Genomic DNA, 57,671 nt, shown 5'->3' on the forward strand with positions numbered 1-57,671 from the left:
AGCAGTTGACGAACTTCTCTATCACGCCCTTCACCACGTCGGAAGTGAAGATAGAGCCGTGCTTCTGGATGTGTCGGCAGAGGTCGTTGGTGTCGAGCGTGTCGACGGATACCAGTCGGGCGTAGGTCTTCTGATAGCCAGCGTTCTTCTTGTTCTGATTGATGTACTTACGAATGTTCAGTCGTGTCATTGTTGTGTGTGTTTTAAATGGTTAATACTCTTGTTTGTGTCTCTCATGATTGACGATGCGCATCTTTTCAAATGCATTGCAAAGGTACAACAAATATCTGACGGTGGCAAAAAAGGGTAGGGGTGGAGTGTGAAAATCTGTTAACAGAAAGCAACTGCCTTATTTGCTCCCACTAACTGTTTTATTTGCCCTGAGCAAGTGGCGCGATTGCCCCAGACGCGATACTCTGTGACGTGTGATTTTGTGACATTAAGCCCCTCCCGTATTTTCACCCCCAACCGCCTCTACCTATACTATAAATTATATAATATTATAATATTATATAATTCTAATAACCACCTCCTGACTTTGTGAACCACCTTAATGTCACAAAGTCAAAAGTCACAAAGTCTACTTTTACATAAATAAGTAAGCCAAAAATGGTACACAATTCGAAAATATTTTGTATCTTTGCCACTTACAAAAAGTTAAGGTAAAAAGATATGGAAACACAGATATTGAATCTAAAAGAGCCGTACGAATACATTCACTGCAACGGCGAGGTTGGTAAACATATTGCCACGCTGATAGTATATGAGACCGTAAAGGGCGAGGATGGCTCCTACAAGCTGGAGTCGCACAGTCACCCGATTGTGAAATATTGGAATGCGCCTGGAGGTGTGGTATGGAATAATGCGGAGCTGACCGATTGCGACGTGCTATGTAGTGACGATGATAAAGAGGTAGATATTTTCTTCTTCTTCCGCATGGTTCGTCGTAATTGGGGGATCGAGAACGAAACGGACTATTTAGGGAAAGCTAGGTCGCTATATGAGACTCTACTCGACAATGAGATTAAATTCATGGATTTAAGTGCTATCCCCAAGTTTCGCGGCACATTGCTTATCAGGGAATATAATCATGAGATATTACTCGTCTTTGAGGAGAAAGAAGGAAAAATTCTCTGTCGTGACGACGGTAATAGTCAGTATCCAATCTATTGTGAGGCTGAGACACGCGAGGAGTTGGAAGATAAGTTGGCCGACTTGTGGTATGAATGGGAGCATTTCACCGACCGTCGCGTAAACATCCACTTCAAGACGGATCAGAAGGAATACGAAGAAATAATCAATCAGATTGAACTTGATCGCCTAACCTGGGATCAATGAGAATAGACATTCCCACGGAAGGGATTGAGGAACTGATAGCTTCGTTGGGATTCGATGATGCAAGAAATGTGCTGACGGGCAGAGCCATGGGTGCATTACAACACAGCATCGATTCTTTGATGGAGCAGTATGCCGAGCGACGTGAAGCTCGGCAGTGTGGTCGTATTGTCGGTTCTCCAGCATCGGCCAACAATCAGTCGCGTCCATCGGAGCTGCCACCCCCAGATCGTCCTGGACTGAACTACTTTGCCCCGAAGAGGAATCTTCAGGATTTGCTTGCAATGGAGTGGTTCGACAAGGTGAGCATGGACAAGAAACGGTTCACAGTGGCCTGGCGTAATCAGCTGATAGAAGACCTGATGGCATCAGATTGTCGTGATGAAGTTGCTGTGGCTTGGGCTAACAAAGACTTGAGGCTACAGGTGAAGGGCCACGTGATGGGTGCGCTCTCAACGGCAGGCGTGCTTAAAAAGAGTGCTCTGGCCGTTGCGCGTATGTATTATGGTACGGGCGCGGATAATACAAAAGAAGCGAAGACGCTGGCCAAATATATGGGCGACAGCCGGAAAGTGTATTATACGGACTGGATTGTAGAATACGTAAACAACTCTGTCGATAATCCGGTTCGGCCAATCGAAAATTAGTGAAATAGGGCTGTTTTCAATCGAAAACGGATTTTAAGCGATAAGCGGGTATTTTCAATGATGAGGATACTCGCTTTTTTTTATTTGTAATTCTTTGATTATCAGTAGCCTTTTTGTTTTATCTACAAATAATTATGAAAAACATCTCCACACAAAAATGTCGTCACCAATCGAATCCTACCTTTGCACCAGAAATCTTAAAGGTCGCCTGAAGGGGGCGACGTAAAGCAAAATAGAGTATGTCAAAACGTAATGATTTGAAAGCGGCTTGGCGCGGCATTCGTGCCAACCAGGCAAAACAGCAGATGAATAAGGTAAATCATCTGGGAGTGATGAACTCAAAAAATAATTCATACCTAATTTATTAATCTGGGCGAAGTGAGCTGAAGAAATCTCATGAGTTAAAGCTGGCCAGCGTTTCCAAAGGCTTCTTCACTCGCAACAACCCAACAAATGAAACCTACATTTAAGAAGCAACTTTTAGTTCAGAACGTCCAGATGGACGGCAGTATCAACTTCACGACCAATGGCGATATCAACGTATATCCCTGCCCTTGGGAGTCGGATAAAACGGTCACCGACGGAAGACGTATTAAGTACCGTGCTGGCATCGAGGTGGATGCCGACGGACGTACCAGCGTGAAGCGCTATAACATAGGAAGCAAGGGACCGCTGCACGAGACGCTCTACGAGACAGCCCACGGAGCCGTGAAGATGACAAGACCTATGTTTGAGGCAACACCAAGCGGTCCACGTCGCCGACTGGATCGTGAGTATGTTTACGTGACGTTCAAATTCCCCAAGAAGTACGGACGTGACATCATTGAGACACTATACCGTCAGGAGAAGGAGCAGATTTTAGGATTTATTCAGAGTAGAAAGGAGGAAACCGTATGGAATCAGCAGTAATCAGAACCATGAAATTCACATGCATTGGCAAGGGGCACGGTGCGCCTTGCACACCCGCCACCAAGGAGGACTGGGAGGCGTTAAGAAAGCAGCCGTGGCTGGCACAGATGTGCGCACGTATAGAGAAAGGTGAGGAGGAGTTGAAGCATCGCCTGCCGGTGTGGACACCTCATTGCGCGGAGTTTAAGGACAACCACAGGGCAATTGCCGATGCCGTCCGTCCGCTCAACCGACTGATGTTGGACTTTGACGAGAAAGGGCATACGGAGGACATCATGCAAAAGCTTGGGCTTTTGCAAAGTGAAAAGGGAATAGCCCTCCCTGTCTTACTCATTGAGGAATCGGTGCGTCGTGGCACGCATGTGCTGGTGGAATTGCCCGATGGGATGACGCCTGAAGAGGCTCAGGAACTGATGAAAGAGGCCACGGGATTTGCGCCCGATGCCGCCGTGAAGGACGTGTCGAGATGCATCTATATGGTGCCCGAGGACCATACCAAATATGTCAACCCAAAGTTGTTTGCAGTGAATCAAGTGGACAGGTTGCTTGATTCAGGTCTGCGACCGAATTATGAACATGTCCCCATTGATTTACCCCGCCTGGAGTTCAAAGGCATCCCTTATTCATCTATCATTGCCGAGTGGTGGCGACGCAACGACGGTGAGCCGGCTGAGGGCGAGCGCAACGTGAAGCTGCACAAACTGGCTGTGAACCTGCGCGCTATCTGCGACAATAAAAAAGAGGTGCTGATGCAGGTGATGCCAAGGTTTGGACTCACGGACACGGAACTGAAATCGGTCGTTGACTCGGCTTGTAAGGAGGAGCCCAAGGGCGTCTCGAAGGTGATGCAGGGGATTCTTGATAGTTTAGAGTTTAGAGATGATAGTGGAGAGTTTACTACCGCCATTGATGAATCCGCTGATGGGAGTGCGGAAGCAAACTCTAAACTCTACACTCTCCACTCGAAACTGCCCATCGGCCTAAAGGAATCATTGGTGGGTGTGCCTGTCTCGATGCACATGCCCGTGCTCTGCGGCATCATGCCTATCGCGGCGGCCTATGCCGACCAGGTGACGGTGGAGTATTGCGACGGCAACACGCACCGGTTGGGACTGATGTCGATTATCCGCGGTGAACAAGCGTCGAACAAGTCGGTGGTGAAGAATGCCGTGGACCTCTGGAAGCGTCAGCTCGACGAAGAGGATGCTCTGTCGCGTAAGCGTGAGGAGGAGTGGAAGGAGCGCAAGAAAGGCAGGAAGGCCAATGAGAAAGCGCCTGAAGACCCACACGTATTGATTCGCGTGGTACCCGTCACGGTCTCGTGCTCTACGCTCCTGAAACGATTCAAGAATGCGCAGGGACACACGATTTTCTCCTTCGGTGAGGAACTGGATACGCTGCGTAAGACCAACGGTGCCGGCTCGTGGTCGTCGAAGTACGACATCTACCGTCTGGCGTTCGACAATGGTGAGTGGGGTCAGGATTACAACTCGGACGCGGCAGAGAGCGGTGTGGTGAATGTGGCCTACAACTGGACGCTGCTGGGTACCAACGGTGCGCTGCGTAAATGTTTCAAGGCCGACAACGTGGAGAATGGCCTGTCGAGTCGTGTGCTCGTGGCCGAGATGCCCGATGCGTCGTTCTCGAAGATGCCTAAATTCAAGAAGCGTTCGGCCGAGGATGAGGCGCGTATCCAGCAGGCCGTCAGCCGTCTGCGCAGCTTCTCAGGACTCGTAGACACGCCCCGTCTCCGCAAGGCTATCGAGGCTTGGGTAGAGGAGAAGCGCGTAGAGGCTGCCAAGGACATAGACCACGTGAAGGATACGTATCGCAAGCGTGCGGCGGTCATCGGCTTCCGCTGCGGGGTCATCTACTATATGTTGGAGACCCACCCCCAGCCCCTCCCTGTGAGGGATGGGAGTGGTCAGACTCAAGTAAAAGAACTATCTACGCCCCTCCCTCACAGGGAGGGGAAGGGGGAGAGTCGAAACTGTATCAAGTTCGCGGTGATGATGGCTCAGTATTGTCTGGACCAGCAGATGAAAGCCTTTGGCGAGGCACTGGAGAGTCAGTTTGTGGATGCCCGCGACGAGTGCATCCGCTATGGTAGTAACCACTCCGTCTTCGACCAGCTGCCACCATCGTTCACGATGGACGACCTGCGGGCCCTGAAGCGCGGCTTCTGCAGTGAGGCGGGTCTCAGGAAAATCATCTCACGCTGGTATCGCGACCACTGGATTGAGAAGACCGACAAGACGCATTGGAAGAAAGGGAATGTAACTTTGTGACATTTGACTTTGTGACATTAAGCACATTAAAGATTAAACATTAAACATTAAACATTAAAATTCTGAATATGGAACTGATATTAACACGCATAGCAAAACGCAAGACATATACGATAGGACGTCTTGCAATCGTAGAACGAGTAGATGATGAGTATCTGGCAGGGGAGAAGGTGTTGAATTTTTGCGATACGCTCGAACCACCTGTGATAGAAATGAAAACACAAGTGACGCAATCGGCCGTGCTCCGTTCGCCTAAGAAGGCTGAGAGCCTGAAGCCCTTTGCCATCCCCGAAGGCCGTTACGCGGTAGTCATTACGTGGAGTCCTAAATTTAAGATGTGGCTCCCGGTACTGCTCGGCGGACCCGATTTCAACCGGCTGTTCAAGGGTATCCGCATCCACATGGGCAATAGTGCTGCCGACACCGCAGGCTGTATCCTCGTAGGGCGCAATCAGATGGTGGGCCGCCTGCTGGAATCGCGCAAGTGGCTCTATGAACTCAAACAGAAAATAGTGGAAGCCAAGGATCGTGGGGAGCCCGTATGGCTCACAATCAAGTAGGTTGCATTGTGGCGTCCTGGACGACTAATCCTGCCAGCATAAAGCCAAAGATAGCGGTGATGTGGGCCAGGGTGCCATTAATCTGTGCTTTCGATGAACACCATTCGTGGTTCAGGAGACTCTGGTCGCCTGGACCATTCTGGGCTTTGGGACACATGCATTGCTCCGTGCCGCAGGTGGCATTATGACCACGGTTCTCCAGCAGTTCATCGCTATACACGCACTGGAACTTGCGCTTGGGGAACTGCTTCTGCGACTTGAACTTCTTTCGCAGGGCGCGTGCCAGGGGGTCGCCTTGCACCTTCCAGAACTCGGTGACCTTGATGCGGGTGGGGTCGAGCTTCAGGGCGGCACCCATCGATGAGAACAGTTTGGCTTTGGTCTTGCAGGCCAGGAGAATCAGCGCGGCCTTATCCTTCAGTGAGTCAATGGCGTCGATGATATAATCATAGGTGTCTAACTGGAAACTGTCGGCAGTCTCTTCCGAGAAGATTTTCTGCAGGGCGGTAATCTCGGCCTTGGGGTTGATGCTGAGCAGGCGCTCTTTCAATGCTTCAACCTTCACCTGACCAACGGTCTTGGTGGTGGCCATCAGCTGGCGGTTGATATTGGTGATACACACGCGGTCGGAGTCGACGATCGTCAACTGGCGAATGCCACTGCGCACCAGACTCTCTGCGCACCATGAGCCTACACCGCCCACGCCAAAGATAATCACTCGCTTCTGGGCAATGCGGTCCATCGCCTCATTACCGAGCAGCAGCTCACTTCTACGGAATATTGCACTATCTATTGCCATCGTTCTTATTTTGGGCTGCAAAATTACTGCTTTTTCTCCAAATAATCATGATAATTGCCACAAAATTAATGAAATACCCTGTTTGTGGTATACGAATGCCACACACGTGGGATTGTGGGAGAGTAAAAACCGACGTACCTTTGCACCATCAAACTTATTAAAAGGATAAAGGTATGAAGAAAGTATTATTGACAATAGCAGCTATTCTGACGCTGGGACTCGGAAATGTGCTGGCAGAGGAGAATCATACAAATAGTGTACGCACGATTAAGAGCCCGCGCTTTGCACGCCCGCTGGTGGAGAAATGGATTGAGGAATACGCCAAGACGGAACCTGGCGTGACGTTCCAGATTGCGAAGGGACAGGGCGAGAGCGACCTGAGCGTGGCTATTGCCGACCAGCAGGAGAAGACACAGGATCTCTTTAGCCATTGGATATATATCGGAGAGACAGCCGTGCTGCCCATCACTGCACGCAGTTCGGAGGCAGCACGACTGCTCGAAGGAAAACATCTGAATGCGAAGAAACTGAAGCAGCTCTTCTTCCTCAATGATGATTTCGAGGAGGACGTGAAGCGGAACAAGGCTTTCGAGGCGATTACCATCTACAGCGGCAGCAACGCTACGTCGGTGGCTGGCTCGTTTGCCCACAACTTCGGTGAGGAGAGCACGAACTTCCGCGGCAAGCGCATCGCTGGCGACGACCTCTTCCTGAATACCGCTATTGCGAAGGATCCCCTTGGCGTATCGTTTAATACGCTTTCAAATATCTTTGACCTGCAGAGCCGTCGTCTGAAGAGCGACCTCTCGCTCGTGGGACTCGACCTGAAGAAGGATGTGGCAGTCAGCTTCAGCGACAAGGGTTCGCTTGATGAGGTGCTCACCATCCTGGAGACTGAAAAGCCTGCCGAGGTGACTGTCGGGAAGGTGGCTATCACCTATAACGGTACGGACGAAGCAGTGAGCCGTTTTCTGCAATGGGTACTTGAAAACGGTACAAAATATAATCACCAATATGGCTTACTTAACCTTAATCAAAAGGAGCTCAGTGCACAAGTGTCTTACGTCCATTGATGATGTACAGACCTGATTTCAGCAGTTCTTTTTTCACTCGTCGGCCGCTTAGATCATAGGCGTCTGACGAGTGTCTTTTTTCGTCCTTCGTCACGTTGGTGATGCCTGTGGCCAGGAATGACTTGGCCTGGAGGTAGGCCTGACCCAGCACGAAGTCTGAGTTCTTGGCACTGTTGGCATAGATAGCCAGCACGTAGTCGCCCGTCTCGGGGATGTCAAACTCAAAGTTCTGAAGCGTGGCCGTGAATTTGTTGCCAGTATTATTACCTATATTGGTTGTTGGTGTATATACCTGCGAAGCAATCTCGTTACCATCGGTATCTTCAATGACAATGGTGACAGGCGAGAACGAGGGTTGGTTCCAGTTGCATATCTTATATCTGAAGAGGTAGTGACCGCCGTAGAGCGTCATCGTGGAACGGGCGTTCTTGTTGCCAAACTTCGCCCACGCGCTCTTCTCCTTGCCTATGGTATTCTGGACCAGCAGTCCGTACTCAAAACCTTTTGAGGAATTGGTGAAGTGCAGGATGCGGTTGCCAGAGGTATAAGGCAGTCCGCCACCGATGCGCTTGGCGTTGCCGTTGGTTACGTACCAGTCCTGGGGCACGCATCCCTCGACCTTGAAATTCTGGATGAGTGAATAGGAACTTGTAACCTGGGCATAGTTTACCTGACATGTTGACTCGGACGTCTTTCCATTCGCGTCATAGGCCACGGCACGCAGGGTGTGCTTACCGTTCTTGGGATTCCTGATGGTGACAGTATAGGGCGCCTCTTTCAGAGAGTCAAGGAAGGTGCTGCCGTCATAGAACACCACCTTGCTGACAGTGCTCTTTGCTGATTTCGCCGTGGCGGTCACATTGATATCGGGGAAAGAGGCTTCGTCCTTGGGGGACATATAGAGATGGGTCGTTGTGTTGGAGGGCGTCGTGATCTTCACCGATGGCATGTTCAGCGAGAATCGCTTGCAGAAATTCCAGATCAGGTGACGGTTCAGGTCCATGGGCCAGTGGCCACCGTTATTATAAGAGTAGAGCCACACCTCACCGCCATTGGCGCCGCCAGTCCATTTCTCCAGGTCGCCATTATACCAGCTGCTGCTGATGGGCTTATAGCCGGTGGTCTTGGAGTAAGAGGTGTGCTTGTCGTGCTTGGCATAGTTCTCTATATAGGCATGGATGCCGTATTTCTCGTAGCCAAAGACATCGTCGCCATAGGCAATGCACTCCAGCAGGTTGACAGGCTTCTTGCAGTTGTTCCAGGGTGATTCCGAGAACTGGATACCACTCGTGGGGGCAAAGGCAGCTATCTTGTCCTGCATGTTGGCGATGCAGTGGTGAATCAGCATCGATCCCATGGAGAATCCCGACCAGTACACGCGTTCTCTGTCGATGTCAAAACGAGTAGCCATCTCATCAATGGCTTTGATAACGAAGTTCTGATCGCTGGTGCCACCAATATCCCATGTGCTGCCATTGCTGCGCAGGTAGGTAATCACAAACTTGGCCGTGTCAATCATCTCGTACATCTTGTCAGAGCCGTACTGGTACTCCGGATCCTGGTTCATACCATGGGTCACGATAAACAGGGGCGACTTGGCAGGCAATGAGTTGGGGGTGAACACCACCATGTTTCTTGTCTTGTTGTTCACTTGGATGTCAATAGACTCTTTCTTGTAGGCCCCGGCCTGCATGGCCAGGAGAAGGAAAAGGGAAAGGAAGTAAAAGGTCCGTTTCATAAGAATATTTATAATGATATTGGTTTACTAGTTATCTTTTTCAATTCGACGGCAAAGTTACGAAAATTTCCAATTCAGAGGTCAATATTGCCGAGATATTAAGAGATTTTAGCAGATATACCTTTTATGTGGTATGCGAATGCCGCGATTGTGGGATTGTAGGGGGAGCGGAATCGCCGTACCTTTGCAACCGACTATTAAAGGTAAAAAGGTAAAAAAGTAAAAAATAAAAAAGGTAAGGATATGGTAAGGAGATTTTTTATCACATTGCTCGTTGCAGGCAGTCCGCTGCTGATTGCTGCACAGGGACTGATAACGGGCAGCATCAAGGATGCACGTAGTGGTGAGGCGCTGATTGGTGCCTCGGTGATTGTGAAGAATGCAAAGGCACAGGGTGTCCAGACGGATGTTGACGGAAAATTCCGTCTGCAGACCAAGAAGGAGGCGCCGCTGACTTTAAGGGTAGAGTATGTGGGCTACCGTCCGCTGGATGTGGATGTGTACGACTTCGAGGAGCCCGTGGAGATAACGCTCATTGATAATTCTAATAAGTTGGACGAGGTCGTCGTGGTGGGTTACGGTACGCAGAAGCGCAACCAGCTGACGGGTAGCGTGACCACCATCAAGGCCGACATCTTCGAGAAGGCCACAGCCCCCACGCTCGATGTGGCGTTGGGCGGACAGGTGGCTGGTCTGGCGGTGACGGCCAGCAGTGGCCAGCCAGGTGCTGACAGTCATATCCGTATTCGTGGCGGCAACTCGGTGAATGCGTCCAACGAACCGCTCTATGTGGTCGATGGCTTTATCTATTTCAAGGATGCGGCCAACAACTCCACGGGTATCGGTGCTATCGAGGGCAGTCTGAACCCCCTGGCCACCATCAACCCCAACGACATCGAGAGTATCGAAGTCTTGAAGGATGTGTCGGCTACTGCCATCTACGGCTCGCGCGGTGCTAACGGCGTGATTCTCATCACCACCAAGAAAGGTAAGTTGGGCGAGGGTAAGGCGCACGTGAACTACAACTATACTTTGGGCGTGAGCAGCGTGGCCAAGAAGCTCGACCTGCTCACCGCCTCGGAGTGGGCACAGTACCAGAAGGATTATTTTAGTAATAAGGGAGGTTATACGGATGCTGAGATTGCAGCCCTCGGTAAGGGTACCGACTGGCAGGATGCGGTGCTGCGTACGGCTATCCAGCAGAGTCATGAACTGAGTATCAATGGCGGTACGGAGAAGAATCGCTATGCTTTCTCGGCCAACTATACCGACCAGGAAGGCATTATCCTGAACTCTGGTTTTGAGCGTTACAACTTCCACACCAACGTGGAATGGGAACTGCAGGAGGGCGTGCATTTCGGTGTCAACGCCACCTACGGCCGTTCGAAGCAGAACGGACTGACCACCACAGAGGAGAAGGTATTCAATTCTTCGCCCTTCTCGGCCGGCATCACCAACAGTTTTGTGTATGCCCTGCTGATGCCCCCTGTAGTGAGCGTCTATAATGCCGACGGGTCGTACAACTTCAAGAACCCTTATGAATATGCCTACTTTGCTATTGGCGACCACGCTGCCAACCCCGTGTACGACCTCAACGAGAGCGTGGCCGAGAACATCAACAACTACCTTTTGAGTAACATCTGGGCCACTTATCAGATTGGTGACCTGACGCTGAAAGCCTCTGTGGGCCTGAACAGTGAGAAACTCACGCAGAACTATTTCTCGGGTGCCTATACCTCACTGGGACTGGCCACGCAGGGCATTGGCGGTACGGGCAACCGGCAGACGGATGTATGGCAGCAGGAATACACGGCTACCTACACGCGCAACTTCGGTCAGCACCACGTGGAACTCCTGGGTGGCTATACCCGTCAGACACAGAAGTCAACCTACAGTGCCATCCGCACCAACCACTTCACAAACGAGACGCTGAAGCAGTACAACCTGGGTGATGGCGCAGAGATATACACCCCGCAGACGGGTATCTCGGAATCAACGCTCAACAGCATCATTGCCCGTGTGAACTACACGCTGCTGGACCGCTATAATGCCACGGCTACCTTCCGTGCCGACAATAGCAGTCGCTTTGCGGCCAACCACCGCTGGGGTTACTTCCCCTCGCTGGGTCTGTCGTGGAATGTTGACAAGGAGCGCTTCCTGCGCCGCATCCGCAGCATCGACTATCTGAAGGTGCGCCTCTCTGGCGGACTGGTGGGTAATCAGGAGATTAGCGACTATGCCTTCAGCACCAGCTACGCCACGGGTTCCTATGGTGGCAGCAGCAGCTACTCGAAGCAGAATACGGCCAATGATAAGTTGAAGTGGGAGACAACGGCCAGCTATAACCTGGGTGTCGACCTCGGTCTGTGGAAGGATCGCGTCAGTGTGGTGTTCGACGCTTACTACAAGAAGACCAGCGACCTGCTGCTGGTGGTTCCCATGGGCTTTTCTTCTGGCGTCACCACCCAGTTGCAGAACGTGGGTAATGTGGTCAACAAGGGTGTGGAACTGGCGGTCAATGGTACGCTTCTTCAGAGAAAAGGTCTCTCTTGGACGGCTTCGGCCAACATCGCCTACAACAAGAATGAGATTACCGACATGGGTACCACGAACAATGTGATTCAGGGCAGCGATAACCAGCAGATCCTGCGCAAGGGTGAGGCGCTTGGTTCCTTCTACGGACTGCAGTTCATTGGTATCGTACAGCAGGATGAGGATGTGAGCCAGTTGCCTACTGTCAACGGACTGACACCGAAGCCTGGTGACCTGAAATACGCTGATACCGACGGCAACAACCGCATCGATGGCAATGACCGTGTGATACTCGGCAGCATCCAGCCCGACATCGTCTATGGTTTCTCTACCCAACTGAGTTGGCGCAACCTCGATTTCTCTGCATCGTTTGCCGGCAGCTATGGTAATGAGGTGTACAACGCCCTGGGTCGTCGCCTGGAACTGACCAACGACTCGTACAACGTGCTCAGCACCGTCAAGGACTCATGGACGGCCGAGCGTGGCGGCAATAGTCTGCCTCTGGCATCAAACGCCCGTCCCATCGGCTATATCGACAGTCGCTACGTGCAGAGCGCCAGCTACCTGAAACTCAGGAACCTGACTGTAGGTTATCGTTTCAAGTTCCAGGATCCGAGCGTCAAGATTCAAAGTGTGCGCATCTATGCCACCGCCTCTAACCTCCTGACTATCAGTCCCTACAAGGGCTACGATCCGGAGGTGGCCAGTGGTACCGACTCAGGTGCATACCCCTCATCACGCAGTTTTGTGTTCGGAATAAACATATCATTATAATTCATAGAGTATTAATTAAAGGTAAAAAGGAGATTTCAGTATGAAGAAAGCTAGAATTTTACTCGGTGCCGCTTTGGCAACAACCCTTTCATTTGGTTTTGTATCATGCTCAAGTAGCGATGATGACAACAGTGGTAATAATAATCAGGTGACCGACGAGAATGTCGTGGCCGACGATGCCAGCGCCCTGTCGCTTGTCAATGGTGTATACAGTCACTGGCAACCCCTCAGCTCGTCTTTCTCATTTATCATCGAGCTGAACAGTAACAAACTGATCTCTTTCGAGGGTGAGGAGAGTGAGGCTGGTCCTGTGAACAGTCGTTTCGAACAGGATCCCACAACCTGGTATCAGGTGAAGATCTTCAACCACCTGTTCCTTGGTATCGCTCAGGACAACGAGGCCATCACCACCATCGAGAACTCGCTCAAGGCGGGGAAGGTCAGTCAGGCAGGCTACAATGCTGCTGTGGGTAAGGCTAAGTTCCTGCGCGCCCTGGCTTATCTGAAACTGACCCAGTTGTGGGGTGAGGTGCCTGTGTTCACAGAGAAGGGTGGCAGCACCACTGACCGTAAGAGTATCGACGAGGTGTTTGCACAGATCGTCAGCGACCTGACTGATGCTGAGTCATTGCTCAAGAACTATGATGGTGACCCCCGCGTGCCTTCAAAACAGGCTGCTGAGGCTCTGCTGGCCCGCGCTTACCTCGTATGGGGCGACAATCCTCTGTCGGCTGCTGAGGTAGAGGCTATCGCCAATGGTCAGGCCGACCCGCAGTTCACGAAGACCGACAGTCGTCTGGAGAAGGCTGTGGAGTATGCCAACAAGGTCATCGCCAGCGGTCTGCTGAAGCTCGATCCCGACTACACAAAGCTCTACGGTCGTGACTACGAGAGCAACAAGCGCGGCACCAACGAGCACCTGTTTACGATCGCTCATGATGGTGACAAGGTAGATGCTCAGGGTAACCACCAGACGCACTGCTCTTGGACCTTCCCATTCCAGAATGGTGAATACGGCAATGGCTATACGCAGAACCACACCGAGGTGGCCGATGATAATCTCTACGACGACTGGAAGGCTGAGCAGCCCAACGACAAGCGTCTGGCCGAAACCTACTTCGTCGAGATCAAGAACCCTGAAGATGGCAAGACCTATCACTACTACTCGCCTGTCTACACGCCTATCAATGGTAAGGGTGTCGATCAGAGCTATGAGAACTCTGAGAACCTCGAGATCACCAAGAACTCGGTTGACCGCATCGAGATCCGTTATGCTGAGGTATTGCTCATCAAGGCTGAGGCACTCGTTCAGCTGGGTCGCAACTCTGAGGCTGCTGAGCCCTTCAACCAACTCCGTCGTCGTGCCGGCATCGCTGAGGTCAGCGCTCCTACCTTCGCTGAGATTAAGCGCGAGTGGGACTATGAGTTCACCTACGAACAGTTCTCTGTGCTCAACAGCTACCGCTGGAAGGATCTTATCGCAAGTGTGAAGCTGGTGAAGAACTACAAGCACTTCGCTGACGACTGGAAGACTTCGCTCGGCAATACCTACACTGCCGACCAGGAGGCTTACTTCACCAAGGTGCACAACCACTTGCGTGCTAAGTACAACAATATCCGTGGTAAGCACTACCGTCAGCCTATCCCCACAGGCCTGAGCGGTGAGGACCTCGGTATCGCCCAGAACCCTGGCTATTAATTAGTCATCTCTTCCTTTAAAAAAGATAGGACTGGCATATGTCAGTCCTATTCTTTTTGTGTCAAATACCTCTTTCGTGGTATGCAAATGCCTTAATCGTGGGATTGTGTGTATAAGGATTTCGCCGTAACTTTGCAGTGTCAATTAGACATAATATGTAGTATTAATCATTTAAGGGTAAGGATTATGAAAAAAGTAAAAGGATTGTTTCTGGTTCTGGCCGTTGCAGCGCTGACAGCCTGCAATAGCAATGATGATGGTGTACAGGCAGGTATTGAGATTCCTGGTATCACGATAACGGATGATATCGACTGCTGCTCGGCCGAGGAGGCGCTGCAGGTGTATAAGTTCCTGCAGACAGTGAAGATTGTGCCGGAGTTGTCAACGGAGATCGATGGTAAGTACAACGTGTTTGCCTACACCACGACAGGCAGCTTCCACAATGGTTACAACGAGATTTTCTTCGTGGCTACCAAGAAGGCTACGGGCAACTACATCAAGAACTTTGATATAACCAACATCACCCCGCTGATGCACATGGTGAAGATGGATATGTACCACAGCACGCCTGTAGGTCCTGATGCCGCCAGCTTTAACGACGGTTACCTGGCTGTGAAGCGCACATGGGTGTCGTTTGTGATGAATACCAGCGAGGCTGGTTCGTGGACGTTGTCGTACGACGCACTGGTGCTGGGCAGCAAGGGTGGCATCGAGAAGAAGGATGTGGTAGTCAACGCCCTGCCCGACGGACAGACCTGGCTGAAGTCATTCAAGGTGGACGACGCCACATATTACCTCTCGCTGGTGAACCCCCTCGACTTCAAGACCGGCACCAACACCATCACGGCCTACGTGTCTAAGAAGAGCGCCAAGGCTACCGTGCCTTATCAGATAGCTGAGGAAACCTTCACCATCGACATCGACCCACGTATGCCTGACATGGGCAACCACACCTCGCCCAACAATACGTCGCTCACGAAGCAGGCCGACGGCAGTTATTCAGGTACTATCAACCTGACCATGACGGGCCTCTGGCGCATTCACCTCACAGTGAAGGATGCCGATGGAAATATCGTGGCAGGCGGTGAAGAGCTAAGTACACTTTATTGGGACGTTACGCTATGATAGGATTGATTTTATTGATTATAGGACTTCAAAATGATACTATTACCACCTCGTCGCATGATTTGGACGAGGTGGTGATTGTTTCACACAAAGAGGGCGGTAAACGTTCTATAAAAGGGCAGGTGGCTACTATCGACGAGCACCTGCAGGAACTGAACCATGTGGAACTGGTGCGCCGTGGCTCGTATGCCTGGGAGCCCACCGTGAATAATATGCAGACGGAGCGTCTCAGCACAACCATCGACGGCATGAAGATTTTCTATGCCTGCACAGACAAGATGGACCCTGTGACCAGTTATGTGGAGAGTGGCAACCTGCAGAGCATCAGTCTGAATTCGGGACTTAATGGTAACCCTCAGGCAACGGGAAATATCGGTGGCGCGCTTGACCTGAAACTGCGAAAGGTGGGGTTTGGGGCCGATGCCTTCCGACTGAGTACGCAAGTAGGCTATGAGACAAACGGTCATGTGCAGGTATATGGCACTGACGCGTCGCACTCCTCTCAGAGATTGTATGTCAACGGAGGGGCTTTCTTTCGTCGGGCCGACAACTACAAGGCGGGTGGCAACAGGAAGGTGGACTTCTCTAAGTTCCAGAAGGTGAATGCCTTTGTGAATGGTGGCTACCGGGTAGCAGCGAATGATGCCATTGAGACCACTTTCATCTACGACCGTGCTTCAGACGTGGGTTATCCTGCGCTCAACATGGACGTGTCGAAGGCCGAGGCTTTTATCACATCCCTGGCTTACAAGCATCTGTTTGGGGATTCGGGTCTGGAGTCGTGGGAGACGAAGGGCTACTACAATCATATCACCCACGTGATGGACGATACGACGCGTCCCAATGTGGAAATCCACATGGATATGCCAGGCGAGAGTTGGACGGCAGGTGTCTATTCTTTACTCACAGGAACATACGGACGTCATCAGGCACAACTGAACCTTGACGGCTATTATAACCGTCTGTTTGCTGATATGACGATGTACCCCGGTGGTGCTGCACCGATGTATATGGTCACCTGGCCAGACGTGGGGACGATGAATGTGGGGGCAGCCCTGTCAGATGATATCAGTTTGAGCGATGTGTCTTCACTCCACCTCTCAGGTAAACTCTCGTGGCAGCACCAAAGGCTGAACAATGAGGAGGGCTACAAAGCATTGGGTGTGTTCTTCCCTGGCATGAAGCAGCAGTATCACCAGACAACGGGACGCATCGCCGCCAATTATCAATTATCCATTGTCAATTCTAAATTGAGTATTGGTGCCGGTTGGGGCAGTCGTGCCCCCACGGTGACGGAGGCCTACGGCTACTATCTGAACAACACGTTCGATCAGTACGACTACATCGGCAACCCGCGCCTGAAGAATGAGAGTGCGATAGAGGTGAACGGCAGCTATCAACTCTCAACTCTCCGCTCTCAACTCTCAGTTGGACTTGATGCCAACGCCTTCTTCTTCTCGAACTATATCATCGGACAGTTTGAGAACCGCCTGAGTGCGATGACTGTCGGTGCCGAGGGTGTGAAGGTCTATGGGAATATTGACCATGCCACGATAGCCAATGTTTCACTCACAGCCGAATGGCGTCCCGTCAAGGGATTCCGCTGGAGCGCAAAGGGTACCTACAGCATGGGCCGCGATGATGAGGGCGATAACCTCCCACTCATCGCACCGTTCACCTATCAGTCGCGCCTGAGCTATACCACAGGCTCCCTGAGTCTTCAGACCGAGGTAAAAGGTCACACCCGACAGGCAAAGTACGGCAAAAAGTATGGAGAGACAGAAACGGCTGCCTGGACCATCGTGAATCTCTCAGCTAATTATCAATTATATCAATTCACACTCCGTGCCGGCGTCGAGAACCTCTTCGATAAGTACTATGCTACCTATGCCGACTGGTGCCATATTCCTCAGAAGGGACGCAATATATACGTAAATCTTTCGTTTGAAATATAAGTATGAAAAGAACTATTATTTGGATTGCAGCACTCGTTGTGGGTGCTATATTAGGACTGTTGGGCATCGCATGGCTCGATGAGGTGATGAACTTTGTGGCTACTGTCTATACCCGTCTGTTCCAGCTGCTGGCGGTACCTACCATCGTGCTGGCTGTTATCACTACTTTTGCCACCTTCGGCTCGAATGGTTCTGGTAAGATATTTGGCCATACGCTGACTTACACGTTATTGACCACCTTCGCTGCTGCTGCCGTTGGTGCTGCGCTCTACGTTATCGTAGCCCCTGGCTTACTGCCCTTAGAGGCTCTTAGTGGTGCCACCGTTCCCGAGGCTTCTGCGTCGGGTACTGCTTCTTATGCCGACCACCTTCTCTCGGTCATTCCCAACAACATCGTCCGTCCTTTCCTCGAAGGTAATGTCCTGTCGCTGCTATTGTTGGCCTTCGCCGTTGGTATTGGCCTGTCAAAACTACCCGACTCTGAAAACAAAGCGGTAGTCGTCAAGGGCTTGCTTGGCTTGCAGGATCTGCTCTTCCTGCTCATCCGCTGGCTCATCTGGACGCTCCCGTTGGGTATTGTGGCATTCTCGGCACAGTTGTCGGCACAGGTCAGTGCGGGTGTCGTGGCCGATTCCATCGGCAAATACGTGCTGGTGGTGTTGGGCGGCAACGTCATCCAGTTCTTTGTGGTACTGCCATTATTCCTGTTGGCAAAAGGACTGAATCCTGTTCACGTCTTAGGAAAAATGATGCCTGCCGTGCTGATGGCGCTCTTCACGAAGAGTAGTGCGGCCACGCTGCCAGTGACGATGGAAACGGCGGAAAAGCGTCTTGGCATCAAAAAGAATGTAGCCCGTTTTGTGTTGCCTATCTGTACCACTATCAATATGAATGGTTGTGCGGCCTTTATCCTGGTTACCTCGTTGTTCGTGATGCAGCAGGATGGCACCGAACTCTCGTTGGGCACCATACTCCTCTGGCTGCTGATCAGCGTTGTCTCAGCAGTGGGAAATGCCGGTGTACCGATGGGCTGTTTCTTCCTGACCCTTTCGCTGATGTCGGGCATCGGTGCGCCTGTCGCCGTATTAGGCATCATCCTGCCCATCTATACCATCATCGATATGGTTGAAACGGCCGAAAATGTATGGTCTGATTCGTGCGTTTCAGCGATGGTAGACCGTGATTTTCAGTAAAATACCATAAATGTGGTATGTAAATAACATGCTAGAGGTATTGTGGGGTTGGAAAAAACGCCGTAACTTTGCACCGTCGGACAATAAGTTGTGATAACGATATATCGACATAACGTAATAACGAGAATATTTTTTATTTTAAAAGGATAAGGTTATGAGTAAAATTGCAAAACAGCTGACTGAGCTCGTCGGCAACACCCCACTTCTGGAGCTCAACAAGTATTCACAGGCAAAGGGTCTGGAGACTCCTGTTATTGCCAAAGTAGAGTTCTTTAATCCTGGCGGTAGCGTGAAGGATCGTATCGCACTGGCGATGATTGAGGATGCAGAGGCTAAGGGCATCTTGAAGCCCGGTGCCACCATCATCGAACCCACCAGCGGAAATACGGGCGTAGGACTGGCACTGGTATCAGCCGTCAAGGGCTACCACCTTATCCTTACCATGCCCGAGACCATGAGTGTGGAGCGTCGTAACCTCGTGAAGGCCTATGGTGCTGAGGTTCGTCTCACCTCTGGAAAGGACGGCATGCCTGGTGCCATCCGCGCTGCCGAGGAATTGCGCGACTCTATCCCTGGTGCAGTAATCCTGCAGCAGTTTGAAAACGCTGCCAACCCCGCTAAGCACTATGCTACAACGGGTCCTGAGATCTGGCGCGATACTGACGGACAGGTGGATATCTTCATCGGTGGTGTGGGTACTGGCGGTACTATCAGCGGTACAGGTAAGTTCCTGAAGGAGCAGAACCCCAACATCCAGGTCATCGCCGTAGAGCCAAAGTCAAGTCCTGTGCTGAACGGTGGCCAGAGTGGTCCTCATAAGATTCAGGGTATTGGTGCCGGCTTTATCCCCAAGACCTACGACTCTGACGTCATCGACGAGGTGTTCGATGTAGAGAACGATGATGCTATCCGTACTGGTCGTGAGATTGCTCAGCAGGAAGGCTTGCTGGTTGGTATCTCTGCAGGTGCTGCCCTCTATGCCGCTATCCAGGTGGCTAAGCGTCCTGAAAACAAGGGCAAGAAGATCGTAGTACTGCTGCCTGATACCGGTGAGCGCTATTTGAGTACGGTACTTTATGCTTTCGAGGACTATCCCTTGTAAATGAAACTATTAACAATAAAAAAGGCATCCCGTGAGGATGCCTTTTTTATTGCTATATATTGCTTATTTCACATATTCTGCGAAGTCCGTCAGGTGCATGTCGCCCTTACGAGCCAGGGTGTCGTGCATGGCGAAGGCGGCGGTCAGGTTGTGACGTGTCTGTCCCATCTTGGAAATCTTCAGGTAGTCCCACAACAGCTGCTTGTAGTCGGGGTGGGCACAGTTCTCAATAATGCACTCAGCGCGCTGGGCAGGGCTCTTTCCACGCAGGTCGGCAACACCCTGTTCGGTAACGATGATGTTCACATCGTGCTCTGAAGAGTCCTGGTGACTCACGAAGGGTACGATACTTGAGATGACGCCACCCTTGGCGGTAGAAGGACAGGTGAAGATACTGAGGTAGGCATTGCGGATGAAGTCGCCCGAGCCACCGATACCGTTCATCATCTTCACACCACTGATATGCGTAGAGTTCACGTTACCGTAGAGGTCGGCCTCGATGGCGGTGTTAATAGCGATAACGCCCAGTCGGCGGATCACCTCGGGTGAGTTGGAAATCTCGCTCTGACGCAGCGTCAGGTGATTCTTCATGTAGTCCATATTGTCGTAAACCTGCATCAGACAGTCGTTAGACACGGTGAGCGAGCAGGCAGATGCATCCTTTACACGGCCATTGAGCATCATCTCAATGACTGAGTTCTGAATCACCTCGGTATAGATATTGAAATCGGGCACGTGCTTGTCTTCGCCCAGTGCACCCAGGATCGCGTTGGCAGTAGAACCTACACCGCTCTGCAGGGGCAGGAACTCCTTGGGGATACGTCCCTTGTGCATCTCCTCTACGAGGAACTCAGCGGTGAGGAAACCGATCTTCTCTGTCACGGGGTCGCTGTCCTTGAAAGCACGGGCCTCGTCGGGGATGTTACATTCTACGACACCTACTACCTTGTCCTTGGGGATAGACACGTAGGGCACACCAATACGGTCGCTCACCTTCTCAATCATGATGGGCTTGCGGTAAGGGGGATCAAGGGGTTCATACACGTCGTGGATGAACTTGGCATTGGGGTTGTGGAAACTATTTAATTCCAGAATGACGTGCTTGGCCAGGCGGGCTGCAGTGGGACTGATACCACCAGCGGCAGTCAGATAGACATGATAGTCGTTGCCCACCTCTTCGATGTCACACACTTCAAGGATAGCCCAGTCCAGATCACCATAGAAACCATAGCGCAACTCCTGTGCCATGTGGCTCAGATGCAGGTCGTTATACGGAATCTCACCCAGGTTGACGTGCTTACGGAAATCTGGGTTGGTAGTGTAGGGGGCACGATACTTGATAGCCTGTGCATTGGCCATGTCACCATCGGTGCTCTGACCTGTTGAGGCACCAGTAAAGATACCAACCTTGAACTCGCGACCTGCTTCGTGCTCTTTGACGGCAAGCTTGGCCAACTCCTTTGTCGTTGCCTTGGCCACACCAGCGGGTGTGAAACCACTCATGGCAATGTTCTCTCCGTTTTTAATCAATGCTGCAGCCTCGGCTGCTGTGATACGTGTATAAGCCATCTCTGATTTTGTGTATTTTAGGAATAATCTGGCCGCAAAGATACGAAAAAACAAACGAAATGCAAAAGAAATACCTATAATAGTGCAGTTTTTACATTCTTTTTTTGTAATTTTGCACGCAAAATTGAATATAAATTAATGTATCAGAACCTGTTAAGACTTTACACCATTATTTGTCTCTGGGCTATTCGACTGCAATTATGGGCCCAGGAAGAGGGTAGGGATGACCTGCCCTTAGGTCGCAGAGGCGACGATGGTGAGATGCTCTATTCGGAGGAGATGCTGGACTATCAGCCTTTCCATATCAGGTTCTCAGATATCATGATGGTAGTTTTCCTGATTGTCTGCTGCTATGTATTTGGTAAGATTTGGAAGGGATGCACGTATCTGATACTTGCTTTTGCTGCTTTCATGTATTTCTATATGCGATAACTAAACTGGTTTATGAATAGATTGTTTTTGGTATCTGCGCTGTTAGTGTGCTCATTAGGTATGTGGGCACAGGGCGTTGTTCGTGGTAAGGTTCTGGATAAGCAGAACGATGAAGTACTGCAGTTTGTAACTGTGCGTGTAACGGGTGCTGACGGGAAATTGGCAGGTGGCGGTATGACCGATGTGAAAGGCCAGTTCAATATACAGGGTCTTAAAGATGGTGCCTATACACTTGAGATCACCTTGATGGGCTATAAGTCGGCTGTGCGTCGTTTTCAGGTGACTCCCGAGAAACGCAATATTCATTATAACGCTATCTACCTGGCGGAAGATCAGAAAATGCTGAAGGAGGTGCAGGTCACTGGTCAGCGTTCACAGATGAAGCTCGAGGTAGATCGTAAAACCTTCACCGTTGACGAGGTGCTGGCAGCTGCTGGTGGTAGTGTCAGTGACCTGTTGGAGAATATACCTTCGGTAGAGGTGACCACCGATGGTGAGATTTCTCTGCGTGGCAACTCCAGTGTGGAGGTGTGGATCAATGGTAAGAGCAGCGGACTGACCAGCGACAACCGTGCCGAGATCCTGCAGCAGATACCAGCCGAGAGCATTGAGCGTATCGAAGTTATCGACAACCCCAGTGCTAAATATTCACCTGAGGGAACTGCCGGTATTATCAATATCATTCTGAAGCGCGACCGTCGTGCCGGCTATTATGGCTCTGTCCAGACGGGTGTGAACAACCAGAAAGGCTGGAACGTGGGTGGTAACATCAACTATTCCTCCAAGTGGGTGGATGCCTATGCCAATATTGGCTATCGTAAACGTAAGGGTGATGGCGGCAATATGAGCGATCAGCGCTATCGTACCAGCGCGAGTTCTCCTTTCAGCAGCTATCAGTTCAGTGAGGGCGAGAACAATAATAATGGCGGCGGACTCTTTGCACGTGCCGGACTGACTTTCCATCTGAGTGATAACGATGATTTGTCGCTGGGTGGTATGACGATGCAGGGCAACCACTCTAACGACAACCTGACCACTTACGAATATGGTACATTTGGTGCCGACGGTTCTAAGGTGGCCGATCGCAAGCTGCGCCGTCAGACTTGGGGCGATGGTGATCACCATATGTATAATGTGGAACTGTCATACACACACAAGTTCAACGAGAGTGGCACGCACAAGTTGGATGCTATGGTGGAGTTTAATAAATGGAATGGTGACGGCTCCAATGAATACCTCAACGATACCACGTCGTTATTAACTTCGCTGAGCTCCTATAGCTATCAGTATCGCCCAATGGATATGAACAACCGCCACTGGGAGGCTCGTCTTGACTATGAGAACCAGATTAATGAGAACTTTAAGATTGAGGCAGGCTACGAAGGACGTTTCTCGCATGAGAATACGCCGCAGAGCAGTTTTGAGTATGCCAGTGTAGGACAGGCCGAGCGACTCTCACCTGCAGATGGGCGTTTGCAGGAGGATCCTTTCTTCTACAACCGCTTCATCTACGACAGTGATATCCATGCCCTCTATGCCACAACCAACATGAAGTTCGGTAAGTTGGGTGTGATGGCTGGCCTGCGTGGTGAATATTGGAAGGTGGATACGAGGAGTATCGACAATTATCAGACGGAGACACCTTTTAAGAAGGACTATTTCCAGCTGTTCCCCTCGCTCTTCCTGAACTACGAACTGACACCTACATCACAGATCCAGTTGAACGTAACCCGTCGTCTGCGTCGTCCCTGGGGCGGACAGCTCAACTCGTTCAAGAATACGCGTGATGCCTCGATGATTGAGTTCGGTAACCCCGAGCTGACACCTGAGTTCACCAATGCCTTCTCGCTGAACTACCTGAAGACATGGGCTGCCCATACGTTGTCTGTAGGTACCTACTATCGTCCTACTACCGACGTGATGCAGCGCATCCGCTATCAGGGCCTCTATGAGGGACAGAACGTGATGTACATGACCAACCTCAACGTGGCTAAGAGTCAAAGCGCCGGTGCCGAGGTGATCCTGAAGGACAAGTTCTTCCGCATTCTCGACCTCACCACCACGCTGAATGCCTACTATTACAAGTTGGACGGTTTCTCTACTGTTGTGGAGGGTCAGACCGTGACAGGCGAGGGCAACGAGAACTTTGCATGGGATGCCCGTGTGTTGGCTTCTGTTATCCTGCCTTATAGCATTTCTGTGCAGGCTACGGGCAACTACCGTTCCCGCTCAGTGATTACGCAGGGACACCGCAAGGCTAATGGTTCGCTCGATCTGGGTCTGCGTAAGACATTCCTGAACAAGACCTTTGCTTTGGCGCTCAACTGGCGCGACGTGTTCAATACGCGTCAGTTTGAGAACTATACCGAGGGTCCAACATTCTGGCGCCATCAGAAAAACTGGCGCGACCCACGTATCAACCTGCAGTTGACGTGGAACTTTGGAAATATGACAAGAAAGAAGACCGACCGCGATCGTGAAGACGGCCAGGGTGGCAACGATGAGGAGAATACCTTTGGCGGCGGAGGCGGCGGCTTCGATGAGTAACAATTAAAATTCACTATGAAGACATTTGAAGAATTAGGCGTGAGCGTAGAGATACGCCGAGCCATTGAAGAGATGGGATTCGTACAGCCAATGCCTGTACAGGAAGAAGTAATCCCAAGACTACTAACCAGTAAGCGCGATATGATTGCGCTGGCACAGACAGGTACAGGTAAGACGGCATCATTTGGCATTCCTTTGCTGATGCGCCTTGAGGAAACCTTAAACCTCAAAACTCAAGACTCAAACCTTCCACAGGCTTTGGTGTTGAGTCCTACGCGTGAGCTCTGCTTACAGATTGCCGATGATTTGCGCGATTTCTCGAAATATATGGAGGGCGTTCATGTGGAGGCCGTCTATGGCGGTGCTGCTATCGAACAGCAGATACGCGCCTTGAAGATGGGTGCTCAGGTTATCGTGGCTACCCCGGGCCGACTCATTGACCTGAAAAATCGTGGCTATGCCAAACTGGAGAATGTGCGTAATATCGTACTCGATGAGGCCGATGAAATGCTGAATATGGGCTTCTCGGAAGCCATCAACGAGATTTTTGAGTCGCTCCCTGAGGAGCATAGCACGCTGATGTTCTCAGCTACAATGAGCCGCGAGGTAGAGCGTGTGGCCAAGAAATACCTGACTGACTACGAAGAGGTGGTGGTAGGTTCGCGTAACGAGGGTGCCGAGAGCGTGAATCATATCTATTATATGGTGCAGGCCAAGGATAAGTATCTGGCCTTGAAGCGCATTGTTGACTATTATCCCAAGATTTTCGCTATTATCTTCTGCCGTACCAAACTGGAGACGCAGGAGATAGCAGATAAACTGATTCGTGACGGCTATAATGCAGAGTCGTTGCATGGCGACCTCTCGCAGCAGCAGCGCGACCTTACGATGCAGAAATTCCGTCAGCACCTCACACAACTTCTTGTGGCTACCGATGTGGCAGCCCGAGGATTGGATGTGGACGACCTGACGCATGTCATCAACTTTGGTTTGCCCGATGATATCGAGAGCTATACCCACCGTTCCGGTCGTACGGGTCGTGCTGGTAAGAAGGGCACCAGTATCTCTATCGTTCACTCAAAGGAGAAACACAAGATTCGTGATATCGAGAAGATTATCGGTAAGAAATTCATAGAAACGCCCATTCCATCGGCTGAGGAGATCTGTAAGAAGCAGCTCTATAAGGTGATGGATCAGATAGTAAAGACCGACGTCAACGACGATGAAATCGCACCTTTCCTGCAGGATATCAGTCGTTACTTTGAATTTATCGACAAGGACGAACTCATTAAGAAGATTGTGTCGCTGGAGTTTGGTAAGTTCCTGGCTTACTATGCTGATGCCCCCGAGATTGAGGCACCTGTCAGGGAAAAGGAGAAGAAACCCCAGACCGACCGTGAGAAGCGCATGAACAAGGCTCAGAAGGGCTTTAGGCGCCTCTTCATTAACCTTGGTAAGAAGGATGGCTTCTTCCCTGGCGTGCTGATGCAGACGCTCAACCGTTACGTAGGAGGCCGCCAGGAGGTAGGACATATCGACCTGCTCGACACCATCTCATATTTTGAGGTACCCGAGAAGGATGCCCGTAAGGTGATGACGCAACTCACCGGTATCCGTTACAAGGGTCGTACCGTGCGTTGTAATTCGGAGGACGACAAGCAGACGAATAATCCTGCACCAGCCAAGAGAAAGATGAAGAAGGACGACTGGCGTGCGTTGATGAACAATCAATCTCCCCGTGTGGACTTCAAGGGCGAAATACCCGATTTCAGCGAAGAGGGCTGGGCTCGCAGGAAACCGAAGAAAAAGAAATAATAGAAATAAAAGAAAAAGAGAGGGCTGACCTCTCTTTTCTTTTATATATAAGTACTACGCTTTCTTTAGAACTTATACTCTACGAAGGCCTCCATGGCTTCATAGCAAGCTAGTCCGAGGTCGTCGTAGAGTTTGGCAGTAGCACGGTTGCGATCCTCTGCGCGTTGCCAGAACAGGCGCTCGTCATTGCCTAGGAATGGGGCACTCTCCATCTGACTCTGATGGCGCAGGATGGCGTTGCGTTTCTCACGCAGTTCTTCGGGACTCATGGGTACACACATCTCTATATTCTCTATCTCCCATTCCGACCATGCACCGCGATACATCCACACCCTGCAGTCGTGGAGCCATTCTGCACCCGCCTGCTTCTCTTCGTCGATGGCAGCCAGCACGGCATCCGTACATACCCGATGCGTCCCGTGTGGGTCGGCCAGGTCGGCGGCTACGTATATCTGGTGCGGTTTTATCTGCTGCAGCAGTTCCTGAATGATATGCACGTCACGCTCTGTCATCGGCAGTTTCTCTATCTTTCCGCTCTCGTAGAAAGGCAGGTCGAGGAAGTGGATATGGTCTTTTTTGATACCGTTGTATCCGCAGGCATTGCGTGCCTCGCCTCTTCGTATCAGTCCTTTCACGGTCAGCACATCCCGATTATCGAGGTCGCCCTCTTGCTTCCGTTTGATGAATCCCAGCACTTCGTCGGAATAGTGTTTGATGATGTCATCGCTGCCATTGGCAAATTTCTCATTAAAGGCACGCAGGAAATGCATATAGAGCCTCACCTCCTCGTCTGCCACCGCAATATTACCGGAAGTCTCGTAAGCTACATGTACGTCGTGTCCTTGCTGTTTCAGGCGACGGATAGTGCCTCCCATTGAGATGACATCATCATCCGGATGCGGCGAGAACACGATAACCCGCTTGGGGTAGGGCAATGCACGCTCCGGTCGTGTAGAGTCGTCTGCGTTTGGTTTACCTCCTGGCCATCCCGTAATCGTATGCTGCAGGATATTGAATACGGCAATATTCACTAGCCCTGCCGACCCGTATTCCTTCACATAGTGTTCCAGACCATTATCCACATAATCCTTCGTAGATAGTTTCAGTACAGGTTTGCCTGTCTTGAGGCAGAGTGCTATCACATCACTTCGCAACTTGCGGTCAGCGATATGGTCGAAATTAATCGTAGTTGTCAGATTTAGGTTCATTGCTATTGTAAAATCAGATTGTTTGGCGAAGGTACGTGTTACGCTATTCTGTAATCACCGTGCCATGCTGACCGTCGATGGCAGTGGCCTTAGTGATGATGACGCGCTGTACGCCTGCGTCGATGGCGGCAAGGGCGTTCTCTATCTTGGGTAGCATGCCACCGCTGATGGTGCCGTCGGCTTTGTAGGTCTCGAAGTCGGCATGGTTGATGGTGGCGATGACGGAACTGTCATCATCAGCATTGCGCAACACGCCTGGTTTCTCGAACGCGTAAATCAGGGTGACGTCGTAACCTGCTACTGCCATGGCCTTAGCAGTCTCAGAAGCCATTGTGTCGGCATTGGTATTGAGCATATGTCCCTGTCCGTCGTGGGTAAGCGGTGCCACCACGGGAATCAGGTTGGCGTCGATAAAATGGGCTAATTTTGATCCGGAAGCCTGCTTTACGTCGCCTACGAAGCCATAGTCAACAGGCTCGCCGTTGACCATCTTCACAGGGCGCTTCTGAGAGAGCAGGATATTCGCATCGGCACCCGTCAGACCGATAGCATCGCAGCCAAGGGCCTGCAAACGGGCTACCACATTCTTATTAACCAGTCCGCCATAAACCATGGTGACCACTTCCAGCATCTCGGCATCGGTGATACGGCGCCCGTCCACCATTTTGGTCTCGATGCCCAGTCGCTCGGCTATCTTTGTGGCTCTGCGGCCACCGCCGTGAACCAGTATCTTCGGTCCCTGAATAGCGGTGAAATCGTGTAAAAGTTGTGTGAGCTGTGCCTCGTCCTCAACGACGGCACCTCCTACTTTGATAACGGTCAATGATGGTTTCATGTCGGATTCAATGTGATTAATATAATGGATAAATTATAGTGACCAAGCCTAGTGCCACGGTGAGTAGCACAATATGCATCACAATACCCAGACGGGCAAAGTCGGTGAACTTAAACGAACCGGGACCGTAGATGAGCATGTGGGTGTTGCTGCCTATGGGCGAGGCAAAACTGATGGTGACACTGAGCATCAGTGATATGATAAACGGCATGGGATTGCAGCCAAGCATCTCAGCCTGCTGGTACATGATGGGGAAGAACACGGCACTGGAACCTACGTCGCTCACAAACTCACTGACGACAGAGGCCAGGATACACATCACCGCCATGACGACATACGGATTATTGCCGCAAAGCTGTAGCACCTGGTGGGCTATGGTGTCGGCCACGCCCGTCTTGGTGATGGCCACCGAGAATACCACCGTGGCGCCCAGGATGAGCAACAGCTCCCATTCTATATATTTGGTCACGCCCGTGATGCGACAGCAACCGAAAATCATCATCAGTCCTGCGGCAAACATGGTAGAAGCCATCAGAGGCAGCAGGTGGAACGATGAAATCAGGAACATCAAGACCAGGATAATGGCTGAGGTGATGGTCTTCTTGCCCAACTGCGGCACGAAATGACTATCAAAGAAAGTCACCTTTCCACGGTTGTTCTGTTCCAACGCACGGTCATCATTGGGTGGACATTCCAGTAGCAGCGAGTCGCCAGCCTCCAGACGAATCTCACGCGGCTGTCCGTTAACACGGTTTCCCTGACGGGCTACAGCCACGAGGGCCACGTTGTTTTTCTGTTCAAAATGACACTCCGACATAGAGCGACCTATCAGAGAACTGCCGAAGTTGACGTAGGCAGTGCGCATCTTTCGCTTGGTATCGATATCATTGATACTCCACACATGATGATCGGCAGCAGCCAATCCGTGTGTGCGTTTCAGTTCAAGAATCTCGTTAATCTGTCCGGCATAAATCAGACGGTCGCCTCCCAGCACCCATTCATCCTTGGGCACGGGCATGATAATTTCCCGATCAAATCGGACAATTTCGAGGAGTGTACCACCCTTGACGTTCATCAGTCCGGCCTCTTCTACGGTATTTCCCACCGCAGGATTATCTGTTGGTACCAGCAGTTCCACGGTATAGTCGCTGGTGGTCTCAAACGACTCCTCAGCCGTTTTGCGTGATGGGATATAATGCTGCATGATAATCACCAGCAAGATACCCACGACAGTCACGATGAGACCAGGAAGTAGTGGTTCGAAGATGTGCATGGAGTGGCCCGTCTTATTCAAGTAAAGACCGGCTACCACCAGATTGGATGAGTTGCCCAGCAACGTGCACATACCACCCAGCGTGGCGGCATAGCTCAGGGGTAATAATAGTTTGGAGGGCGAGACATTCAGTTTGCGTGACCATATCTTCACCGCATCGATGAAGAGCGCCACCACATTGACCGAGTTTAGCAATGCCGACAAGATACTGGTGGGCACCATCAGTCGTAGCAGCGCATTGTTGTAGTTCTTTGGGTCGCCCAGCACATGCTTGGTGAGCCAATAGAGCACACCCGTCTGCATCAGTCCTGCAATAATCACAAAGAAGGCAGCATGCACCACAACAGGTTCGCTACCGAATCCTGCCATACCTTCTTCCTCGGTCACTACTCCTGTAACCAGCAATACCGTCAGGGCACCCAGAAAGGCTACCTCGGCAGGTATATGGGATCGGGCCATCACCACAAAGATGCTGACCACTGTCATGATAGTGATCCAGGCGTTGACACTCAATCCGAGTATATACCAGTCGCTAAACATCACTAAAGCTATTGTCTTAACTCCTCTAACTCCTTAACTCCTTTAACTCCTACTGTTCCAGATAGGTATATCCGTAGAGTCCGCTGCGATAGTTGCTCAGGAACTCCTTGCCTTCTTCGAGCGAAATCTTACCTTCCTTCACACTCTTAGACACCCATATCTCCAACTGGCGTACCAGTTTCTTGGGGTTGTACTGCACGTATTCCAGCACCTCAGCCACGGTCTCACCGTCGAAAATCTGGTCGATGTGGTAGTGACCGTCCTTCACCGATACGTGGACAGCGGTCGTGTCGCCAAAGAGGTTGTGCATATCACCCAGAATCTCCTGATAGGCACCCACGAGGAACACGCCCAGATAGTAGGTCTCGTTCTTCTTCAGCGCATGGACGGGCAGCGAGTGCGAGTTATGGCGGTTGGTCACGAAGTTCACCACCTTACCGTCGCTGTCGCAGGTGATATCCTGCAGCGTGGCATTACGAGTAGGACGCTCGTCCAGTCGCTGGATAGGCATGATGGGGAACATCTGGTCGATAGCCCATGAGTCGGGCAGACTCTGGAACAGCGAGAAGTTGCAGAAATACTTATCAGCCAGCAACTTGTCTATATTCATCAGTTCCTCAGGGATATGCTTCAGGTTCTTTGCCAGAGCATTGATCTCATGACAAACGCTCCAGTACATCGCCTCAATCTCGGCACGTGTCTTCAGGTCCACGATACCATGCGAGAAGAGGTCAAGCACCTCCTCACGAATCTGTTCGGCATCGTGCCAGTCCTCCAGCACATTACGGGGGGAGAGGTTATCCCAGATCTCATAGAGGTCCTTCACCAGCTGGTGACTGTTCTCGTCGGGTTCAAACTCCTCGGGCATCTCGGGCAGTGAGGCCGTCTCCAGCACATCGATGACCAGCACAGAGTGGTGGGCAGCCAGTGAGCGTCCGCTCTCCGTGATGATATTAGGGTGGGGGATATTGTTCTTGTTGGCAGCATCCACAAAGGTGTAGATACAGTCGTTCACATACTCCTGAATCGAGTAGTTCACCGAACTCTCACTGGATGGGGAGCGTGTGCCGTCGTAATCGACACCCAGACCACCGCCACAATCCACGAAGTCCACGTTATAGCCCATCTTATGCAGTTGGATATAGAACTGTGAAGCCTCGCGCAGGGCCGTCTGGATACGACGTATCTTGGTAATCTGCGAACCGATATGGAAATGAATCAGGCGCAGACAGTCGCGCATACCTTTCTTGTCGAGCATCTCCAGCGCTTCAAGCAGTTCGGCACTGGTCAGTCCGAACTTAGAGGCATCGCCGCCGCTCTCTTCCCACTTGCCACTGCCACTGGAAGCCAGTTTGATGCGGATGCCGATATTAGGGCGCACGTTCAACTGCTTAGCCACACGGGCAATGATATCCAGTTCGTTCAGTTTCTCCACCACGATGAAAATCTGCTTGCCCATCTTCTGTGCCAGCAGGGCCAGTTCGATATAGCTCTCATCCTTGTAGCCGTTACATACGATGATAGAGTCGCTCTGGCACTGTACGGCGATGACGGCGTGCAGCTCAGGCTTGGAACCGGCCTCTACGCCCAGGTTGAACTTACGTCCGTGAGAGATAATCTCCTCGACCACGGGCTGCATCTGGTTCACCTTAATAGGATAGACCACGTAGTTCTCACCCTTGTAGTCGTATTCCTTGGCAGCCTTCTTAAAACAGCTCCATGTCTTCTCGATACGATTGTCCAGGATATCGGGGAAACGCAGTAGTACGGGGGCTGTCACGTCGCGCAGCGACAGTTCGTCCATCACCTCGCGCAGGTCAATCTGCACCTCGTCCTTGCTGGGCGTCACATAGACATCACCCTTGTCGTTGATACCAAAGTAACTCGTGCCCCATCCGTTGATGTTGTACAACTCGCGGGCATCATCTAAGGTCCATTTCTTCATAGTTCCAGTAATTCGCGGAGTTTCTCTATTGTGATTTTTATTTTGTCGTAATTATCCATGAGGCTCACGTCAACCGTGTAGCGTGCCTTGTTGTAGTAGGGCTCGCGCTTCTCCAGCTGTTCGCGGATGAAGGTAATCAGTTCCTCCTTGCTCTTGCCCTTGAGCAGCGGACGCTCGCCCTTGCCCATCAGCAGGTGCTTGTAGAGCACTTCCGGCGAGGCCTTCAGGTAAACCACCTGTCCCTGCTCGTTCATATAGTCGATATTATCGAAGAAGCAGGGCGTGCCACCGCCACAGCTGATGATGACATCCTCAAATTCTGCTACCTCGTGCAGCATGTTATGCTCTATCTGGCGGAAGCCCTCCTCGCCCACTTCGGCAAAGATCTCCGACACCGTCTTGCGCCTGCGGTTCTCGATATACCAGTCCAGGTCATAGAACGGGATGCCCAGTTCCTTGGCGAGTGCCTTGCCTACGGTCGTCTTGCCGGCTCCCATGTAGCCTATGAGGATAATCCTTTTCATAAACCTCAATTCTTAAATCTCAAACCTCAAATCTCAATCCTCAATTCTTGTTGATGATCTTCATGCACTCATCGTAGGTCAGTTCCCTGGCCTTCTCGTGCAGGTTCTTGGGCAGACGGTAGTTGGTACCGTCGTAAGCCAGGTAGGGACCGTATCGACCGTTGAGCACCGTCAGCTTACTGTCTTCCTTGAACGTCTTCAGCAGCTTCTGGGCCTCCTGCTTGCGCTTGTCCTCAATCAGTTTCACGGCATCGGCAATACCGATGGTCAGCGGGTCGGCATCCTTGGGCAGCGAGGTGTATACTTTCTTGTGGAGCACGTAGGCGCCAAAGCGACCTGTACCGATGGTGACAGGCTCACCCTCAAACTGGCCCAGCATGCGGGGCAGCTTAAAGAGTTCCAGTGCCTGCTCCAGTGTGACGGTCTCCAGACTCAGTTCCTTGGGCAGGTGGGCAAACTGTGGCTTCTCCTCGTCCTCGGCCGAACCAATCTGTACCAGCGGACCGAAACGGCCAATCTTCACGAAGACAGGTTTGCCGCTCTTGGGGTCGATACCCAGCTGGCGCTCACCGGCCTTGTGCTCTGAACGGGCGTTCATCGTGGTCTCCACTACGGGCTCGAAGTCCTTGTAGAAACGCTTCATCATCTTGTCCCACAGTACCTTGCCTTCTGCAATCTTATCGAAGTCCTGCTCCACCTTAGCCGTGAAGTTATAGTCCATGATCGTGGGGAAATGCTCCATCAGGAAGTCGTTCACCACCGTACCGATATCCGTAGGCATCAGCTTTCCCTTGTCGGCACCGGTCATCTCGGTGCGCTGCTTCTGTGATATCTGCTTACCCCTCAGGGTGATGATGGCATAGTTGTGCTCCTCGCCCTTCTTGTCACCCTTCACCACGTATTCACGCTGCTGGATGGTGCTGATGGTAGGTGCATAGGTAGAAGGACGGCCGATTCCCAGTTCCTCCAGCTTATGTACCAATGAGGCTTCCGTATAGCGCTGAGGTCCCTGACTGTTGCGCTCTGTAGCGACGATGTCGCGACGTGTCAGTTCCATGCCCTTCTTCAAAGGAGGCAGGATGTGTCCCTGCTCGTCCTTGTTGTCGTCATCGTCGTCAACAGACTCGCGGTAAACCTTCAGGAAACCGTCGAACTTCACCACTTCGCCGCTGGCCACGAACTGCTCGTCGCTGGTGCTGATGCTGATGGTGACGGTGGTCTTCTCTATCTCGGCATCTGCCATCTGGCAGGCCAGGGTGCGCTTCCAGATGAGGTCATACAGGCGCTTCTCCTGTACGGTACCCTCTATCGTGGTCTGGTCCATGTAGGTAGGACGGATGGCTTCGTGCGCCTCCTGGGCACCCTTTGAACTGGTGTGATACTGGCGCACCTTGCTGTACTGCTCGCCATACAGCTGTCCGATCTCCTCCTTCGTGGCGTTGATGCACAGGCTGCTCAGGTTCACAGAGTCCGTACGCATGTACGTGATGCGTCCGTTTTCATAGAGGTGTTGTGCCACCATCATCGTCTGACTCACGGTGTAGCCCAACTTACGTGCGGCTTCCTGCTGCAGGGTAGAGGTGGTGAATGGGGGCGCAGGCGTGCGCTTCATGGGCTTCTTCTGGATAGCCTCTACGGTGAAGGTGGCATCCTTGCATTTGTTCAGGAACGCCATCACTTCCTCCTCGGTCTTGAAACGCTGGCCCAGCGTGGCCTTCACCTCCGTCATTGAACCGTCGGGGTTGGCAATGGCGAAGACACCGCTCACGTTGTAGTATGTCTCGCTCTTGAAGGCCTGTATCTCGCGCTCACGCTCTACGATAAGACGTACGGCAACACTCTGCACACGACCGGCAGAGAGGGCGGGCTTCACCTTGCGCCACAGCACGGGCGACAACTTGAAACCTACCAGACGGTCGAGCACACGACGGGCCTGCTGGGCATTCACCAGGTTCATGTCCAGCGTGCGCGGATGCTCGATGGCATCAAGGATAGCGGGTTTGGTAATCTCGTGGAACACGATACGCTTGGTCTTCTCCTCATCCAGTCCCAGCACCTCACACAGGTGCCATGAAATAGCTTCTCCCTCGCGGTCTTCATCGGATGCGAGCCATACCTGACCGGCTTTCTTGGCCTGGTTCTTCAGTTCACTGACCAGTTTCTTCTTCTCATCGGGAATCTCGTATTCGGGTTCCAGGGTGGTGTCGTTGATACTTAACTCTTTCTTCTTCAGGTCGCGGATATGTCCGTAACTAGACATGACTTTATAGTCCTCGCCAAGAAATTTCTCAATCGTCTTGGCCTTGGCGGGTGACTCCACAATCACAAGATTTTTCTGCATAATTTTGCTTGTTATGATAATTTGGGGTGCAAAAGTAAACAAAAAGTTTGCTACCACCTTATATATATAGGAGATTTTTTGTTTTCTTAACGATTGGGCGCAAGAAAATTCACTTTAAATGTGGCACACATCCTTGGATGTGGACGGGCAGGGCTTGTGTTTTCACATGATTCCTGGTTACTTCCACCTTCACCACGCAGGCTTGGCTGTTCAGCGGCTTCTGCTGGTCAAAGATGAAGTTGCCGATGCTGTAGTAGATATCCCGTCCTTTGTAGTGCTCTATGGTTTGCAGCGTATGCGTGTGGTGACAGATCAGCGCATCCGCCCCGGCGTTAATCAGCCGGTGGGCATCCAACCGCTGGCTGGGTACGGGCTTCAGGGTGTGCTCGCCGCCCCAGTGGAGCGACACGATGACCACGGCCTGCGGGTCCTTCCGCTTGATGTCACGGATACGTTCGATGATCTCCTGCGTCCGTTCGGTGTTCACGCAGGGACGGTCGGGCAGGTAGGCAAAATTCTCCAGCGCCATGCCCAGCGAGGCGATGAGCCACACCTTGCGGGGCTGTGACGTGAGGAGTACGGGCTGGGCCGCTTCCTGCAGGTTTTTGCCCATTCCAACGGGTTTCAGCTTCGCCTTGAGGATGTTTTCCCTGGTATCTTCAAGTCCCTTCCTGCCCTGGTCTGTGCTGTGGTTGTTGGCCAGGTTCAGATGAGTAAATCCGTGCTTCTTCAGCGCCCCCAGCCATGCCGGTTCGCCCCGGAAGATGAACCGTTTCTGCACGGGCGCCTGGATGCTGGTGACCGGACACTCCAGATTACCCACCACCACCTGCGAGGCCCGGAACAGCGAGTCCATCTCACGGGTGAAGAGGTGGTCGATGCCGTGGTGCCCGATGACTTTCCGCACACCGCGGTCCAAAAGGATGTCACCGGTAAAGAGGAGGCAGGTTTTACTAGTTTCACCAGTTGAACTAGTCTGACTAGTTGCACTAGTGAAACTAGCTAAACTAGCAACCAGTGCTATAAAATACGCTCTCATTATCTACAGGCGTCTTTTCCAAGGGCACGGTAACCGGGGTCATCCATTCTGGCACGCCCGATCGGGGGTGACGCTCCAGGTACTCCTGCCATTCCTCGTCGTTGAGACGCTGGTCGTCGATGGAACGCTGGAACTCGCGATACGAGAACACGGCACCACGGGTGAGCCACAGGTATCCGCCAATCTCCACCACGACATAGATTTCATCGGCATCACCGACAGCCTCGTAGAGGATACTCTTGTTGGGGTTGTTGTCGGCATTGGCGGTATAGACATCAGCCACCAGCGCCACCTTGCGGTCGGGCCCCTGAATGGCTTCCCAGTCCCAGAGCTCGTGCTCGCTGTCGCGCAACAGTTCCAGCGACATGTTCTCAAACTTCGCACCGATATACTCCAGTTCATCGTACTCCACGTCTTTCAGTACCTCGCCCCTCAGTTCCTTCTTGCTAATAGCCAACAGGAACTCGGCCTCTTCGGTAAGACGCTCGTTGGCAGTGGCTATCTTCTCCGTGAGCAGGTTGTGCGTGCGCAGTATCTTCTGGTTTTCCTTCAGCAGGTCGATGGCCTTCTGCCAGAACTTCACATTCGGTTCCACGTAGCCCTTGACGATAGGGTCGGGAGGACCGGCACCGCCGCACTCGGCACCCATGGGCTGCTTGGCATACAGGATGGCATCATGCTTCAGTTCGGTCCATGAGCCCAGCATCGCATTCAGCGATTTCTTGTCCCATTCGGGCGAGAGCATGAAATAAGGCGCATGCTGGGGCTTGTCGATGACGGTCTTCAGCGCACTCATCCACTGGGTTGCTGCATTCTCCTCCCACTTAATCTCGTTCATGCGCTTCTTCATCCGCTTCAGGTTGCTGGTGTACTTGCTCCAGCGGTCGGGCTCGTTAAGCTCATCCATGAGAATTTTCTCTGCAGCGCTGACACCCATGGCGGCAAACACATCCAGGCCCTTGGGCACCTCGCGCTTCGTGGTGTTGGAATCATAGTCCACCATCTCCTGCAGCACCTCTGCATCGGGCTGATAGCGCTGGGGCATCAGGCGCACCTTATTCCTGCCTGTACGCAGGAACTTCGGACGGATACGTGTCTGTTTTTCTGCGATTTCATCGACCTTTACGCCTAATTCATTCGGATCAATCTCGCATGTGCCGATATCCGAGATAATCTTGTTGACCTGTTCGATGCTCACGTCATCGGGCATACCCATCAGGTAGTTCATGGGCTCCGTCAGCTTCTTGTACAGCGAACAGAGTCTGGGGTTGTCGTGGTCGTCGCAGATCTCCACGGCCAGGATGTTCGCCTTGAGCATGTCGAAAGGATTGTCTGACCTGAGTGGCACGGTCTGCAACCACATCATCGTACGGAAGTAGCGCTTCAGGTTGTCATTGCGGGTGTAGTGGCCACGGGGACGGAACAGACTGTATTCAAAGGGTACGTCCGTATATTCCAGGAACTCAGACGTGGCGTTCACGCTCTTCATCACCCGTTCATATTCGCCCAAGGCATCGGCATCGCCCTTGGGCGCCTGCTCCTCCAGGAGAGCATTGGCCACCTTGAAATACGTGACAATCCATTCTGCAGCTTCCTCCGTGTTGAACACGGCATCTTCATTCTCCTTCTCGCGTTGCCATCTTCTGGCAAACACCTTCTGTCCTTCCTCGCAGAACTCCTTCAGCAGCGGCATCAGCTTCTCCTGTTCCACCTCGCGCAACATGCAGTCGAAATAGAGGTGGTAGAGCTGCAGGTAGAGGTCGGTGGTGACGAAGGCCGGGAACTCATGGTAGTCGTTCTGCTCATAGACATGGAACAACTGCTGGTGCTGGGCGGGCACGATGGCAAAGCCGTGATGGCCCAGGTAGTCCCACAGCCTCTGGTCGGGCTCCTTCAGCAGGGCAGGGTTCACGATATTGGCGACATTCACCTTGTCGTCCTCGTTGCCCGACTTGAAATTCCGTTTGCGCAACTCGTCCTCGCGCTGTCTGACGCGGTTCACAAAGGCGCGCTGCTCGTCGGAATAAGCGATGATTTCCGGCTTGATGCTGTTATAGTATTCCTCGCGGTACGACAGTTCCTCGTTGCGCTCGCCGCCCCAGTAGCCACTGTTCTGGTCGTAGTAGTCCTCGTTCTCGCTGAAGGCCCACATCAGGGAGTCGTACCACGTGGTCGACTGATAGATACTGCGGATATAGGAGTCCTCAAAAGGATAACCCTTCTGTGCCAGGAACACATTCTCCAGGATGCGCAAGTCGCTGAGCGACAGGCCCGTGATATCCATGTTGAGGTCCACGCTGTCGCGCAGGCTCTCCACGTCGAGCGTGCTCACCGGTGTCGTCTGCTCCTTGGTGGCACAACCTGCCAGCAGCAGCCCGGAAAGGATAAAGGAAGCTATTCTCTTCATAGATTAAATTGTTTTATGGCGTTCTTTTGATGGGTATTCTTGACGATAAACCGTTTGAAGGCCGGTCCGAAGTCCTTCCACTCATAGTCTATCACGGCATATTTCCCCTTTCCATCGGTCTCCAATGCCCTGATGCAGCCGTCCACAAAACGGAAGTCCACCAGTTCAGCACCCAGTCGCGAACCCAGCCACAGCGGACGCACCTTCCCATCTACCTGTTTGAAGATGAAGATACGCTTACCTTTCTCCCGGTGGAACCGCGTCTTCTTGATCACGCCCACCAGCGCATCCATGCTCCCGTCGCCATCCACATCACCTGTGCAGAAGCGGTACACTGGGTAGGGCAGCCTCCAATCGTTCAGCCAGTAGAGACTATCGCTTACTTGGCTGAGCTGGTAGGGTTTGCGAGCAGCGCGCGAATCTCCGCCTCCACATCCTTCATCTGCGTAGAACGCTTGTAGAGCTGACTGTTGCGGTCGATGAGGAAATACTCGGGTACGTTCTGTACGTTGTAGTGCAGGGCCGACTGTGCCGATGGGTCGTAGACGCAGATCCAGGGCAGCGATTCCGTCTGCTGCTTCCAGAAATGCTCGTTTTCATCGAGTCCTACCTGGTAAATCTCCAGTCCCTGGGCATGGTATTTGGCATACAGGTCGCGCAGGCTGAGGATGCGGGCAGCCGACTCCTTCATGCCAAACATGTGGAAGTCGAGCAGCACCACCTTGCCGTTCAGTTCTGTCAGCGTACGGGTATGGCCACTCACGTCGGGCAGCTCCAGTTCAATCAGACCGGTAGCCTCCACCTTTGTGGCGGCCTCTGCGGCCATCATCTCACGGGCAGCCTGCTGACGGGTATCGTTCATACCCTTGATGGTGGTGTTGTGCAGGTGCTTGGTACGCTCTGATTCCGGGTGGAATGTGTCCCAACTGGTGGCTACGGCAGCAAAGGCACGCACATCCTGCTGGTTGGAACGGTCGAACAGGTTATAGCCGCCCAGCGTCTGGAACAGGGCGAAATAGGCATAGATAGATGCCGGGTTCTCGTAGATGTAGTCGTTGGCAATCTCCACCTTGTAGGCATCCACCAGCTGCTGCAGTGCCACGGTGATCTGCTCCCTGTTCAAATCCAGGTTGTTCTGGATGGCAATCACCCTGGCCCTAAGGTCCTGCTGCTTCAGCGACAGTTCCTTGATTTTCTGGGTGTTCACCGAACCCTCCACCTCGTAGTCACGGGCGATGTTGGGCGCCTTCGCATGAATGGTCACCGTCTCCGTGGAGTCGATGCCCACGTAGATAATCTGGTTGCCCAGGTTGATGCAGTAGAGTTCGGGATCCTTGGGCGCCTCCCCTTTCAGCGTGAAGGTGCCGTCCTCGCCTATTTTGGCAGAGTCCACTTTCACAGCACCGCTCAGGGCGTTGTTATACAGATAGATGGTCGTGTCCTTGACGCCATCGATGGTTCCTTCTACGGTAAAGGTAGGTTTCTGGTCGCTACAGGCAGCGAAAACGAGTGCTGCCAAGGCTGTTATTGCTATTTTTTTCATTGTCGTTATTGTTTTGTCGAGTGCAAAGTTACGAATTAATTCATAAAAAAGAGTAAAATATGCAGATTTTGTGCACGTATTATTAAAATAATGTGTACTTTTGCACGAATTTATTTTTTTAGATGTTTTAAACAAGATGAACGTAATTACAAAAACCCTTCAATTGGCTGATGGCAGAACCATCACCATTGAAACCGGGAAAGTGGCAAAGCAGACCGACGGTGCTGTCATGCTGAAGATGAACAACACTGTACTTCTGGCCACTGTTTGTGCCGCAAAAGATGCAGTTCCCGGAACCGATTTCATGCCTTTGCAGGTTGACTACCGTGAGCAGTACAGTGCTGCTGGACGTTTCCCTGGTGGATTCACCAAGCGTGAAGGCAAAGCCTCTGATAACGAAATCCTGACTAGCCGTCTCGTGGACCGTGTGCTTCGTCCACTTTTCCCTGGCAATTATCACGCAGAAGTTTTCGTTAACGTCATGCTGCTCTCAGCAGACGGCGTTGACCAGCCCGATGCATTGGCAGGTTTTGCTGCATCTGCAGCCCTGGCTTGCTCGGATATTCCCTTCGAGTGCCCCATCTCTGAGGTGCGCGTGGCTCGTATCAATGGCCAGTATGTAATCGATCCTACCTTCGAGCAGATGAAGCAGGCCGACATGGATATCATGGTTGGTGCTTCTGCTGAGAACATCATGATGGTGGAAGGTGAGATGAAAGAGGTGTCTGAGCAGGATCTGCTGGGTGCCCTCAAGGCCGCTATGGATGCCATCAAGCCCATGTGCGAACTCCAGAAGGAGCTGAGCAAGGAGCTCGGTAAGGATGTGAAGCGCGAGTACAACCACGAGGTTAACGACGAGGACCTCCGCGCACGCATGAATAAAGAATTGTACCAGCCCGCATACGATATCACCAAGCAGGCTCTGCCCAAGCAGGATCGCGCTGATGCCTTCGAGAAGATTCTCGAGGACTTCAAGGAGAAGTTCTTCGCTGAGCGTGCCGAGCTGGCTGAGGATGCCAAGGGCGAAATCAGCGACGATGAGTACAGCGCTATGATGGACCGCTACTACCACGATGTGGAGCGCGACGCCATGCGCCGTTGTATCCTCGACGAGGGTATCCGCCTGGATGGCCGTAAGACCGATGAGATCCGCCCCATCTGGTGCGAGGTATCTCCCCTGCCCATGCCTCACGGAAGTGCTATCTTCACCCGTGGTGAGACACAGTCACTCTCTACCTGTACGCTGGGTACCAAGCTCGATGAGAAGATGGTTGACGATGTGCTCGACAAGAGCTACCAGCGCTTCCTCCTCCACTATAACTTCCCCCCATTCTGTACTGGTGAGGCTAAGGCCCAGCGCGGCGTAGGCCGTCGTGAGATTGGTCACGGCCACCTGGCATGGCGCGGTCTGAAGGGTCAGATTCCTGAGGACTTCCCTTACACAGTGCGTCTGGTTTCTCAGATTCTCGAGTCAAACGGTTCTTCTTCAATGGCAACCGTTTGTGCCGGTACCCTCGCCCTGATGGACGCTGGTGTGCCCATGAAGAAGCCCGTTTCCGGTATCGCCATGGGTCTGATCAAGAATCCTGGAGAAGACAAGTACGCTGTATTGAGCGATATCCTCGGTGACGAGGACCACCTGGGTGATATGGACTTCAAGACCACCGGTACAAAGGACGGTCTGACAGCTACCCAGATGGATATCAAGTGCGACGGTCTGAGCTTCGACATCCTCGAGAAGGCTCTGATGCAGGCAAAGGCTGGTCGTGAGCACATCCTGAAGTGCCTCACCGATACCATCGCTGAGCCACGTGCCGAGTTCAAGCCTCAGGTTCCCCGTATCGTACAGATCGAGATTCCTAAGGAGTTCATCGGTGCTGTCATCGGCCCTGGCGGTAAGATTATCCAGCAGATGCAGGAAGATACCAAGACCACTATCACCATCGACGAAGCCGACGGTGTTGGTAAGGTACAGGTATCAGGTCCCGACAAGGAGAGCATCGACGCAGCTCTGGCTAAGATCAAGGCTATCGTGGCTATCCCCGAGGTAGGCGAGGTTTACGATGGTGTGGTTCGCAGCATCATGCCTTATGGCTGCTTCGTAGAGATCATGCCTGGAAAGGATGGTCTGCTCCATATCTCTGAGATCGACTGGAAGCGCCTCGAGACTGTCGAGGAGGCTGGTATCAAGGAGGGCGACCACATCCAGGTGAAGCTCCTCGAGATCGATCCTAAGACTGGTAAGTACAAGCTCTCACACCGCGTGCTGATTGAGAAGCCCGCTGACTACGTAGAGCGTCCAGCTCGTGGCGAGCGCCGTGAGCGCCCTGAGCGTGGCGAGCGTCGTGACCGTGGTGAGCGTGGTGAGCGTCGTGACCGTCGCGAAAGGCAACGGGTAGGCGATTCGTCAGAATCGGGAATGCGTCCTGAGCGTCCTGAGCGTGGAGAGCGTCGTCCCCGTCCTGAGCAGAAGGAGGGTGAGGCTTATCGCGACCCCGCTGAGAACAAGGAGCCAAAGGATTTCAGCGACACACTGGATCACATGGATTTCTAATCGGAAATTCGATATAAAATCAAGGACCTCGTCAACCAGTTTGACGGGGTCTTTTTTTACTCCCTAGTTAGAGAAATAATTTTCTCTAGTTAGGAAAATATTTTGCTCTGGTTAAGAGACGACCTTTCTCTTGCAGAGAAACGACGTCTCTCTTGTCGAGAAACGACGTCTCTCTTGTCGAGAAACGACGTCTCTCTTAAAGAGCTTATGTTTTTTGTCTCATGTTTCTTTTTATTTTTCTATTTGATTCATTTGTTTCAACAGAAGTGTTAAAACACACCTTTTTCTGATTTTAATCAAAAAAAACACGAATTTTTGATACGAGTTATTAATTTTTTGCTTATATTTGCAGCGATTTTCGCCTAGGCAGTTACTGCTCTCTATGCTTATATTATATATAATGTACGCGTGAAAGGTGATATTAATGAGTTGGAAACCTACATTTTTACTGACTAAAAAAATATTTTTATTTAATTTAAACTAAAACTTATGATGAATCTGAAAAAACTATTCGTAGTGGGTTCTGTGCTAGTGATGGCATGGACTACTGCTAATGCGGAACTGGTGAACGGTGTTCGCCAGAAGCCGGAGCCAGCTACTACTCAGTCATGGGTACTCAGTTCTGACACGACACAGAACTTTTATCTCTACAATCCTGGTGCAAAGGCTTTCTTTACGGAAGGTAATGCATGGGGAACTCAGGCAAGTGTTGGTATTACAGGCCTGAAAGTGGCATTTACTGTTCCAACAGCTGCAGATGTTCCTGGTACTGTTGCTTTGGAGGATCTACCTCAGGGTGTTTACCTTCTGAATGACTTTTCTGTGAAGAAGGGCTCATGGAAATTAGTTTTCTTCGATAGTGAAACGGCCATGTATGTGGACCGCGGTAGTCAGGCTGACTTTGGATGGGGCGTTACTCCAATTGAAGGAACGAACAATTTCCGTATTCATGTTTCTGCAACTTCAGAAATTAGCCCTACTTACAACTTGGATTCTTATTCTGGAAAGTTCGTAGGTCTGGATGTTACATCGAATGCAAGTAACACGGCTTTGAATCCTTTCCTTGAGGAGGGCGAAGGTCATTATATTGATTGGACTTTCGTTACTTCCGATGTTTACGAGGCATATTTGCAGGCCATCGAGATCTACAATAAGGCACAGATCCTGAAGGCTATTCTTGACGATGCTAAGGCTCGTGGCGTAAATGTTTCTGCTCAGGAGGCTGTTTATCAGAATGAGGCAGCTACAATGGAGGAACTTGATGCTGCTATTGATGCAGCAAAGGCTGTTATTGTATTAAATGCGACAGTCGATTCACCTGTTGATATGACTACTTCTCTGACGAATCCTAATTTTGCAGACGGCAAGAAAACTGGTTGGACAGGAACGGATCCTGCCTTTGGTGAGGGTGCTGCAGAGTACTATGAAAAGAATTATGAAATCTACCAGACTTTGAAAGATATGCCTAATGGCGTCTATGGCGTTAGCGTACAGGCTTTCTACCGTACAAGTTGGGCTGCTGTTTCATATAATGATTATAAGGCAAACTCTGTTATTCCTGCTAAGATTTATGCAAAGAGTGGCGTCGACAGCTTGAATACTTCATTATTCAATGCTTGGGCATTTGCTCAGCAAGGCAATGCGGATGCTCTTACAGCTCTTAAGTCTAATGGAACGTGGCTGAATTCTGTCGGTAAGGATGAAGTTGATGAAAATGGTTATATTCCTAACAACATGAAGGCAGCTTCTTATGTCTTCAGTTTGGATCCCAACAACTACAAGAACACCGCTTATGTAGCTATTGATAATGGTGAACTTACTGTAGGTCTGAAGAAGAATGACAGCAACCCTGGTGGTAACTGGACACTCTTTGATAACTTCACATTGTCTTATTTCGGTAATACTCCTGCGGCTTTCCAGATGGCTCTGGAGAAGGGTATGCCTGCAAAGACAGAGTATTCTACTGCTAATGTTTCTAAGCAGTATATTGATGCTTATGATGCTGCTTACACTGCAACCGCTACAGACAAGGCTACTTTCTCTGCAGCTGTAAAGGCTGTTGCAGCTGCAAACGACTCAATTGCTAAGAACACTCAGTTGTGGGCTGACTTGCAGACTAAGTATGATGAGAGTCATGCAGTAAGTGTAGAGTATGATCTTTACGATGCAGCTTACAACCTTGGTGACTATCTGGATTATGGTTATGACGCTGATGGTAATCCCATTATCCCAATGAGTGTCTATGATTATCTTGATGCTAAGACTAAGACTGGTGATTGCGACCTGACCAACAAGCAGCTGGAGGATATCATCGCTACTATCAATAAGCTGGTTGAAGCTGTATATACTGAGGTGAAGGAAGGTCTGAAGCCTGGTACCGACGTAACTAAGTTCCTGGTTAATCCTGGTTTCGAGGACGGCTCAAAGGGTTGGACCGTTGTTTCAAAAGGAAATGGTAACGTACAGCTGGGTGGTAATGATGCAAACCACTGCTACGAGGCATGGCACAGCACTAACTTCGATGTTTACCAGGAGGTAAGCAACCTGCCTGTTGGCCTGTATAAGCTGGAGGTTAACGGTTATGTTCGCTACTTGGATGGTGGCGAAGACAAAAAGAACAATCCTGCTATCCAAAACAGAGAAAAGTCTTATGAATTGTTTGAGGCTGGCGTGCCCATCTATCTTTATATGAACGATTCTAAGACCGGTCTTGTCAACTGGTTTAGCTATCCAAAACCAAAGGCATTCTATGATGCAATTGAAGGTGCTACCTATCTGTATGAGAATGATGAGAATGCTTATCCTGACAATATGATTGCTGCATCAGCTGCTTTCGCTGATGGTGGTTACTCTCAGGAGACCATCTGTATGGTATCTGAACCCAATACAGTAACACGTATTGGTGTGAAGGGTACTCCTGAGGCTAATTTCTGGCCTATCTTCGACAACTTCAAGCTGACCTACCTTGGTAATGGCGTTGATATCGTGAAGCCACAGCTTGAGGACATGCTGACTGAGGCTAAGAAGTACGAGAATGTGGTAACTACTAAGACTGCTAAGGCCAACCTTGCAGCTGAGGTTTCTGCTGCTGAGACTCTGTTGGCTGGCACCGATGGCGATGCTATGCTCGCGGCTATCGACAAGCTGCAGAAGGCTATCGATGATGTGAATGAGGGTAAGACCACTTGCAAGCAATTCAATGACTTCATTGAGGACTTCATGCAGTTTGCTCAGAATCTTGAGAATAATGGCGTTGATGCTACTGAGGCTCTGCAGCTGGGCGCAACCATCTTGGAGAACCTGAACGTATGCGCTTATGATGCTGAGGATATTGAGGCCAAGAAGCTGGAGCTCCGCGAGATGAGACTGAAGATTCAGCTGCCTGCTGACTATGCTCAGGGTTCTGCTGAGGGTAAGGATCTCACCGCATTCATCCAGACACCAGGATTCTCTATGCTGAAGGATGGTGTTCCGACCAACTCTAACGAGGGCTGGCAGGGTACAGCCGGTAGCTTCGGTCCTAATGAATATTTGTCTAGCCTCTGTCTGGAGTTCTATAATAAGGTGTTTGATATGTATCAGGATTTGGCTGGCGTTGGTTCAGTTGTACTGCCTCATGGCTACTACGCTTTGCAGGTGAGCGCCTTTAACCGTCCTGCAGAGAGCAATCCCGCTTACCTCTATGCTGTAGCCGGTAAGGATACACTGGATGTAACTACAATTATGCTGCAGGCTGATGGTATCGATGCCGAGGCAGGTGAGTCTGCTCCAAACACCGTGAGCTCCGCTAAGGAATACTTCAATGAGGGCCGCTATGTGAACACCCTGAAGTTCAAGTTCGAGGGTGATACACTGCGCATCGGTGTGAAGCACCCTGTAAATGTCGATAGAGACTGGGTGATCATGGACGACTTCAAACTGTTCTTCTATGGCAACGACAATACTGGTGTAGAGACAGTTATCAATATTGGTAAGCCTGCAAAGGTACAGTACTTCACACTCGACGGACGTCAGGTCAGCGTAGCTCGCAAGGGCCTCTTCATCCGTAAGACAACTATGGACAACGGCACAGTCGTTGTAAGAAAGATTCAGAAGTAAGAATGATTCGATTAACGAAAATTCCGATACCCTAAATAAGGAATCGGGGGGGGCTGAAAGCCCTCTCCGACTCCTTCGTTTTTATTAATAACCCCAAAAAACCAAAACCAAAATGACCCGAAACAATCGAACAACGCGTGACAAGCGAAACAAAAGCAAACCGACGGCCCTCAGGCGGCTGTTACCCAAAATAAGAAACCACACGCCGTAAGGCGACAACATATAAAAAGCAAATAATATAATTGTAGTAAACAATAATAACTTAAAATAACAATTTATAAAAAACTATGAAGTGTAACACTATCTTAGAGCATGGACGAAGCGTAGCTTTCACCGCCTGTGCACTGCTGATAGGAGCATCGGTGATGCAGTCGTGTAAAGACGACGACCTGATTCTCACCGGCCAGCCTTCTTGGTTGGGCAACTCTATCTATGAGCGGTTGCAAGACGAGGGTAATTACAAGTACACGCTGCGTCTTATTGATGACCTGGGCGAGAAGGATGTGCTCAGCCACACAGGTTCAAGAACGTTGTTTGTTGCAGCCGACAGTGCTTATGAAGCCTGGTTCAAGGACAACAAATGGGGTGTTAGTCAGTATGAGGACCTCACGTTGCCTCAGAAAAAGTTGTTGTTGAGAAACTCCATGATCGACAACGCCTATCTGCTGGAGCTGATGTCCAACGAGACTGCTGAGGGCGATGCTGCTACTCCTGAATGGGGACGCACCATGCGCCGCACAACTTCGGCATCTGCCTACGACTCGGTGTATGTGATGCAGCCCGACGAGATGCCAGACAATGCTTATTGGGCCAGCAAGCGTGGCGGAAATGCCATCCGTATCCTGAAGGATGTCACGGAAGCTCCAATGATCCACTTTTTGCCAGCCTACCTGCAGAACCACAAGATTACTGCGGAAGACCTGAACCTGCTCACCAACCATCGTGCCACCAGTATCAACGAGGCATGGGTCAACGGTGTGAAGGTGGTCAACTCTGGCGATCCCGACAAGAAGAAGATCGACTACGACGTAACCTGTAAGAACGGTTACATCCAGAAGGTGGAGCGTGTCATCGAGTCAAGCCCCAACATGGCTCAGCTCGTCTATCAGGACGACGACATGAGCACATGGGCTCATCTGCTCGACCGCTATGCAGTGCCTTATTTCGATAAGACATTGTGGCAGGATTATAATAGAAACTACAAGAACAGCGACTCACTGTTTGTGCTCCGCTATGCCGCTAAGTCATACTATAACGGAAGCAGAAAGGTGACCATCGACCGTTCTAGCTACGACACGTCAAGTGATAATGGTAAGTATGTCTATAACGACGAGCGTACCAACCAGAAGACCGTGATTCCTTACGATGAGCTGTTGCGTTTCGATCCGGGATGGAACCAGTATATCGACGACAACCAGCAGAACACGCTGCACAATGATGCCGGTATGATGATTGTTCCTACCAACCAGGCCGTTCAGGACTGGTGGAATGGTCCTGGTAAGTCTCTGCAGGACGAGTACGGTACTCTGGATAATGTGCCTACACCTATTATTACTGAGCTGATCAACGTGAACATGATTCCTACGTTCTCAACCTACGTGCCTTCTAAGTTCGCCAGCGTGCTCAACGATGCCAAGGAGCCCCTCGGTATCACCAAGAACGATATCGTTTCTTGCTACATGGGTTGCAACGGTGTGGTTTATAAGGTTGGTAAGGTGTTCACTCCGGCCCTGTTCGCCTCTGTGGCTTATCCCGCTCTGGCTCATGCCTCTACAATGAACATTATCTATAGCATCATCGACGGACGTACCTTCAAGCCATACCTGCTGTCAATGGACTCTAAGTATGCCTTGATTCTTCCTTCAAACAATGCCATGCAGTTGGTGCTCGACCCCGCCTCTTTCGGCCGCAGCGCTACAACGGATGATGTGAAGACCGAGACACCATATATCCTCGAGTTCACCTTCAACAAGGAGAAGCAGCAGATTGAGTGCGTTCGCTACAAATCTACTGTTGATGAGAATGGCGAGATCGTAAAGGGCGACAAACTGGGTGAGGTTGGTAACACCGGTTCTCTGCTGACCTTCAGAAATCGTCTGTACGACAGCATGATGAACTACCTGATTATCGTGCTGCCCGACAAGAATATGACTGTTGAGAAGTATGTGGCCCAAGGCTATAAGTACTTCAAGACAAAGGGTGGTGGCCTGATCAAGGTGACCAATGTTGGCGGCAAACTGCAGTTCCAGGGTGGATGGCAGGTTGAGCACAACCGCAACATCCCCGCTGTTGACCGCTACGATATGGAAAACGGTTCTTCTTACATGGTGGACGACATGATGCCTATCGCTTCTCAGAAGTCTGTCTATCTCACGCTGCAGGAGCATCCTGAGTTCTCTAAGTTCCTCACCATGATGGAGAACGACTACAACAACGTGCTGACAAACATGCTGAACAACAAGTACTATGCTGGTCAGTCATGGGTGAACAGTAAGAACCTCCGTCTGCTCGACAACTATAACTACACCGTGTATGTGCCTACCAATGAGGCTATCGAGCAGTTGCAGAATGAGAAAATCCTGCCTACCGACGAGGAGCTGGACCGTGGCGACTTTGATGTGAAGACCAAGAACGATCCTAAGGTGGACAGCATCTGTATCGCTGAGGGCTGGTATCCCGATGGAGCTACTGAGGCTAAGAAGGCTGATATCCGTGCCAAGGTGGTTGAGACTCTGACCACTATCATGTCTGACTTCATCCGTTATCACGTACAGGACCACTCTGTGGCTATCGGTATGGTACCTGATGTGGAGGTCGACGATAATGGTAATGTATCTCATTATAAGAGCCACACGTCTTTCGAGAGTATGAAGCGCGACCTGGAGACCGGTCGATTCATTCCTCTGGAAATCGACTACTCAAATACAAGCATGACCGTGAAGGACAAGATGGGCGTTACCCATCATGTTGTAACAAACAATAATCTCTACAACCTGCAGTGCCGTGAGTACTGGTTCGAGGGTAAGAACTCTGAGGTGAACGCTTCTCTGTTCATGGCCAGCGACGTTGTGGTACATCAGATCGACGGTGTCCTCATGTCGGGTGCTAAGAAGCCTTGGCGTGACATCGTGAAAGAAGCACTTGGTGTTGAATAATAAGATAGGAGGAACAAACGTATGAAAATACTGAAATCTGTTATAATGACAATCGCGCTCCTGCTGTCTACAACACTGAGCGCACAGAATATCACGTCGGTACACGGTACACTGAGCGACGATATGGGTCCGCTGATGGGTGCCACCGTCTGTGAAATTGATGCTACCGGACGTATCATCGAGTCGGCTCTCACCGACTTGAACGGTAACTTTACGATGAAGGTCCGCAATACTAAGGATAAAATTCGTTTCAGTTACGTGGGTCTGGAGACTGTGACAATGCCTATCAACAAGACAACCTATGTCTTGAAGATGAAGTCTAAGACCAAGCTGAAGGAGGTGACCGTTACCTCTAAGCGCCGTATGCAGGGTAACACACTGCCTATCCCTCAGCGAGAAATCTCTTACGCCACACAGACCATCTCCATGAAGGAGTTCGAGGGTCTGGGTATCACTTCTGTCGATGAGGCCCTGCAGGGACGTATCGCCGGTCTGGATATCGTGGGTAACTCTGGTAACCTGGGTTCTGGTTCTACCATGCGTCTGCGTGGTGCTTCGTCTATCTCTACGCTGACCGATGCCAACCCGCTGATTGTGGTGGATGGTAACATCCGTGAGGTGAACCTCGACAACTTCGATATGGCTGGTGCCAATGATGAGAAGTTCGCTGAACTGCTGAACATCAACCCTGAGGATATCGCTTCTATCACCGTGCTGAAGGATGCTGCCGCTACTGCAGTATACGGTTCACAGGGTGGTAACGGTGTTATCGAGCTGACCACCAAGCGTGGTGTGCGTGGTGCTCCAAAGGTGACCTACTCACTGAAGCTCACTGGTACTTATCAGCCTCAGGGCTATGCTCTGCTGAATGGTGACGACTACACCATGATGCTGAAGGAGGCTTACTTCAACCCCCGTCAGAATGATAACGCATCTAATAAGTATGCTATCCCTGAGATCAACTATGTGGACGATCCTTCTATCCTGGCCGACTGGCGCCAGTATCGTGCCAATACCGACTGGCGCGACGCTGTCACTCAGTGGGGTCTGCGTCAGAACCACTACGCTACCATCACCGGTGGTGGTGAGAAGGCTAGCTTCCGTATCGGTGCCGGTTACGACCACGAGACGGGTACTATCATCCAGCAGAAGATGAACCGTTTCTCTACACGTGTGAACCTGGACTATAATGTCAGCCAGCGTATCCGTGTAAGCACCAACTTCTCTCTGACTTACTCTAAGTACGACGACAACTCTGACGACCTGCTGGCCATCGCCCTGAAGAAGATGCCTAACATGAGCATCTATCAGATCGATCCTGACACGGGTCTGGAGACCGACAAGTACTATAACATGCCTCAGAGTGGAACCTATATCGGTTCTGAGGTGTTCAAGAACGACCAGCGTAACTACGTGAACCCCGTGGCTTCTGCTTATCTGGCTAAGAAGCAGCGCCGTGTCTACGACATGAACCCTGAGCTCATCCTGAACTACCAGCTGCTGGGCCTCGATGATGAGCACTGGCAGTTGAACTGGCGCAGCTCTGTGTACATGAATATCTCTAACCACTACAACGATTCGTTCTATCCCCAGGAACTGGTGACCAAGCGCTGGGAGGACAAGGTGAACACCTCTGCCTCAAGCTCTTCAAAGAGCGTTTCGTTCAACACCAAGCAGACGCTGACCCTGATTCCTGCGTTTGCTAACAAGGACCACTCTATGATGATGATGGGACGCTTCGAACTGACTTCTGGTTCTAGCAGCTCTCAGTCAACCGACGGTTACGGCCTGCCTTCTACCAATGGTGTCATCGTGAGCCCCTCTGCAGGTGGTATCATCAACGGCATGAGCTCTGGCTACAGCCAGTGGCGCTCTATGTACTACACCTTCTCTGCTCACTATGCTTATAAGGGACGCTACGTGGCCGACTTCACCGTACGTGCCGACGGTACTACTAAGTTCGGTCCCGGCAACCGCTGGGGTTACTTCCCCTCTGTATCTCTGAAGTGGATCGTCAGTGACGAGCCTTGGATGCAGAAACTGAAGCCCACACTCTCTATGTTGGCTATCCGTCCCAGCTGGGGTCGTGTAGGTAACCAGCCTGGTCAGAACTACCTGTTTACTTCTAAGTATGGTTCTGCCGACAGGTATATCGACATGGCTGCCATGAAACCGCTGAACATCCGTCTGACCGACCTGAAGTGGCAGTTGGTATCCAGCTACAACTTCGGTATCGACCTGGGCTTCATGGATGGTCGTCTGAACCTGACTATCGAGGGGTACCAGTCTACTACCTCAGACATGCTGATGGGTAGCTTCCGTATTCCTTCAAACACTGGTTTCGCTACCGTACCTTATCATAACAACGGTAAGATGCGCAACACCGGTTGGGAGTTCCATATCAATACAAACCGCATGATCAAGGCTGGTAAGTTCTCTATGGATATGAACGCCAACTTCGGTAACAACCGCAACGAAATCCTGGAGATGGACGAGTACATCCTGGAAAACAAGAACTCTAAGTACGGCTATAACAACGGTGAGACCTTGCGTCGTGTGCAGTTGCACAACCCGTTCGGTGCTATCTACGGCTTCAAGTACAAGGGTGTGTACCAGTACAACTACCTCACCATCAAGAACCATGTTCAGGAAATGGTTGAGGCCGGTGCTACCAAGGACGACATCCAGACTTGGTGGAGAGAGTGGTCAGGTTCTGGTAAGACGGCTCCTGTGGCTGTCGGTGCCGATGGCAACCTGATTCTCGAGGGTAACAACGTGCCTAAGCGTATGATGTACGACTATCGTTCTGATAATACTGGTCACGATGGTGCATTCCCCGGCTTCAACGGTGGTGACGCTATCTACGACGACCTGAACCACGATGGTCAGATCAATGCACTGGATATCACCTACCTGGGCTCTTCTCTGCCTAAGTTGACTGGTGGTTTCGGTTTCTCTTTCAACTACGGTCAGTGGCGTCTGTCAACACAGTTCACCTACCGTGTGGGCAACAAGATTATCAACAAGGCTCGTCTGCAGGCTGAGGCCATGACTGGTAACGACAACCAGAGTCAGGCTGTGAACTACCGCTGGCGTCAGGAGGGTGACGTAACACCTATCCCACGTGCTATGTATGGTGGCAACAGCAACTACAACACGCTGATCAGCGACCGCTTCGTAGAGGATGGAAGCTACCTGCGTATGAGCTATGCCCAGCTCAACTATTCTATCAATAAGAAGAACCTGACATGGATTGGCCTGAACCGCCTTTCATTCTATGCCAGTGTGAACAACCCCTTCGTACTCACGAAGTACTCTGGTGTGGACCCCGATATCGCATTCGGTGGCGAGGATCCTGCTATCGACAACATGCAGACACCACGTTCACGTTCTTATACACTGGGTATCACTGTTGATTTCTAAAACGTAGATTGATATTTAAAAGAAACATGAAGATTATGAAAAAGAATTATAATAAGATAATCTGCGCAATCTGCGTCGTCTGCGGTCTCACTTCTTGCTCGGACTTCCTGGATATCAAACCTCAGAACGAGATTATATTCGAGGACTTCTGGAATGAAAAGACCGACGTGGACATGGTCGTGGCTGGTTGCTACTCTGCACTCCAGAACGACGGTGTCAGAAAGCGTATGATGATTTGGGGTGAGGCCAGAACGGAGAATGTGATGGCCGGTCAGGGTATCAATAATGATCTTAACCTCTCTAATATTTTGAAGGAGAATATCACGGCAATGAATACCTATACCACTTGGGAGGGCTTCTACGACGTGATCAACCGTTGTAACACGGTACTGAAGTATGCGCCTGTCGTGGCCGAGAAGGATCCTTCCTATACACAGGGCGACCTCAACGCTACTATCGCTGAGGTGACAGCACTGCGCTCTCTCTCTTATTTCTACCTGATTCGTACGTTCCGCGATGTGCCTTTCTCTCGTGAGGCCTTCACCGACGACGACCAGACAATGGATCTGCCCGCAACGCCGTTCTACGAGGTGCTCGACAACCTGATTGGTGACCTGCGCAGCGTTGAGGATAAGGCTGTAAAGCGCTATCCTGAGACCTACCCTTTCTATCAGACTGGCCGCATCACGCAGGATGCTATCCGTGCCATGTTGTGCGAGATGTATCTGTGGAAGGGTGCCGTTGATCCTATTGGCTACGACTCTTGTGTTTACTATGCAGAAGAGGTCATCAAATCTAAGAAGGAACTCAACGATGAGTACGAGAAGAAGCATCGTCTGTCGGCCGATACGAAGGCTGCCCTGGAGGTTCGCCTCAATGGCTATCCTCTGGTTAACGACAATCTGACGGGTACTTACTTTGGCAATTATTATGAAGAGTTATTCGTAGAAGGTGCTAGCAAGGAGACCGTCTTTGAACTAGTCTATGATGACGAGAAAGCTGGTAATGGTATGCTGGCCAATGGTGCTGTGTCTTCTCTTTACGGTCACTCTAACGGTACTGGCCTGCTGGTTGGTTCTAAGTACCTGAAAGAGGATATCGAGGCCGACTACTCTAAGCGTGTCATTTTTGAGCCTGAGCAGAAGAACAAGTTGGATGCTCGCCTCTATGTGAACTGTGACGCTACTAAGGACAACTCTCCTATCATGAAGTTGGCTGCTAGTAGCATCGACATCGACGCGAAGTCTTCTTCGACGCCTAAGTCTGACTATTCTTTGTATCCTCAGAACAACAACAGCAGTATGTGGATCATCTACCGCTTGCCTGATATCATGCTGATGGAGGCTGAGGCACTCTGCGAGAAGATGCTGAATCCCATTGATGGCGAGGACTCGTTGGTTAGCGCCACGAACAAACCGCTGATGGAGAAGGCTTTCACACTGGTGAACGTTATCAACAAGCGTGCTATCTGTAAGAAGGATCTGACAGCTTCTGATACACTGAAGAGCAGCAACTACGCCACCAAGACGGCCATGACCGACCTGGTGAAGCGTGAGCGTCAGCGCGAACTGATGTTCGAGGGTAAGCGCTGGTACGACCTTGTACGCTACGCCATGCGTGCCGGCAACACAGAACCTGTGATCAATGCCGTGATGCACCGCGAGGATGTGAACAAGGAGTACTCTCAGAACTTCTTCAAGAAGATGGATGCTATCTTCTGGCCTTACAACATTGAGGAAATGAAGGTGAACCGTAACCTGGTGGCCAATCCTGCCTTTGGCAGCGGCGAGAACTCCAGCTACGAGAAAGCTAAATAATGCATAACACTTAAACGATAAGATTATGAATATCAATAAGAATATAAAAGTAGCGTTGATGGCACTGGCTGCCTTCATGGCAACGGGCTCTATGACCAGTTGCTCTGACGAGCCTGATAGTCAGTACTTCTATACTTTCACGGGCGAGATGCTGAGCGACTATATCAGCAACCGCGAACAGTATAGCGAGTTCAAGTATATCGTTGAGAAAGCCGACCTCATGGATCTGCTCTCTACCTATGGCAGATATACTTGCTTCCTGCCCGACAATAAGGCTGTGGACGAGTATCTGCAGTCAAAGGGTATCCCTTGTGTTGACTCGCTGAGCGTGGCCGACTGCGATACAATCGCTCGCACACACTTGGTACAGAATATGTATTCTACGTTCGAGATGGTGCTCGACTTCCTGCCTACCTACAACCTGCAGGGACGTTACCTGGCTACCAAGCCTATCGTTGACGAGAATGGTAATGCGGTTATCCAGATCGAGGGTAACGCGCATATCATCTTCAGCGACACACTGCCCGACGGACAGATCATTCACCAGAACGACTCTGTGGAGAATGGTATCGTGCAGCCTGTGAACAAGGTGATTGAGAAGTCAAACTGCTATATCGCTGATATCTTGCGCGATAACAAGAATATTAAGTTGTTCTACGAGGCGCTCGTGGCTACTGGCGTGCGTAATGAGATTGAACTCATCGAGGATGTGACCTACTCAAAGAACCAGCCTAAGTATAAGTACAGGTCTCACGTCCACTCTGAGGTGGGTTGGGTGCCCGAGAAGAAGAAGTACGGCTTCACGGCTTTCGTAGAGCCCGACTCTATCTATCGTGCTAAGTTCGAGGAGTATGGCATCGATACGTCTAAAGGCGACCTCCATGCGCTCTACGACCTGGCTGTCAAGCTCTATGACCCAGTGTTCGGTTCTGGCGATCCTCTGCATCGTGACGACCTGAAGGAGGGATGGAAGTTCGAGAACCTCACGGATAGTATCAACCCCTTGAAGCGTTTCATCCGCTATCATATCATGAACCGCTACGTGCCTGGTACCAATAAGCTCACGGCTATGGAGATTCCTGAGCATGGTAAGTATCCCTTCGGTTTCGATGCCACACTGGTGAACCCCACTGAGTGGTATACCACCTTGCTGCCTCATACCATGCTGAAGGTGTCTATGCTGACCATGAACAAGGATGAGCAGGGACGCGACTGCCGTGGTAACGACCGCGACAAGGTGAAGGGCTTCTTCATCAACCGTCGTTATGGTGAGACGTCCGACTACCAGTTCCGTGGTTCTTATGTCATCAAGGATGTGGAGGATGAATACGAGAACGACGCACTCAATGGTCACTATTTCTATGTGGACGACTTGATTGCTTTCACTACCGATGTGCGTGACAAGGTGCAGAACATGCGTATCCGTATGGACTTCTCTACCATCTTCCCCGAGGTGATGACCAACGATATGCGCGACGAGGGTAACTATCTGGGTGATGACCCTAATGAAACGCCTGATGAGAGTAATGAGCCTAAGAACGGTAAGAACCGTTACTTCCCCGACGGCTACCTGGATGGTGTGACGGTGAATAATGATGGTAAATTGGTGCTCCGTCGTCCTCACCTGTACTACTGGTCTTGGCAGGGTGACGAGTGGAACCTCTTCGGCGACTATGACATGACCTTCCGTATTCCTCCTGTACCATTCAGCGGTGAGTGGCAGTTCCGTCTCGGATTCTGCGCTATTCCTACGCGTGGTGTCATGCAGGTGTACTTCGACGGCAAGCCTCAGGGTATTCCTCTTGATATGACCAAGAACCTGGATACTGATATGTACCTGGGCGACCGTTATAAGAGTTATGATGCCTATATGAAGATGACCGACGAGGAGAAGGCTGAGTACCAGAAGGTACTGAAGAACCTCGGTGCCTACGACGATGGCCGTAGCCAGCTCATTGGTCAGAAGGACCACCCATTGGGAAATGCTAATGGTATGTACCGTCGTATTCTCTGCCAGACTGACATCGACGCCACCAAGGATCACTACATCCGTTTCCGTGTGGCCAGCGATGGTAAGGGTAATAACAATGAGTTTATGTTCGACTTCTTCGAAATGGTGCCTAAGTCGGTATATGCTGTCGATGGTGAGGGCGCTATGGAGGACGATCTTTAATTGATAATTGACAATTGATAATTGATAATTGACAATTGATAATTGATAATTGAAAACTGAAAATTATGATTACCAAGATAAATAAAATATTATGTGGAAGCCTGATGTGCTGCGGTATCGCCGCAGCACTGGCTGGCTGCACCGATACTTGGGACGACCACTACGACAGTCTGGGTGGCGGTGAGAATGGTGTGCACGAAGGTACCATCTGGTCTGCTATCAAGAGTAATCCTAACATGAGCAACTTCGCTAAGCTCATCGAGGGATGTGATTATGTGGACCGTCTGAATGGTAGCCAGGTGTTCACGGTGTTTGTACCTACCAACGACGACTTCTCTGCTGCCGAGGCCGACGCGCTGATTGCAGAGTACAAGGCTCAGGCCGAAAAGGTGCTGCCCGAGAACAATACGGTTGTCAAGGAGTTCATTCAGAACCACATGGCGCTCTATAACCACTCGTTCACCAATATGCGCACCGATACCATGGTGCTGATGAACGGTAAGTATGCTATCGTTAATCCTGATACGACTATCAATGGCGTGAAGATGACCAACATCAACCAGCTCTACAGCAATGGTGTGCTCTTCACCATGGATAAGAAACTGGAGTTCGAGCCCAACGTGTTCGAGGCTTTCCGCAAGGACGCTGACTTCGACAGCATCCGCAGCTTCATGTATAATAGTCATTTCTATTATAAGGTGTTT

Annotated in this window: 35 protein-coding genes and 1 pseudogene (2 of these 36 cut by a window edge); 22 read left to right on the forward strand and 14 right to left on the reverse strand. The window is 51.0% G+C overall.

Annotation, left to right across the window (positions count from 1 at the left end; genetic code table 11):
- Positions 1 to 190, reverse strand: the start of a protein-coding gene (locus tag L6468_RS00450; RefSeq protein ID WP_237794130.1) for an HU family DNA-binding protein. 293 nt of this gene lie to the left of the window's left edge; 190 of the gene's 483 nt are visible here — the first part of the coding sequence; it begins with the start codon at positions 188 to 190; the stop codon falls past the left edge of the window.
- A 482-nt stretch (positions 191 to 672) separates the two neighbouring features.
- On the opposite strand from L6468_RS00450, the gene L6468_RS00455 reads away from it, so the two are divergent.
- The 5 genes from L6468_RS00455 to L6468_RS00475 all read left to right on the forward strand — a co-directional run bounded on the left by L6468_RS00455 (position 673) and on the right by L6468_RS00475 (position 5,739).
- Positions 673 to 1,338 (forward strand): hypothetical protein, encoded by a 666-nt coding sequence (locus L6468_RS00455; RefSeq protein ID WP_237794132.1) that lies wholly within the window; start codon positions 673 to 675, stop codon positions 1,336 to 1,338.
- Positions 1,335 to 1,982, forward strand: a complete 648-nt coding sequence (locus L6468_RS00460) for a hypothetical protein (RefSeq protein WP_091819310.1) — start codon at positions 1,335 to 1,337, stop codon at positions 1,980 to 1,982. Before L6468_RS00455 ends, L6468_RS00460 begins: the two co-directional genes overlap by 4 nt.
- Positions 1,983 to 2,435: 453 nt before the next feature.
- The gene (locus tag L6468_RS00465; RefSeq protein ID WP_237794133.1) at positions 2,436 to 2,891 is read left to right on the forward strand and encodes a hypothetical protein; all 456 of its coding nucleotides are present in this window, start codon (positions 2,436 to 2,438) and stop codon (positions 2,889 to 2,891) included.
- Positions 2,876 to 5,179, forward strand: coding sequence for a DUF3987 domain-containing protein (locus L6468_RS00470; RefSeq protein ID WP_237794135.1), 2,304 nt, complete (start codon positions 2,876 to 2,878; stop codon positions 5,177 to 5,179). Before L6468_RS00465 ends, L6468_RS00470 begins: the two co-directional genes overlap by 16 nt.
- A gap of 68 nt (positions 5,180 to 5,247) precedes the next feature.
- On the forward strand, positions 5,248 to 5,739 hold the full coding sequence (locus tag L6468_RS00475; RefSeq protein ID WP_091818222.1) for a DUF5675 family protein: 492 nt from the start codon (positions 5,248 to 5,250) through the stop codon (positions 5,737 to 5,739).
- On the opposite strand, the gene L6468_RS00480 is transcribed toward L6468_RS00475, so the two are convergent.
- Positions 5,732 to 6,538: a tRNA threonylcarbamoyladenosine dehydratase gene (locus L6468_RS00480; RefSeq protein WP_237794137.1), complete on the reverse strand. Its 807-nt coding sequence runs from the start codon at positions 6,536 to 6,538 to the stop codon at positions 5,732 to 5,734. The genes L6468_RS00475 and L6468_RS00480 overlap by 8 nt on opposite strands.
- Positions 6,539 to 6,711: 173 nt before the next feature.
- On the opposite strand from L6468_RS00480, the gene L6468_RS00485 reads away from it, so the two are divergent.
- Positions 6,712 to 7,611 (forward strand): hypothetical protein, encoded by a 900-nt coding sequence (locus L6468_RS00485; protein WP_237794139.1) that lies wholly within the window; start codon positions 6,712 to 6,714, stop codon positions 7,609 to 7,611.
- Here the strand turns inward: L6468_RS00485 and L6468_RS00490 are convergent.
- The gene (locus L6468_RS00490) at positions 7,583 to 9,349 is read right to left on the reverse strand and encodes an Ig-like domain-containing protein (RefSeq protein ID WP_237794146.1); all 1,767 of its coding nucleotides are present in this window, start codon (positions 9,347 to 9,349) and stop codon (positions 7,583 to 7,585) included. The genes L6468_RS00485 and L6468_RS00490 overlap by 29 nt on opposite strands.
- A 243-nt stretch (positions 9,350 to 9,592) precedes the next feature.
- Between L6468_RS00490 and L6468_RS00495 the strand changes: the two genes are divergently transcribed.
- The 6 genes from L6468_RS00495 (at position 9,593) to cysK (ending at position 19,729) form a co-directional block, all read left to right on the forward strand.
- On the forward strand, positions 9,593 to 12,655 hold the full coding sequence (locus L6468_RS00495; protein WP_237794148.1) for a SusC/RagA family TonB-linked outer membrane protein: 3,063 nt from the start codon (positions 9,593 to 9,595) through the stop codon (positions 12,653 to 12,655).
- A 40-nt stretch (positions 12,656 to 12,695) separates the two neighbouring features.
- Positions 12,696 to 14,354: a RagB/SusD family nutrient uptake outer membrane protein gene (locus tag L6468_RS00500; protein WP_237794154.1), complete on the forward strand. Its 1,659-nt coding sequence runs from the start codon at positions 12,696 to 12,698 to the stop codon at positions 14,352 to 14,354.
- Between the two features lie 186 nt (positions 14,355 to 14,540).
- A complete protein-coding gene (locus L6468_RS00505) occupies positions 14,541 to 15,479 on the forward strand; it encodes a FixH family protein (protein ID WP_237794156.1) in 939 nt (312 codons plus the stop codon).
- Positions 15,476 to 17,434 carry a TonB-dependent receptor gene (locus tag L6468_RS00510; RefSeq protein WP_237794158.1) on the forward strand — a complete coding sequence of 653 codons (1,959 nt, stop codon included), beginning with the start codon at positions 15,476 to 15,478 and terminating at the stop codon, positions 17,432 to 17,434. The genes L6468_RS00505 and L6468_RS00510 overlap by 4 nt, the downstream gene beginning before the upstream one ends.
- Before the next feature lie 2 nt (positions 17,435 to 17,436).
- A complete protein-coding gene (locus L6468_RS00515) occupies positions 17,437 to 18,627 on the forward strand; it encodes a dicarboxylate/amino acid:cation symporter (protein ID WP_237794160.1) in 1,191 nt (396 codons plus the stop codon).
- A gap of 154 nt (positions 18,628 to 18,781) precedes the next feature.
- Entirely contained in the window at positions 18,782 to 19,729 is a 948-nt protein-coding gene (cysK, locus tag L6468_RS00520; protein WP_091818100.1) for a cysteine synthase A, read from the forward strand.
- Positions 19,730 to 19,792: 63 nt separating this feature from the next.
- On the opposite strand, the gene L6468_RS00525 is transcribed toward cysK, so the two are convergent.
- A complete protein-coding gene (locus L6468_RS00525) occupies positions 19,793 to 21,298 on the reverse strand; it encodes a butyryl-CoA:acetate CoA transferase (RefSeq protein ID WP_237794168.1) in 1,506 nt (501 codons plus the stop codon).
- Positions 21,299 to 21,436: 138 nt separating this feature from the next.
- Here L6468_RS00525 and L6468_RS00530 point away from each other — a divergent pair, with 138 nt between their 5' ends.
- From L6468_RS00530 to L6468_RS00540, 3 genes are read left to right on the forward strand one after another with little or no spacing between them, the layout of a single operon-like run.
- Positions 21,437 to 21,730: a hypothetical protein gene (locus tag L6468_RS00530; protein ID WP_091853956.1), complete on the forward strand. Its 294-nt coding sequence runs from the start codon at positions 21,437 to 21,439 to the stop codon at positions 21,728 to 21,730.
- Positions 21,731 to 21,742: 12 nt separating this feature from the next.
- Positions 21,743 to 24,277, forward strand: coding sequence for a TonB-dependent receptor (locus L6468_RS00535; RefSeq protein WP_237794176.1), 2,535 nt, complete (start codon positions 21,743 to 21,745; stop codon positions 24,275 to 24,277).
- Between the two features lie 15 nt (positions 24,278 to 24,292).
- A complete protein-coding gene (locus tag L6468_RS00540; protein WP_237794178.1) occupies positions 24,293 to 26,092 on the forward strand; it encodes a DEAD/DEAH box helicase in 1,800 nt (599 codons plus the stop codon).
- A gap of 65 nt (positions 26,093 to 26,157) precedes the next feature.
- Here L6468_RS00540 and L6468_RS00545 read toward each other — a convergent pair.
- The 10 genes and pseudogenes from L6468_RS00545 to L6468_RS00590 form a co-directional block, all read right to left on the reverse strand.
- Positions 26,158 to 27,315: pseudogene (locus L6468_RS00545) on the reverse strand (PIG-L family deacetylase); the annotation flags it as partial.
- A gap of 28 nt (positions 27,316 to 27,343) precedes the next feature.
- Positions 27,344 to 28,147, reverse strand: a complete 804-nt coding sequence (argB, locus tag L6468_RS00550; RefSeq protein WP_237796621.1) for an acetylglutamate kinase — start codon at positions 28,145 to 28,147, stop codon at positions 27,344 to 27,346.
- A gap of 4 nt (positions 28,148 to 28,151) precedes the next feature.
- A complete protein-coding gene (locus L6468_RS00555) occupies positions 28,152 to 29,948 on the reverse strand; it encodes an SLC13 family permease (protein ID WP_091818093.1) in 1,797 nt (598 codons plus the stop codon).
- Between the two features lie 49 nt (positions 29,949 to 29,997).
- On the reverse strand, positions 29,998 to 31,893 hold the full coding sequence (gene speA / locus L6468_RS00560; protein WP_091853967.1) for a biosynthetic arginine decarboxylase: 1,896 nt from the start codon (positions 31,891 to 31,893) through the stop codon (positions 29,998 to 30,000).
- Entirely contained in the window at positions 31,890 to 32,417 is a 528-nt protein-coding gene (locus L6468_RS00565) for a shikimate kinase (RefSeq protein WP_237794179.1), read from the reverse strand. The genes speA and L6468_RS00565 overlap by 4 nt, the downstream gene beginning before the upstream one ends.
- A gap of 40 nt (positions 32,418 to 32,457) precedes the next feature.
- A complete protein-coding gene (topA, locus tag L6468_RS00570) occupies positions 32,458 to 34,758 on the reverse strand; it encodes a type I DNA topoisomerase (RefSeq protein ID WP_237794180.1) in 2,301 nt (766 codons plus the stop codon).
- 109 nt (positions 34,759 to 34,867) lie between these two features.
- Positions 34,868 to 35,797: a CapA family protein gene (locus L6468_RS00575; RefSeq protein ID WP_255779407.1), complete on the reverse strand. Its 930-nt coding sequence runs from the start codon at positions 35,795 to 35,797 to the stop codon at positions 34,868 to 34,870.
- Positions 35,766 to 38,204 carry a DUF3160 domain-containing protein gene (locus L6468_RS00580; RefSeq protein WP_237794183.1) on the reverse strand — a complete coding sequence of 813 codons (2,439 nt, stop codon included), beginning with the start codon at positions 38,202 to 38,204 and terminating at the stop codon, positions 35,766 to 35,768. The genes L6468_RS00575 and L6468_RS00580 overlap by 32 nt, the downstream gene beginning before the upstream one ends.
- The gene (locus L6468_RS00585; RefSeq protein ID WP_237794185.1) at positions 38,201 to 38,539 is read right to left on the reverse strand and encodes a hypothetical protein; all 339 of its coding nucleotides are present in this window, start codon (positions 38,537 to 38,539) and stop codon (positions 38,201 to 38,203) included. Before L6468_RS00585 ends, L6468_RS00580 begins: the two co-directional genes overlap by 4 nt.
- Positions 38,540 to 38,583: 44 nt before the next feature.
- Positions 38,584 to 39,747, reverse strand: coding sequence for a TlpA disulfide reductase family protein (locus L6468_RS00590; protein ID WP_237794187.1), 1,164 nt, complete (start codon positions 39,745 to 39,747; stop codon positions 38,584 to 38,586).
- Between the two features lie 136 nt (positions 39,748 to 39,883).
- Here L6468_RS00590 and L6468_RS00595 point away from each other — a divergent pair, with 136 nt between their 5' ends.
- The 7 genes from L6468_RS00595 to L6468_RS00625 form a co-directional block, all read left to right on the forward strand.
- Positions 39,884 to 42,301, forward strand: coding sequence for a polyribonucleotide nucleotidyltransferase (locus tag L6468_RS00595; RefSeq protein ID WP_237794188.1), 2,418 nt, complete (start codon positions 39,884 to 39,886; stop codon positions 42,299 to 42,301).
- 489 nt (positions 42,302 to 42,790) lie between these two features.
- Positions 42,791 to 46,399, forward strand: a complete 3,609-nt coding sequence (locus tag L6468_RS00600; RefSeq protein WP_237794190.1) for a hypothetical protein — start codon at positions 42,791 to 42,793, stop codon at positions 46,397 to 46,399.
- A 287-nt stretch (positions 46,400 to 46,686) separates the two neighbouring features.
- Positions 46,687 to 49,554 carry a hypothetical protein gene (locus L6468_RS00605; RefSeq protein ID WP_237794192.1) on the forward strand — a complete coding sequence of 956 codons (2,868 nt, stop codon included), beginning with the start codon at positions 46,687 to 46,689 and terminating at the stop codon, positions 49,552 to 49,554.
- A 21-nt stretch (positions 49,555 to 49,575) separates the two neighbouring features.
- Positions 49,576 to 52,977 (forward strand): SusC/RagA family TonB-linked outer membrane protein, encoded by a 3,402-nt coding sequence (locus tag L6468_RS00610; RefSeq protein WP_237794201.1) that lies wholly within the window; start codon positions 49,576 to 49,578, stop codon positions 52,975 to 52,977.
- Positions 52,978 to 53,012: 35 nt separating this feature from the next.
- Positions 53,013 to 54,794, forward strand: a complete 1,782-nt coding sequence (locus L6468_RS00615) for a RagB/SusD family nutrient uptake outer membrane protein (RefSeq protein ID WP_237794209.1) — start codon at positions 53,013 to 53,015, stop codon at positions 54,792 to 54,794.
- A 25-nt stretch (positions 54,795 to 54,819) separates the two neighbouring features.
- A complete protein-coding gene (locus tag L6468_RS00620) occupies positions 54,820 to 56,967 on the forward strand; it encodes a fasciclin domain-containing protein (RefSeq protein WP_237794211.1) in 2,148 nt (715 codons plus the stop codon).
- A 65-nt stretch (positions 56,968 to 57,032) separates the two neighbouring features.
- On the forward strand, positions 57,033 to 57,671 hold the start of the coding sequence (locus L6468_RS00625) for a fasciclin domain-containing protein (protein WP_237794213.1). Its footprint extends 1,260 nt past the window's final position; 639 of the gene's 1,899 nt are visible here — the first part of the coding sequence; it begins with the start codon at positions 57,033 to 57,035; the stop codon falls past the right edge of the window.

This window comes from Prevotella communis (assembly GCF_022024115.1).
GTDB lineage: Bacteria > Bacteroidota > Bacteroidia > Bacteroidales > Bacteroidaceae > Prevotella > Prevotella communis.

Bases quoted from the DNA above. Each gene is read 5' to 3' on its own strand.
- L6468_RS00475 (WP_091818222.1), top strand. From the start codon at position 5,248: ATGGAACTGATATTAACACGCATAGCAAAACGCAAGACATATACGATA.
- L6468_RS00595 (WP_237794188.1), top strand. From the start codon at position 39,884: ATGAACGTAATTACAAAAACCCTTCAATTGGCTGATGGCAGAACCATC.
- L6468_RS00470 (WP_237794135.1), top strand. From the start codon at position 2,876: ATGGAATCAGCAGTAATCAGAACCATGAAATTCACATGCATTGGCAAG.
- L6468_RS00490 (WP_237794146.1), bottom strand. From the start codon at position 9,349: ATGAAACGGACCTTTTACTTCCTTTCCCTTTTCCTTCTCCTGGCCATG.
- L6468_RS00510 (WP_237794158.1), top strand. From the start codon at position 15,476: ATGATAGGATTGATTTTATTGATTATAGGACTTCAAAATGATACTATT.
- L6468_RS00540 (WP_237794178.1), top strand. From the start codon at position 24,293: ATGAAGACATTTGAAGAATTAGGCGTGAGCGTAGAGATACGCCGAGCC.
- L6468_RS00575 (WP_255779407.1), bottom strand. From the start codon at position 35,797: ATGAGAGCGTATTTTATAGCACTGGTTGCTAGTTTAGCTAGTTTCACT.
- topA (WP_237794180.1), bottom strand. From the start codon at position 34,758: ATGCAGAAAAATCTTGTGATTGTGGAGTCACCCGCCAAGGCCAAGACG.
- L6468_RS00615 (WP_237794209.1), top strand. From the start codon at position 53,013: ATGAAAAAGAATTATAATAAGATAATCTGCGCAATCTGCGTCGTCTGC.
- L6468_RS00565 (WP_237794179.1), bottom strand. From the start codon at position 32,417: ATGAAAAGGATTATCCTCATAGGCTACATGGGAGCCGGCAAGACGACC.
- L6468_RS00505 (WP_237794156.1), top strand. From the start codon at position 14,541: ATGAAAAAAGTAAAAGGATTGTTTCTGGTTCTGGCCGTTGCAGCGCTG.
- L6468_RS00485 (WP_237794139.1), top strand. From the start codon at position 6,712: ATGAAGAAAGTATTATTGACAATAGCAGCTATTCTGACGCTGGGACTC.
- cysK (WP_091818100.1), top strand. From the start codon at position 18,782: ATGAGTAAAATTGCAAAACAGCTGACTGAGCTCGTCGGCAACACCCCA.
- L6468_RS00500 (WP_237794154.1), top strand. From the start codon at position 12,696: ATGAAGAAAGCTAGAATTTTACTCGGTGCCGCTTTGGCAACAACCCTT.
- L6468_RS00535 (WP_237794176.1), top strand. From the start codon at position 21,743: ATGAATAGATTGTTTTTGGTATCTGCGCTGTTAGTGTGCTCATTAGGT.
- L6468_RS00480 (WP_237794137.1), bottom strand. From the start codon at position 6,538: ATGGCAATAGATAGTGCAATATTCCGTAGAAGTGAGCTGCTGCTCGGT.
- L6468_RS00610 (WP_237794201.1), top strand. From the start codon at position 49,576: ATGAAAATACTGAAATCTGTTATAATGACAATCGCGCTCCTGCTGTCT.
- L6468_RS00605 (WP_237794192.1), top strand. From the start codon at position 46,687: ATGAAGTGTAACACTATCTTAGAGCATGGACGAAGCGTAGCTTTCACC.
- L6468_RS00455 (WP_237794132.1), top strand. From the start codon at position 673: ATGGAAACACAGATATTGAATCTAAAAGAGCCGTACGAATACATTCAC.
- L6468_RS00525 (WP_237794168.1), bottom strand. From the start codon at position 21,298: ATGGCTTATACACGTATCACAGCAGCCGAGGCTGCAGCATTGATTAAA.
- L6468_RS00620 (WP_237794211.1), top strand. From the start codon at position 54,820: ATGAATATCAATAAGAATATAAAAGTAGCGTTGATGGCACTGGCTGCC.
- L6468_RS00530 (WP_091853956.1), top strand. From the start codon at position 21,437: ATGTATCAGAACCTGTTAAGACTTTACACCATTATTTGTCTCTGGGCT.
- L6468_RS00600 (WP_237794190.1), top strand. From the start codon at position 42,791: ATGATGAATCTGAAAAAACTATTCGTAGTGGGTTCTGTGCTAGTGATG.
- L6468_RS00515 (WP_237794160.1), top strand. From the start codon at position 17,437: ATGAAAAGAACTATTATTTGGATTGCAGCACTCGTTGTGGGTGCTATA.
- L6468_RS00460 (WP_091819310.1), top strand. From the start codon at position 1,335: ATGAGAATAGACATTCCCACGGAAGGGATTGAGGAACTGATAGCTTCG.
- L6468_RS00580 (WP_237794183.1), bottom strand. From the start codon at position 38,204: ATGAAGAGAATAGCTTCCTTTATCCTTTCCGGGCTGCTGCTGGCAGGT.
- L6468_RS00555 (WP_091818093.1), bottom strand. From the start codon at position 29,948: ATGTTTAGCGACTGGTATATACTCGGATTGAGTGTCAACGCCTGGATC.
- L6468_RS00495 (WP_237794148.1), top strand. From the start codon at position 9,593: ATGGTAAGGAGATTTTTTATCACATTGCTCGTTGCAGGCAGTCCGCTG.
- L6468_RS00465 (WP_237794133.1), top strand. From the start codon at position 2,436: ATGAAACCTACATTTAAGAAGCAACTTTTAGTTCAGAACGTCCAGATG.
- speA (WP_091853967.1), bottom strand. From the start codon at position 31,893: ATGAAGAAATGGACCTTAGATGATGCCCGCGAGTTGTACAACATCAAC.
- L6468_RS00590 (WP_237794187.1), bottom strand. From the start codon at position 39,747: ATGAAAAAAATAGCAATAACAGCCTTGGCAGCACTCGTTTTCGCTGCC.